This window comes from Enterobacter sp. 301B, from assembly GCF_003850715.1.
In the GTDB taxonomy this organism is placed as follows: Bacteria; Pseudomonadota; Gammaproteobacteria; order Enterobacterales; family Enterobacteriaceae; genus Enterobacter; species Enterobacter intestinihominis.
In genome coordinates this window covers 57,672-115,342 of record NZ_PQTC01000004.1, presented here as the reverse complement: position 1 = coordinate 115,342, position 57,671 = coordinate 57,672, and the positions used below count along the sequence as shown (strand labels likewise).

Sequence of the window (57,671 nt, the reverse complement as noted above, 5' to 3'; positions counted from 1 at the left end):
GCGTCAGATCAGCCGAGCACGTACCTTCGGCTTTATGCGTGATATCGAATATCTGCAATCCCGCGGCCTGTGCCTGGGCGGCAGCTTCGATTGTGCCATCGTTGTTGACGATTATCGCGTACTGAACGAAGATGGCCTGCGTTTTGAAGATGAATTTGTCCGTCACAAAATGCTGGACGCGATCGGCGACCTCTTCATGTGTGGTCACAACATCATTGGTGCCTTTACCGCGTTTAAATCCGGTCATGCACTGAACAACAAACTGTTGCAGGCCGTCCTGGCAAAACAGGAAGCCTGGGAATATGTGACCTTCGAAGACGAAGCTGAACTGCCGCTGGCGTTCAAAGCCCCGACTATGGTCCTGGCGTAACGGTTAAAGCCGTTTCGTAAGAAAAGCGACTGGTTCACCTGGTACTCTCTCCGACCAGGGAAGCCAGTCGTTTTTATTTCTGCCCTTTCTGGATTTGTCTCTCTCACCCCTGGCCTGTGTTGGGTGCCAAATAACGGTGTGTTCGCTGCATTAATGACCGTTTTTACCTGCTGCAAGGTGTCATTCCTGCTGTCGTGTATTGGCTTTAGTGGTAATATCTGGGCGCTAAAAAAGAATAACTGAACTCAGCCTGCACTGGCGGGCGAACGTGGTGGAGCAAGTGAGCGGAATACTGACGCGCTGGCGACAATTTGGCAGACGTTACTTCTGGCCGCATCTCTTATTGGGGATGGTCGCGGCGAGTCTCGGCTTGCCTGTGCTCAGCAACAGCGCAGACGCGGCAACGCCAGCACGTTCCACGACGACCAAACACGATCTCACCACGCGGGTTAACTTCACTAATCTCGCATGGCTTGAAGCCAACCGTCGTCCCAATTTCTCCGTTGATTACTGGCAGCAACACGCGATTCGCACGGTTATTCGCCATCTGTCGTTCGCGATGGCGCCGCAGACGATGCCTGTTGCTGAAGAAACGCTGCCGGTCCAGGCTCAGCACCTTGCTCTGCTCGATACGCTCAATGCGCTTCTGACGCAGGACAACCAGCCGCCTGTGACCGTGAGTCAGACGGCGCAAACTGCTTTTGTTTCCCCCGCATCCTTCTCTGTTTCGACCTGGATTAGCCAGGTTCACGGCATCCGTGCCGGGCCTCAACGCCTCAGCTAAATTAACCCTTTTTCAATACCTTAATTTATCTGCCCGACTGGGGCGTTTGAGATTTTATTATGCTAATCAAATTGTTAACCAAAGTTTTTGGTAGTCGTAACGATCGTACCCTGCGCCGCATGCGCAAAGCTGTGAACGTCATCAACGGTATGGAACCGGCGATGGAGAAGCTCTCTGATGATGAACTGAAAGCAAAAACCGCGGAGTTCCGTGCGCGTCTGGAGAAAGGCGAAACCTTAGAAAGCCTGATCCCGGAAGCCTTTGCCGTAGTACGTGAGGCCAGTAAACGCGTGTTCGGCATGCGTCACTTCGACGTGCAGCTGCTGGGCGGGATGGTGCTCAACGAGCGCTGCATCGCGGAAATGCGTACCGGTGAAGGTAAAACCCTGACTGCAACGCTGCCGGCTTACCTGAATGCGCTGACGGGTAAGGGCGTTCACGTTGTTACCGTCAACGACTATCTGGCGCAACGCGACGCCGAAAATAACCGTCCACTGTTCGAATTCCTCGGCATGACCGTGGGCATTAACATGTCCGGCCTGCCGGCACCTGCGAAGCGTGAAGCGTATAACGCGGACATCACCTACGGCACCAACAACGAATACGGCTTCGACTACCTGCGTGACAACATGGCGTTCAGCCCTGAAGAGCGCGTCCAGCGTAAACTGCACTATGCGCTGGTGGATGAGGTTGACTCCATTCTGATCGATGAAGCGCGTACCCCGCTGATCATCTCCGGCCCGGCCGAAGACAGCTCCGAGATGTACCGTAAAGTCGACAAAATCATTCCACACCTGCTGCGTCAGGAGAAAGAAGACTCCGATACTTTCCAGGGTGAAGGTCACTTCTCCGTGGATGAAAAAGCGCGTCAGGTCAACCTGACCGAACGCGGCCTGGTGAAAATCGAAGAGCTGCTGGTGGCTGAAGGCATTATGGAAGAGGGCGAGTCTCTGTACTCCCCGAGCAACATCATGCTGATGCACCACGTAACGGCTGCACTGCGCGCGCACGCCCTGTTCACCCGCGACGTTGACTATATCGTTAAAGACGGTGAAGTCATCATCGTCGATGAACACACCGGTCGTACCATGCAGGGACGTCGCTGGTCCGATGGTCTGCACCAGGCCGTGGAAGCGAAAGAAGGCGTGGATATTCAGAACGAAAACCAGACGCTGGCCTCTATCACCTTCCAGAACTACTTCCGTCTGTACGAGAAGCTGGCGGGGATGACCGGTACCGCAGATACCGAAGCGTTTGAGTTTAGCTCCATCTATAAGCTGGATACCGTGGTAGTACCAACCAACCGTCCAATGATCCGTAAGGATATGCCGGACCTGGTATACATGACCGAAGCGGAAAAAATCCAGGCGATCATCGAAGATATTCGCGATCGTACCGCGAAGGGCCAGCCGGTTCTGGTGGGGACCATCTCCATCGAGAAATCTGAAGTGGTGTCTAACGAGCTGACCAAGGCGGGCATCAAGCACAACGTGCTGAACGCCAAGTTCCACGCTAAAGAAGCAGATATCGTTGCGCAGGCGGGTTACCCGGCTGCCGTAACCATCGCTACCAACATGGCGGGTCGTGGTACCGATATTATGCTCGGCGGTAGCTGGCAGGCCGAAGTGGCCGAGCTGGAAAACCCAACCCCGGAGCAAATCGCGCAGATAAAAACCGACTGGCAGGTGCGTCACGACGCGGTGCTGGCATCCGGTGGTCTGCACATCATTGGTACCGAGCGTCATGAATCTCGTCGTATCGATAACCAGCTGCGCGGTCGTGCGGGCCGTCAGGGTGATGCCGGTTCTTCCCGTTTCTATCTGTCTATGGAAGATGCGCTGATGCGTATTTTCGCCTCTGACCGTGTGTCCGGCATGATGCGTAAACTGGGCATGAAACCTGGCGAAGCGATCGAGCACCCGTGGGTTACCAAAGCGATTGCCAACGCCCAGCGTAAAGTAGAAAGCCGCAACTTCGATATTCGTAAGCAGCTGCTGGAATATGATGACGTTGCCAACGACCAGCGTCGTGCGATCTATACCCAGCGTAACGAACTGCTGGACGTGTCCGACGTGAGCGAAACCATCAACAGCATTCGCGAAGATGTGTTCAAAGCCACTATCGACGCGCACATTCCACCGCAGTCTCTGGAAGAGATGTGGGATATCGAAGGCCTGCAGGAACGTCTGAAAAACGACTTCGACCTCGAACTGCCAATCAAAGAGTGGCTGGACAAAGAGCCTGAGCTGCACGAAGAGACCCTGCGCGAGCGTATCTACGAAACCGCGCTGGACGTCTATAAGCGTAAGGAAGAAGTGGTTGGCGCTGAGATGATGCGTCACTTCGAGAAAGGCGTAATGTTGCAGACCCTGGACTCCCTGTGGAAAGAGCACCTGGCGGCGATGGACTACCTGCGTCAGGGTATCCACCTGCGTGGATATGCGCAGAAAGATCCGAAGCAGGAGTACAAGCGTGAATCCTTCTCCATGTTTGCTGCCATGCTGGAGTCGCTGAAGTATGAAGTCATCAGCACTCTGAGCAAAGTTCAGGTGCGTATGCCGGAAGAAGTGGAAGCGATGGAGCAGCAGCGTCGTGAAGAAGCTGAGCGTCTGGCACAGATGCAGCAGCTGAGTCATCAGACCGATGAGAGCGAAGCCGCAGCGGCAATCGCAGCGCAGACGGGCGATCGTAAAGTCGGTCGTAACGATCCGTGCCCATGTGGTTCCGGCAAAAAATACAAGGCGTGCCATGGCCGTCTGAGCTAAGAACATAACAAAACGAAAAGGCGCAGATATCTGCGCCTTTTTTATGGAAGTGACATGATGAAAACACTGCAAATTGCTGTCGGGATCATTCGCAACCCGCAAAACCAGATCTTCATTACCCAACGTGCCGCCGATGCGCATATGGCCAACAAATGGGAATTCCCCGGCGGAAAAATCGAATCAGGTGAAACGCCGGAGCAGGCGCTGGTGCGTGAGCTTCAGGAAGAGGTGGGGATCACCCCGCATGGCGCAACGCTGTTCGATAAGCTGGAGTACCAGTTTCCGGACAGGCACATCACGCTGTGGTTCTGGCTGGTGGAAAACTGGGAAGGTGAGCCATGGGGAAAAGAGGGGCAGCCGGGTAACTGGATTGAGCTTCAGGCCAGCGATGCGGAAAAATTCCCGCCTGCCAATGAGCCTGTGATCCTCCGGCTGGTCGCACAACCGTAGGCCTGCTAAGCGAAGCGCCAGCAGGCTTTAAATGTTACTGCTGGTTTTCGCTCCAGTCATCGCTATCCGAGAGATCGCCTTCGCTCGGAATGCGTTTCTCTTCCGCCGCCCATTCGCCCAGGTCTATAAGTTGACAGCGTTTGCAGCAGAATGGGCGAAATGGACTCACTTCTCCCCAGACGACAGTTTTCCCACAGGTTGGGCAGTTTACGGTGGTTACGTCAGACATCGGCACTCCTTAACAACAGGCCAGTTCAAAATCGAGGCGTTCCGGCACGGTGCCATGCTCACTGTCCAGCGGCATAAAGCGGATCGCGAAACGGCTTTTATGTCCGGAAATTTGCGGGTAAAGCTGCTCGCCAAGAGAGAGATTCAAACGCAGAAGATCGGCGTCGTCGCCGTTATCCTGATAAAAACCGTTGAGACTGGTCTGCTTGCGGAACGGGGCAGAGTTACGCACAAGATCGAGGATCAGGGATAACGTTTGATTCATCGGCTCCAGACTGCCCATCCAGCTGTTTACCTGGCGATCGCGCTGTTCCTGCGGCATGTGCAGCCACATATGCAGCGTTGGAAGGTCAAAGCTACAGCAACCGCCCGGTATGCTCAGACGCTGACGCACCAGCGCAATCAGACGGTCCTCGCGTAAAAATTGTCCAACGCGCGGCGCGGCCATCAGCGTCGCGCTGCTGTTTTTTAGCTGCTGGCGTAAAGCGTCAATTCGACTTTTATCTACGCCCGGTACTTCGGCCCAGGCCTGTAATTTACGCTGCTGGCGCTCCAGCTCTTTCAACAGCTCAGTGCGGACATCGCCGCGTTCAATCACATCCAGCAGATCGCCCACGTTGCGGAAAAAATGCAGCGCGGTGGCGTGATCGTTGACGGGCAGATGTTGTGAAAGTTGTTGAATAAGAAATTCTATGCGTAGCCAGGTACGCATTTTTTCGTTAAGCGGATGCTCAAAAAGGATATGAGTCGACATTATGGTTTTTCCTGTGCAACGGCCTGCGCGGCGAAGGTCAGATACTGCGCGTGCAGACGAGCAACATCCGATGCAATGGCATCTGGTGCGCCGTTATTATCAATAACATCATCCGCAACGGCGAGGCGCGCTTCGCGCGTGGCCTGTGCGGCAAGAATTTGTTCAGCATGCTCGCGTGAAACATGGTCACGCGCCATGGTTCTCTGGATTTGCGTTTCGCGGGAAACGTCAATCACCAGCGTTCTGTCTGCTTTATTTTGAAGCTGATTTTCCACCAGTAACGGGATCACCCACAACACATAGGGCGAACTGGCTGCGGCAATCTGACGCTGAGTTTCCTGGTGGATAATGGGGTGGAGCAGGGCATTAAGCCAGGCTTTTTCCGCCGGATCGGAAAATATGCACTCACGCAACTGCCGACGATTCAGGGTGCCGTCAGCCTGTATCACACGGCGACCAAAATGCGCTTCGATGGCGTTTAAGGCGGGTGTATTGGGTTCTACCACCTGACGGGCAATGATATCGGCGTCGATAATCGTGATGCCGAGACGAGCAAACGCGTGCGCAACGGTGCTTTTACCACTACCGATGCCGCCGGTTAATGCGACGATATACCCCATTAAATCAGATCCTGGGAATTATTCAGTTTTAAAATCAGTTGCTTAAAATTCAAACTTACAACAGCCAATGTTTAGCTCTCTTTACCCGCTTTTTACCAGGTAAATTTATAGGATTGTAGCGTAAAAAAAGAGAATTTCGCAGTCTTGCGGAGCAGGTATTAGTGCGTATGATAGCGTCACTGGAGTTGTGCTTTTAATATATTTGCCTCTAACCCCAGGAATCCGCACATGCGTATTGAAGAAGATCTGAAGTTAGGTTTCAAAGACGTTCTTATCCGCCCTAAACGCTCTACACTGAAAAGTCGCTCAGACGTTGAACTCGAACGTCAATTCACCTTTAAGCATTCCGGTCAGACGTGGTCTGGCGTGCCGATTATCGCGGCCAACATGGACACCGTCGGGACCTTCGAGATGGCGACCGCGCTGGCGCAATTCGACATCCTTACTGCGGTACATAAACACTACAGCCCTGAGGAGTGGAATGCGTTTGTCGCCTCCGCCTCGGCTGACGTGGTGAAGCATGTGATGGTCTCGACCGGTACGTCTGATGCAGATTTCGAGAAAACCAAACAGATCCTGAACGCCAATCCGGCGCTGAATTTTGTCTGCATTGACGTGGCAAATGGTTATTCCGAGCATTTCGTCCAGTTCGTCAGCAAGGCGCGTGAAGCCTGGCCAACCAAAACCATCATCGCGGGCAACGTGGTGACCGGTGAAATGTGTGAAGAGCTGATCCTCTCCGGGGCCGACATTGTGAAAGTAGGCATTGGCCCGGGGTCCGTTTGCACCACGCGCGTGAAAACCGGTGTGGGTTATCCGCAGCTGTCTGCGGTAATTGAATGCGCTGACGCCGCGCACGGTCTGGGCGGCCAGATCATCAGCGACGGTGGCTGCACCATGCCAGGCGATGTGGCGAAAGCCTTCGGCGGCGGCGCGGACTTCGTGATGCTCGGTGGCATGCTGGCCGGCCACGAAGAGAGCGGTGGTACCGTGGTGGAAGAGAACGGTGAGAAATTCATGCTGTTCTACGGAATGAGCTCTGAATCTGCGATGACCCGTCACGTGGGTGGTGTCGCAAAATACCGTGCGGCGGAAGGTAAAACCGTGAAGCTGCCACTGCGCGGCCCGGTCGAAAACACGGCGCGCGATATCCTCGGCGGTCTGCGTTCTGCCTGCACCTACGTGGGGGCTTCCCGCCTGAAAGAGCTGACTAAACGCACGACGTTTATCCGCGTTCAGGAGCAGGAAAACCGCGTATTTAATAGCCTCTGACGGCTACGGCTGGCGCGCGTCCGTGCGCCAGCATTACCCCGCGCTCATTGCATCCCCCAGATGGAAAATCGGCAGATACATCGCCACCACCAGCGTGCCAATAATCAGACCTGTCACGACCAGTAGAAAAGGCTCAAGAAGCGCCGCCAGATTGTCTGCCTGCTGAAATGTCTGTTCCGTATGATGGCGGGCCAGATTCATCAGCATCACATCCAGTGAACCCGACACTTCTCCGGTGCGAATGAGCTGAATACACAGTGGCGTAAAAACAGAGGCCTTCTGGAAGGAGGACCACACGGGCACCCCCTGTTCGATATCGCTGCGTATCTCACGGAGTTTCTCCTGCCAGTAGCCACTCTCAACGGTTTCCTCCACACTCTCCAGTCCTTGTAAAAAGGCAATCCCGGCCTGCTGGGTTAATGACAGCACGGTAAAAATTTGCCCCAGTTTTTGCCCACGCATCAGCGTGCCCATCACCGGTACGTGTAATAAGACATACTGCCAGCGCGGATGCCGCCGCAGCTTACAGGCGATGACAACCATTGCCACGAGCAGGGCCAAAAGAGTGAGGATATGCGCCTGAACCAGGGCCGCCAGCCCCATGACTGCCTGCGTGAGCAAAGGGAGCGGGGTGTTGAATGTTTTGTAGATTGCAGCAAACTCAGGCAAAACCAGCGTTACCATCGCCAGCACCACGAAAACGGCCAGCGTCAGGATGATCAGCGGATAGCGCAGCGCTTTCTTCACCTTTGCACTGAGCTGCTGCTGGGATTTTTGCTGCAGCGCAAGCTGACGGCAGCAGGCTTCGAGCTTACCCGTCAGCTCACCCGTCTTCACCATCGAGACATAAAGGGGGCTAAACACCTCTGGCCATTTCTTCATGGCCTCTGACAGGGCGCAACCTTCGCTCAGGTCATCAGCAAGACTGTGCAGCAGCGCCTGCCAGTGCTTCAAAGGATGCTGTTCCGCCAGCATGTGCAGGCTTTGGGACAGCGTGAGTCCGGCCTGTAGCAGCGTGGCGAGCTGGCGAAAAATATCGTAGCAGTGTTGCACCTGCCATCGGTGTCGCTGCTGGCAGCGTTTTAGCGCCAGCGGGTGCAGCTGTTTAAGCACCAGAGCCGTGTAAGCTGCGTTACGGTCGATGGCCCAGAGGGTGCCGGTTTGCACCTCCCCCTCGGTGGTCAGGGCACGCCAGCGCCAGAGCGAATTAGCAGCCATCGGGCATTCCCAGGACGCGTAACAGCTCTTCGAGCGTAGTCAGCCCTTGCTCTACGGTCATGCAGCCGTGCTCAAACAAAGAGGTCATTCCCGCCTGACGAGCGCTTGACCCAATCACCTCCGTGCTTGCTCCGCTGGCGATGGCCTGCCGCAGCGTGTCGTCGATGACGAGCACTTCAAAAATGGCTACGCGACCATAAAAACCGTGGTAGCAGCGCTCGCAACCGGTGGGTTGCCAGCGAGGAAGCGGCCGGGGCCACAGCGTGCGAGGTAATTCGGTGTGGCGGCTGGCTTCCTGTCGGCAGTACGGGCATAAACGACGCACCAGCCGCTGGGCAATCACCATCGAGAGCGCCGAAGAGATCATCCAGCGCGCGACGCCCATCTGTTGCAGCCGTACCAGTGTTTCAGTCGTCGAATTAGTATGGAGGGTGGACAGCACCAGATGCCCGGTTTGCGCCGCCTTAATGGCAATTTCTGCCGTTTCGCCGTCACGAATTTCACCCACCATAATGATGTCAGGATCCTGCCTGAGCAGGGCACGCAGCACGCTCTGGAAGGTCAGCCCCGCGCGCGGATTAATCTGCGTCTGGTTTAAGCCTGCAAGCGGGATTTCAACGGGATCTTCCACGCTGCAAATATTAACGTCAGGGGTATTTCGCGCCTGTAACGCGCTGTACAGCGTCACCGTTTTCCCGCTACCGGTCGGGCCGGTGACCAGAATCAATCCCTGAGGGCTGTTAAGCGCCCCGGCAAAACGGGCCTGCTGGTCTGCACTCATCCCCAGCAGTTCAAGCTCCAGTGCCTGCTGCACCTGGTGAAGCAGACGAAGCACGATTTTTTCTCCACCGCTACAGGGAAGGGTTGCGATACGAAAAGAGACGGGGACGCTTGCCAGCTCCACCGTAAACTGACCGTCCTGCGGCAGGCGGCGCTCCGCAATATCCAGTTGGCCCAGCACCTTCAGGCGTGCGGCAAGCGTCGTACCGAGGGCGGCGGAAACCGGCGGTTGCGGGTAGAGAACACCGTCGATTCGCAAACGGATCTGGTAGCCGTGCTCCGTCGGTTCAATATGGATGTCAGAAGCCCGCTGGTTCACTGCCTGCTGCAACGTTGTACTGAGCACGTCAGCGGCTGAGTTTGGCGCTATTCCCGGCAGGTGTGATGATGAGAGGGACTGAAGCCGTTTTTCCATCCGTTCGGCCGTCCAGCACTCAATATCAATACGTTTCTGCGTGGCGAAGCGTAACGCTTCCATCAGCTCAGAGGCAGGATTACCCACCACCGCAATGCTGATCATCTCGGTGTCGCTTGCGAGTAGCAGTGCGTGATGGCGCTGACAGAGCGTCATAAGCTGTTCGGTGTTCATTGTCCACTCCTGTCAGTTGTTGTCGAAGCGGAAAACATCTTCACAGGCTTGTCTGAGCGCCATGTCGGACGCAATGTTGCAGGCACGCGTCCAGCCCGTCATACCGTTACCGTCGCTCCAGATCGGTGTCATGAGCACTTCAAGTCCGTTAAGGCTTTCCTGCCCTGTTAACGATACGACCCCCTTCGCCACGCTCATCGCTGAAACGTAACGCGTGGTAGTCGGGGAGGGGATGCCATTGGTTCCTGCGTCGCAGCGATCCACACCACCACGATCCAGGGCGCAAAGCTCAATAGCGGTGCGGTAGGGAATGAACGTTTGCAGCATATCGGTGAGCGCTGCTTTTCGCAGGTAGTTCTGATAAGCCGGGATGCCAATCGCGCTCAGGATGGCAATAATGCCAATGACCACCATTAGCTCAATCAGGGTAAATCCTTGTTGTCTGTTCATATCTGCTCCTTACGTTAAGTGGCGCTACTGTGGCAGTACCGGCGCGCAGAAACGAGGGGCAAAAGCGCGAACGTGAAAGGGCTTTCAGGGAAATGATTCAGTGTTGCAGAGAAGGACAGCGTAATTGCGAGCGGTTTCGTATTTCCCCTCTCCGGGCGGAGAGGGGAAGATCAGTTATTTGAAGCGCATCGAGAGGTCCAGGGCACGTACGTGCTTGGTCAGGGCGCCAACGGAGATATAATCGACGCCGGTTTCAGCAAATTCGCGGAGGGTGTCGAACGTCACGTTGCCGGACACCTCAAGTTGCGCCTGGCCGTTTGTGCGTTTGACCGCTTCACGCATCTGCTCCGTGTCGAAGTTATCGAGCATGATGATGTCAGCCCCCGCTTTAATGGCCTCGTCCAGCTCATCCAGCGTTTCCACTTCCACTTCGACCGGCACATCCGGATGCAGCCAGAAGGCTTTTTCCACGGCCTGACGTACCGAGCCAGAGGCAATAATGTGGTTCTCTTTGATCAGGAAGGCATCGGATAGCCCCAGACGATGGTTGGCGCCGCCGCCGCAGAGCACGGCGTATTTCAGCGCGGTACGCAGGCCCGGCAGGGTTTTACGGGTATCCAGCAGCTGCGTGCGGGTGCCTGCCAGCAGGTCAACGTAGCGGCGTACTTCACTGGCAACGCCAGAGAGCGTTTGCACAAAATTGAGCGCGGTGCGTTCACCGGTCAGCAAGACGCGGGACGGGCCGTCCAGCTCGAACAGTGGCTGATTTGCCGTGACCGTATCACCGTCCTCAACGTGCCATGTTACCTGCACCTCGTCGCCCGCCAGCTGGGTAAAGACCTCCTCAACCCAGCGTTTGCCGCAGAAAACCCCCGCTTCGCGGGTGATGACTACTGCGTGCGACCGTGTCTCTTTTGGCAACAATTGGGCGGTAATATCGTTATCGGCGCTGACGTCACCGCCGAGGTCTTCTCTCAGGGCATGGGCAACGCTTGCCGGGATATCACTATTAATACGTTCCAGAAGCGCGTCACGTCGGTGGTCGGGGTTATAGCGGCGAGGCGGCATGATAAAACTCCAAATTGGTAACGAATCATAATATTGAAACATGCTACTCTGAACCGAGTAACAGCACCATAGATAAGGAGTTCCAGCATGTTGTTAGAAAACGGATGGCTGGTGGACGCGCGACATGTACCGTCGCCGCACCACGATTGCCGCCCGGAGGATGAAAAGCCCACACTGCTGGTGGTTCACAACATAAGTCTCCCGCCAGGTGAGTTTGGCGGTCCGTGGATCGACGCGTTATTCACAGGAACGATAGATCCCGATGCTCATCCTTACTTTGCTGAGATTGCGCATTTGCGCGTATCGGCGCACTGCCTGATCCGCCGTGATGGCGAAGTGGTTCAGTATGTTCCTTTTGATAAGCGAGCCTGGCATGCCGGCGTGTCGATGTATCAGGGGCGCGAACGGTGCAATGATTTCTCCATTGGAATTGAACTGGAAGGAACGGACACCACGCCTTACACCGATGCGCAATATCAGAAACTGGTTGCTGTGACGCAAACTTTAGTGGGGCTTTATCCCGCCATTGCAGACAATATTACGGGGCACAGCGACATCGCCCCCGAAAGAAAAACCGACCCCGGCCCGGCGTTTGACTGGTCCCGGTTTCACGCCATGCTTACCACGTCGTCAGATAAGGAGATAACATGACGTTGTTTACCATGCTGCTGGTTATGATCGCCGAACGCCTGTTTAAGCTCGGCGAGCACTGGCATCTGGATCATCGGCTGGAAGTGTTATTCCGCCGGATCAGGCATTTTTCCATGCTACGCACGCTGCTTATGACGGCAGGTGTGATGGTGATTACGTTCCTGTTGCTACGCTCACTTTACGGCCTCTTTTTCAACGTGCCGCTGCTGGTGGTATGGATACTGCTGGGCGTGTTGTGTATTGGCGCGGGCAAGGTGCGTTTGCACTATCACGCGTATCTGAAAGCTGCTTCCCGGGATGATGTCCACGCGCGCGGCGCGATGGCGAGCGAGCTGACGATGATCCACGGCGTACCGCCGGACTGCGATGAACGCGAATTTCTGCGCGAGCTACAAAACGCGCTGCTGTGGATTAACTTCCGTTACTACCTGGCGCCGCTGTTCTGGTTTGTGGTGGGCGGTCCATGGGGACCGGTACTGCTGATGGGCTATGCTTTTCTGCGCGCCTGGCAGACCTGGCTTGCCCGCTACCTTACGCCGCATGAACGTCTCCAGTCCGGCATTGATGCCATTCTGCACGTGCTCGACTGGCTTCCGGTGCGACTGGTCGGCGTGGTCTATGCCCTCATCGGTCACGGTGAAAAGGCGTTGCCAGCGTGGTTTGCTTCCCTTGCAGACCGCCATACCGCGCAGTATCAGGTCTTAACCCGACTGGCTCAATTCTCGCTGGCTCGCGAGCCGCACACGAACAAAGTCGAAACGCCTAAAGCTGCCGTCTCGATGGCGAAAAAAACGTCGTTTGTGGTGGTGGTGATTGTGGCGTTGCTGACGATTTACGGCACGCTGGTCTGACCCAGCGCGCCGAAGCCGTTACAGCGTATCCGCAGGCGGGATGCCGAAATCAGGCATCCCGTTGTCGTCCCAGCGGACGAGCTTCAGGCGAGTGTGGCGATTCGGATCGTAAAGCGGATCGCCTTCAATTTCAGTGTAGTTTCGCGCGTGGTAGACCAGCACATCGTCGCCTTCCGGCGTCTGCGTAAAGCTGTTATGGCCTGGTCCATACTGACGGTTTTCGTAGCTGGTGACGAACACCGGGCGCGGGGATTTATGCCAGTTAGCCGGGTTTTGCGGAGCGGCATCTACGTCTATCCACAGTAATCCCATGCAGTAATTCTCGTCGGTGGCGCTGGCGGAATAGCTGATAAATAGCTTATCGCCATGGAACAGCACCGCCGGGCCTTCGTTGACCCAGAATCCGCGGCACTCCCAGTCATATTCCGGTTTACTGAGCATCACCGGCTCGCCTTTCAGCGTCCACGGATTTTCCATTTCACACAGGTAAAGATTGGAGTTACCGGAAATGTCCGGGGCTTTTTGCGCCCACAGATACCAGCGTTTGCCCTGATGCACAAAGGTAGTGGCATCCAGCGCGAAGGTGTCAAACGGGGTTTTGATTTGCCCTTTTTCCACCCACGTACCGGTGAGCGGATCGCGATCTGCGCATTCAATGGCGAACATGCGATGCTGGAACATCCCGAGTTCGTCGAGCGCCTGGGTATGTGTGGCGGCAAAGTAGATGTACCACTTGCCGTCGATATGATGCAGTTCCGGTGCCCAGATCAGCTGGCTCATCGGGCCGGTGTCGGGCTTGCGCCAGACAACTACCTCTTCGGCATTGCGTAAACCTTCCAGCGAGTCCGCGCGGCGGATCGCCAGCCGGTCATACTCCGGCACGGAGGCGATAAAGTAATATTGTCCTTCGTGACGCAGGATATACGGGTCGGCGCGTTGTTCAATAAACGGGTTTGGCCAGGTTTGCATTCGGCTTTCCTTATTTAGTCTCAGCGGCTTTAAATTCCTGATAGTCGCTCAGTTCACGATAGTTGGTGCGACGCTTCTCCAGATCGGACTGGATTTGCTTCATGGTCTCACGGTCCACTTTCAGCAGACGTACAACGCCCGCGGTAATTAAATATCCAATGCCAGGAATGACGGTAAAGAGCAGCACAATGCCGTTGATGGCATCCGCGCTCTGCGCTTTTGCGCCCGCGTCATAACCGTACCAGGAGAGCAGGAAGCCAACCATCGCCCCGGCAATCGCCAGACCCAGCTTCAGGAAGAAAATGTTGCCGGAGAAGCTTATCCCGGTGATACGTTTCCCGGTTTTCCATTCACCGTAGTCGTCCACGTCGGCCATCAGTGACCAGTGCAGAGGGGATGGGATCTGGTGCAGGATATTCAGCAGGACGTAAAGCACAACAATGGTTGTCGTCGCTTTCGGGTCGAAGAAGTAGAAGGCGCAGGAGAAAATCGCCAGCGCGATGTTGGTCCAGAAGAAGACCTTCAGCTTGCACCAGCGGTCGGTCAGCACTTTCGCCAGCATACTGCCGAACATCATGCCGACAACGCCCAGGCTGATAAACAGCGTGGCGAAATGGGTGCTTTGCCCCATTACCCAGGTGACGTAATACATGGTGGCCGCCATGCGGATAAAGCCCGGGCAGACGTTGCAGAGCGTCAGAAGCAGAATGCGCACCCACTGGTCATTCTTCCACACATCCTTCAGGTCGTTTTTCAGTTCGTCGTGGGTTTGTACAGCCGGGCGAACGCGCTCGCGCACCGTGGCGAAGCAGAACAGGAACATGCAGGTACCAATCAGCGCCAGCACGGTCATCGCCATCTGGTAGCCTTTGGCTTTGTTATCCCCACCGAACCAGTCGGCCATTGGCAGGAGCGTAAGCGACAGCAGCAGCGTGGCGATACCGACCATAACAAAACGATAGGACTGGCAGGCAACGCGCTCTTTCGGGTCGTTGGTGATCACGCCACCGAGCGAGCAGTACGGAATGTTGATGGCGGTATAGGTCAGCGACAGCAGGAAGTAGGTGACAAATGCATAAATAACTTTGCTGTTATAGCTCCACTCTGGGGTGGTGAACATCAGGATGCTGAACAGCGCATAGGGGAAGGCAATCCACAGTAGCCATGGACGAAATCGGCCATATTTGCTGCGGGTACGGTCGGCAATCGCGCCCATGATTGGGTCCGTTACGGCGTCAATCACGCGAACGGACAGCAGCAGTACCCCAACCAGCGCAGGCGCCAGACCAAAAATATCCGTATAAAAATAGTTAACAAATAACATGATGGCGCCAAAGATAATGTTGCATCCGGCGTCACCCATGCCATAGCCGATCTTTTCTTTTACTGACAGTTTGTTGTTATCCATCGACAGATCTCCGGGTTTCGGTATGGAGAGAATTATTCGCTGGCAAACGGATATATGCGTTGCAATATAAGGGCGGTGATATGGAGGATTTTGCTGTTGGCGTGAATTTGTGAGGAAGGTAACAAGACGCTGTACCCGCAACCGCGGGTACAGCGAGAAAACACTTAGTGCGCTTTCACCGTTTTGGCATTTTTCTGTTTCACCATATAGCCCACGCCGAGGATCGCAATCCACACCGGGATGAGGTAGACGGAAATCGCCATGCCTGGCGTGATGAGCATGATGACCAGCACGGCCGCCATGAACAGCAGGCAAACCCAGTTCCCCAGCGGATAGAGCAGGGCAGGGAAGCGCGTGGTTACGCCCTGCTGCTGCTTGGCGCGGCGGAACTTGATGTGCGCGAGGCTAATCATCGCCCAGTTGATCACCAGCGCGGAAACCACCAACGCCATCAGCAGGCCGAAGGCCGATTCCGGTGCCAGGTAGTTAATCAGAACGCAAAGCGCCGTCACGACCGCCGACACGATAATGGTGTTAACCGGTACGCCACGTTTATCAACGGTAAGCAGCGCTTTCGGTGCGTTGCCCTGTTGCGCCAGGCCGAACAGCATACGGCTGTTGCAGTAAACGCAGCTGTTATAAACAGAGAGCGCGGCGGTCAGCACTACGACGTTGAGCGCGTTCGCCACGAAGGTGTCGCCCAGCTCGTGGAAGATCAGCACAAACGGGCTGGTATCCGCCGTGACGCGTGTCCATGGCAGCAGGGAGAGCAGGACCGCCAGGGAGCCCACGTAGAAGATCAGAATACGGTAGATAACCTGATTTGTGGCTTTCGGGATGCTCTGCTCCGGGTTGTCGGCTTCCGCGGCGGTGATGCCCACCAGCTCCAGACCGCCGAAGGAGAACATAATGATCGCCATCATCATTACCAGGCCGGTCATGCCGTGCGGCAGGAACCCGCCCTGTTCCCAGAGGTTGCGCACGGTTGCCTGCGGGCCACCGTTGCCGCTGAAGAGCAGCCAGCCGCCAAAAATGATCATCGCTACAACGGCAATTACTTTGATAATGGCGAACCAGAACTCCATTTCCCCAAACACTTTCACGTTGGTCAGGTTAATGGCGTTGATCAGCACGAAGAAGACTGCCGCAGACGCCCAGGTGGGGATCTCCGGGTACCAGAATTGAATGTATTTACCGACGGCGGTGAGTTCCGCCATAGCAACCAGCACGTAAAGAACCCAGTAGTTCCATCCAGAGGCGAAGCCCGCAAAGCTGCCCCAGTATTTATAGGCAAAGTGGCTAAAAGAGCCTGCAACCGGCTCCTCAACGACCATTTCCCCTAACTGGCGCATAATCAAAAACGCAATGAAACCTGCAATCGCGTAACCCAGAATGATGCCCGGACCGGCCGACTGGATAACGGACGCACTGCCCAGAAACAGGCCAGTACCAATAGCACCGCCCAGGGCGATGAGCTGAATATGGCGGTTTTTAAGGCCGCGCTTTAGCTGATCGCCATGCTGTTGAGCTTCCATTTGAAACCTCGTGTGTGGTTGTTATGTTCACGCTGTGCGTGTGTAATTATGAAAGTCCATATTCTGTATTTATTTCTTTACGGTTAACGATACCGAAAAAAGCGGAGATGGCTTCCGTTAGCGCCAGAATAGTGGTAAGTGCCAGCGAATGCACCTGCTTTATGAAGGGATGATGACGACTTGAATAAAAAGAAACCAATTGTAAATCGGTACGTTAACCCCTCATACCCCAACCTATAGAATAGAAATGCGTCATAAGTGGACGAATTTTCATATTTTGCCTTGTTGAATCGCTTCAGATTGCAAAAGCCCTCGTTTAAATATGGTTAAAACTGCCCCTTTGGGAGTAACCATTTCATTTGTGCAAAGTTACATTCCTGAAACGTTAGTTCTGTAAGGTTGTTAAAATGTGCCGGGTTTCCTGATTTCAATCAAAACCAATATGGACAGAAGGTGAATACTTTGTTACTTTAGCGATACGAACATGAAATTGGTAAGACCAATTGACTCCGGGCAAAAAGGCGTAAGACAGGGAATATGGCCTACAGCAAAATTCGCCAACCAAAACTTTCCGATGTGATTGAGCAGCAGCTGGAGTTTTTGATTCTCGAAGGGACACTGCGCCCGGGCGAGAAACTCCCGCCAGAACGCGAGCTGGCAAAACAGTTCGACGTTTCACGCCCCTCTCTGCGTGAGGCGATTCAACGTCTCGAAGCAAAGGGCCTGTTGCTCCGTCGTCAGGGTGGCGGAACCTTTGTGCAAAACAGCCTGTGGCAGAGCTTCAGCGACCCGCTGGTAGAACTTCTCTCTGACCACCCAGAATCCCAGTTTGATCTGCTTGAGACCCGTCACGCGCTGGAAGGTATCGCGGCCTATTACGCCGCCCTTCGCAGCACTGATGAAGACCGCGTACGTATTCGCGAGCTGCATCAGGCCATTGAACGGGCACAGCAGTCCGGCGACTTAGACGCCGAATCCAGCGCCGTTGTCCAGTATCAAATTGCCGTCACCGAAGCAGCGCACAACGTGGTGCTCCTCCATCTGCTACGCTGCATGGAGCCCATGCTGGCCCAGAACGTTCGTCAGAATTTTGAATTGTTGTATGCCCGTCGGGAGATGCTCCCGCTGGTAAGCAACCATCGCACCCGAGTATTCGAGGCGATAATGGCCGGGGAACCGGAGCAGGCGCGTGAAGCGTCGCACCGCCATCTGGCTTTCATTGAGGAAATCTTGCTGGACCGCAGCCGTGAACAATCGCGTCGCGAGCGTTCATTGCGCCGCATACAGCAACGAAAGGATTAAGCGCCAGGTACTTTTAGAGCGCGGCAACTAAACGCAGAACCTGTCTTATTGTGTTCTTAACCGAGAGCACAATGGGACAGGTTCCAGACAAATCAACGTATTAGATAGATAAGGAATACCCCCATGTCAGAACGTCTCCAAAATGACGTGGATCCGATCGAAACTCGCGACTGGCTACAGGCGATCGAATCGGTCATCCGTGAAGAAGGTGTTGAGCGTGCTCAGTATCTGATTGATCAGCTGCTTTCAGAAGCGCGCAAAGGCGGCGTGAAAGTGGCTTCAGGTGCAGGGGCTAGCAACTACGTAAACACGATTGCCGTCGAAGACGAACCGGAATACCCGGGCAATCTGGATCTGGAACGCCGTATCCGTTCTGCTATCCGCTGGAACGCTATCATGACCGTTCTGCGCGCATCCAAGAAAGATCTGGAACTGGGTGGCCACATGGCGTCCTTCCAGTCCTCTGCGACCGTTTACGAAGTGTGCTTCAACCACTTCTTCCGTGCAGCCAACGAGAAAGACGGCGGCGATCTGGTGTACTTCCAGGGCCACATCTCTCCGGGCATCTATGCACGTGCCTTCCTGGAAGGTCGTCTGACTGAAGAGCAGATGAACAACTTCCGTCAGGAAGTTCACGGTAAGGGTCTGTCTTCTTATCCGCACCCTAAACTGATGCCTGAGTTCTGGCAGTTCCCGACCGTATCTATGGGTCTGGGTCCAATTGGTGCAATCTATCAGGCTAAATTCCTGAAGTACCTGGAACACCGTGGTCTGAAAGACACCTCTGAGCAGACCGTTTACGCCTTCCTGGGCGACGGTGAAATGGATGAGCCAGAATCTAAAGGCGCGATCACCATCGCGACCCGTGAGAAGCTGGACAACCTGTGCTTCATCATCAACTGTAACCTGCAACGTCTGGATGGTCCGGTAACCGGTAACGGCAAGATCATTAACGAACTGGAAGGCATCTTCGCGGGTGCAGGCTGGAACGTGATCAAAGTCATGTGGGGCGGTCGTTGGGATGAGCTGCTGCGTAAAGACACCAGCGGTAAACTGATCCAGCTGATGAACGAAACCGTTGACGGCGACTACCAGACCTTCAAATCCAAAGACGGTGCCTACGTTCGTGAGCACTTCTTCGGCAAATATCCTGAAACCGCAGCCCTGGTTGCAGACTGGACTGACGAGCAGATCTGGGCGCTGAACCGCGGTGGTCACGATCCGAAGAAAGTTTACGCTGCACTGAAAAAAGCGCAGGAAACCAAAGGTAAAGCGACTGTGATCCTGGCCCACACCATCAAAGGTTACGGCATGGGTGATACCGCAGAAGGTAAAAACATCGCTCACCAGGTTAAGAAAATGAACATGGACGGCGTGCGTTATATCCGCGACCGTTTCAACGTTCCAGTGACCGATGAGCAGGTAGAAAACCTGTCTTACATCACCTTCCCGGAAGGGTCTGAAGAGCACAAATACCTGCACGAACGTCGTCAGGCACTGAAAGGCTACCTGCCTGCTCGTCAGCCTAACTTCACCGAGAAGCTGGAACTGCCAGCCCTGGAAGACTTCTCTCAGCTGCTGGAAGAGCAGAACAAAGAGATCTCTACCACTATCGCTTTCGTTCGTGCCCTGAACGTGATGCTGAAGAACAAGTCAATCAAAGATCGTCTGGTTCCAATCATCGCCGACGAAGCGCGTACTTTCGGTATGGAAGGTCTGTTCCGTCAGATCGGTATCTACAGCCCGAACGGCCAGCAGTACACCCCGCAGGACCGTGAGCAGGTTGCATACTACAAAGAAGACGAGAAAGGTCAGATCCTGCAGGAAGGTATCAACGAGCTGGGCGCAGGCGCATCCTGGCTGGCTGCTGCGACCTCTTACAGCACCAACAACCTGCCGATGATCCCGTTCTACATCTACTACTCCATGTTCGGGTTCCAGCGTATCGGTGATCTGTGCTGGCAGGCCGGCGACCAGCAGGCTCGCGGCTTCCTGATTGGTGGTACTTCTGGTCGTACGACCCTGAACGGTGAAGGTCTGCAGCACGAAGATGGCCACAGCCACATTCAGTCTCTGACTATCCCTAACTGTATCTCTTACGACCCGTCTTACGCGTACGAAGTGGCAGTCATCATGCATGACGGTCTGCAGCGCATGTACGGTGAAGCGCAAGAGAACGTTTACTACTACATCACCACCCTGAACGAAAACTACCACATGCCGGCAATGCCAGCAGGTGCCGAGGAAGGTATCCGTAAAGGTATCTACAAACTCGAAACCATCGAAGGTAGCAAAGGTAAAGTTCAGCTGCTGGGCTCCGGTTCTATCCTGCGTCACGTTCGTGAAGCAGCGCAGATCCTGGCGAAAGACTACGGTGTGGGTTCCGATGTGTACTCTGTGACCTCCTTCACTGAACTGGCGCGTGATGGCCAGGATTGTGAGCGCTGGAACATGCTGCACCCAATGGAAACCCCACGCGTTCCGTACATCGCTCAGGTGATGAACGACGCGCCAGCGGTGGCGTCTACTGACTATATGAAACTGTTCGCTGAGCAGGTTCGTACTTACGTTCCAGCTGATGATTATCGCGTACTGGGTACTGACGGCTTCGGTCGTTCTGACAGCCGCGAAAACCTGCGTCACCACTTCGAAGTTGATGCTTCCTACGTGGTTGTAGCAGCACTGGGCGAACTGGCTAAACGTGGCGAAATCGATAAGAAAGTGGTTGCGGACGCAATCACCAAATTCAACATCGATGCAGATAAAGTTAACCCGCGTCTGGCGTAAGAGGTAAAAGAATAATGGCTATCGAAATCAATGTACCGGACATCGGGGCTGATGAAGTTGAAATCACCGAGATCCTGGTCAAAGTAGGCGACAAAGTTGAAGCTGAACAGTCGCTGATCACCGTAGAAGGCGACAAAGCCTCTATGGAAGTCCCGTCTCCTCAGGCTGGCATCGTTAAAGAGATCAAAGTCTCTGTTGGCGATAAAACCGAGACTGGCAAACTGATCATGATTTTCGATTCCGCCGACGGTGCAGCAGCTGCTGCACCTGCGCAGGAAGAGAAGAAAGAAGCCGCTCCTGCTGCTGCTCCAGCAGCGGCCGCGGCAGCGAAAGAAGTAAATGTGCCTGACATCGGCGGTGACGAAGTTGAAGTTACCGAAATCCTGGTGAAAGTGGGCGACACCGTTGCGGCTGAGCAGTCACTGATCACCGTAGAAGGCGACAAAGCCTCTATGGAAGTGCCAGCACCGTTCGCCGGTACCGTTAAAGAGATCAAGATCAACACCGGCGACAAAGTGTCTACCGGCTCGCTGATCATGGTCTTCGAAGTGGCGGGTGCAGCACCTGCCGCTGCGCCTGCTCAGGCTGCTGCTCCGGCTCCGGCCGCTGCACCAGCGGCTGCTGGCGGCGCGAAAGACGTTAACGTACCGGATATCGGCGGTGACGAAGTTGAAGTGACCGAAGTGATGGTGAAAGTGGGCGACAAAGTTGCCGCTGAACAGTCACTGATCACCGTTGAAGGCGACAAAGCTTCTATGGAAGTGCCTGCGCCGTTCGCCGGTACCGTTAAAGAGATCAAAATCAGCACCGGCGACAAAGTGTCTACCGGCTCTCTGATCATGGTCTTCGAAGTGGAAGGCGCAGCGCCTGCCGCCGCTCCGGCTGCCGCGGCTGCTCCGGCACCTGCTGCTGCACCGGCTCAGGCTGCTAAACCTGCTGCTGCCCCTGCTGCTAAAGCAGAAAAATCTGAGTTCGCTGAAAACGACGCTTACGTCCACGCGACTCCGCTGATTCGTCGCCTGGCGCGCGAATTCGGTGTGAACCTGGCGAAAGTGAAGGGCACCGGCCGTAAAGGTCGTATCCTGCGCGAAGACGTTCAGGCTTACGTGAAAGACGCGGTGAAACGCGCCGAAGCTGCACCTGCGGCAGCCGCTGGCGGCGGTATCCCGGGCATGCTGCCATGGCCGAAAGTGGACTTCAGCAAGTTCGGTGAAATCGAAGAAGTGGAGCTGGGCCGTATCCAGAAAATCTCTGGTGCTAACCTGAGCCGTAACTGGGTGATGATCCCGCATGTTACGCACTTCGATAAGACCGATATCACCGATCTGGAAGCGTTCCGTAAACAGCAGAACGCCGAAGCTGAGAAGCGTAAGCTGGACGTGAAGTTCACCCCAGTGGTCTTTATCATGAAGGCCGTTGCCGCTGCCCTTGAGCAGATGCCACGCTTCAACAGCTCCCTGTCCGAAGACGGCCAGAAGCTGACGCTGAAGAAATACATCAACATCGGTGTTGCGGTTGATACGCCAAATGGTCTGGTGGTTCCGGTCTTCAAAGACGTGAACAAGAAGAGCATTACCGAGCTGTCCCGTGAACTGACCACCATCTCCAAAAAAGCGCGTGATGGTAAGCTGACTGCCGGCGAAATGCAGGGCGGCTGCTTCACTATCTCCAGCATCGGCGGCCTGGGTACCACCCACTTCGCGCCGATTGTAAACGCGCCGGAAGTGGCTATCCTCGGTGTGTCCAAGTCCGCGATGGAGCCGGTGTGGAATGGCAAAGAGTTCGTGCCGCGTCTGATGATGCCAATCTCTCTGTCCTTCGACCACCGCGTAATCGACGGGGCTGATGGTGCGCGTTTCATCACCATCATCAACAACACCCTGAGCGACATTCGCCGCCTGGTGATGTAATCGAAAAGCCGGCCAGTCGGCCGGCTTTTTTCTGATAATCTCATGGGGTTTTTGAGGTTATTGGTGAAAGCGATAATTCGTGAGCCGTTTGTTGTTTCAAAATTGTTAACAATTTTGTAAAATACGGGCGGATAGAACGACCCGGTGGACGACGGGTATACATTAAGAGGTCATGATGAGCACAGAAATCAAAACTCAGGTCGTAGTACTTGGGGCAGGCCCGGCAGGTTACTCCGCAGCATTTCGCGCCGCGGATTTAGGTCTGGAAACCGTCATCGTAGAACGTTACAGCACCCTCGGCGGTGTTTGTCTGAACGTCGGCTGTATCCCTTCTAAAGCGCTGCTGCACGTAGCGAAAGTTATCGAAGAAGCCAAAGCGCTGGCTGAACACGGTATCGTCTTCGGCGAGCCGAAAACCGATATCGACAAAATTCGTACCTGGAAAGAGAAAGTTATCACTCAGCTGACCGGCGGTCTGGCGGGTATGGCCAAAGGCCGTAAAGTGAAAGTGGTAAACGGTCTGGGTAAATTCACCGGTGCGAACACCCTGGAAGTGGAAGGCGAAAACGGCAAAACCGTGATCAACTTCGACAACGCGATCATCGCGGCAGGCTCTCGCCCAATCGAACTGCCATTCATTCCACATGAAGATCCACGCGTGTGGGATTCCACCGATGCGCTGGAGCTGAAAACCGTTCCTAAGCGTCTGCTGGTTATGGGCGGCGGTATCATCGGTCTGGAAATGGGTACTGTGTACCATGCGCTGGGTTCAGAGATCGACGTGGTTGAAATGTTCGACCAGGTAATCCCGGCAGCCGACAAAGATATCGTTAAAGTCTTCACCAAACGCATCAGCAAGAAATTCAACCTGATGCTGGAAACCAAAGTGACTGCCGTTGAAGCGAAAGAAGACGGTATTTACGTTTCCATGGAAGGCAAAAAAGCCCCATCCGAACCACAGCGTTACGACGCCGTGCTGGTGGCTATTGGCCGTGTGCCGAACGGTAAAAACCTCGACGCGGGCAAAGCTGGCGTGGAAGTGGACGACCGTGGCTTCATCCGCGTTGACAAACAGCTGCGTACCAACGTGCCGCACATCTTTGCTATCGGCGATATCGTCGGTCAGCCAATGCTGGCGCACAAAGGTGTTCACGAAGGTCATGTTGCCGCTGAAGTTATCGCCGGCATGAAGCATTACTTCGATCCGAAAGTGATCCCATCTATCGCGTATACCGAGCCAGAAGTTGCATGGGTTGGTCTGACTGAGAAAGAAGCGAAAGAGAAAGGCATCAGCTACGAAACTGCCACCTTCCCGTGGGCTGCTTCTGGCCGTGCTATCGCGTCCGACTGCGCAGACGGTATGACCAAACTGATCTTCGACAAAGAGACTCACCGCGTCATCGGTGGTGCGATTGTCGGTACCAACGGCGGCGAGCTGCTGGGTGAAATCGGTCTGGCTATCGAAATGGGCTGCGACGCAGAAGACATCGCGCTGACCATCCACGCACACCCGACTCTGCATGAGTCCGTGGGCCTGGCGGCAGAAGTGTTTGAAGGTAGCATTACTGACCTGCCAAACGCGAAAGCGAAGAAGAAATAAGTTTCTTCAGATGAAAAAAGCGGCCTCAGGCCGCTTTTTTTATGCGCTGCGTTCAGGGTGTGACAGGCTGCCAGGTCTTATCCGGCTGGTATTCACTAAGAGCCTGCGCTTTCTGCGCCGAATCGTTGCCGAGATCTGCCTGATAAACCGCGTCATCCTGGTTAATTACAAAGCTCATTACCCCCGTCTGACCGTAGTTCACCGGCCAGGCGACCATGGCAAAGCCATTTTTATCCGGCAGGATGCGGAATCGGTAACCATGGTAACCCGCCCCCGACTGTGGAGGACTGAACGCCGGACCCAGTGGGCTGGGCGTTTCACCGGGAGCGACGGGCCAGTACAGTCCATCCTTTTTACCTTCAGAACTGACTATCTTCTGCGCGTACTTTTGGTTCATCGCAAAATAGCTCTGCTGGGCATCAACATAGGCGTGAAGCGCTTCGATGGCTGCGAGTTCGTTGCGCCCGATTTCGCGGGTCAGGATCTCTTCTGCGGCTTCCTGCATATCAAACTGCCAGCCAGATGCCGTTTTGACCACCGGGATCGGTAGCTGCCAGCCGTTATCGCCCACCACCAGGTGCGCCACGTTGCCACTGATGACGGTTTTATGATGAACGTTCCAGTCGCGCAGGAAGCGATCGACCGCTTCGGGATCAACGCCTTCGGGCGGCAGGAAATCGCGCCAGTTTTCACCGAGCAAATTGTTCATCGCACTTTCGTTTTGCTCGCTGATGGCGCTTGCCAGCGCACTGGTCGCCTGTTCTGGCGAACTGAACGATTGCTGTGCCATGACGGCCGCCGAGACCATGAACAACACCATTCCACTGAGTAATTGACGTTTCATGTCGGCTCCCTTAACGATGACGGAATTCATGGCGTTCAGCGCGTTCACCAGTGAGCTGGCGCGGCTGATGTTGACGAGTAGCGAGCTGCCGGCTTTGCGCCCCGCGCTGCTGTTGGGCTTGCCAGTTGGCGGAGCGGCTGTCGTTGCCGCTCAGGGCATTGGCCCGATGCAGCCTGGCTGGCTGCTGTACCGTCTGTGAAACCCGCTTCTCCTGTCTGTGCATGTCAGTCTGATGATGTTCACGCTGCGGCGTGCTCGTCCGTTTTACGGCCTGCGGCCTGGTGTCATATCCACGATAGTTATTTCGCTGCGAGATCTGCTTCAACTGTTGCGTTGAGGCCAGACGTTGTGCGTCCCGCGTGGCTGTATGTACTGAGTGTGGGAGGGTTTTACCCGTTGATTTTTCCATCTGGCTGAGAGCGGCCTGGCGCTGGCTGTCGCGATTGACTGGTTTTTGCTGCGTCGCGCTTAGCCCGGTGGCTGTATGTGTAGAGTGGAAGCGGTTAGCCAGCTGGTTATTCGGGTAAGGCACGCCTTCACGATAGGCAGGATTGTGCTGCCAGGTGTGGTTATTACCGTTCAGGTGCTGCCCGCTGATTCTGTTGAAATTATCCACGTTGATATTGATGTTGTTATCACCGTTGCGGTTATAACCGCCGTGATTGTCCCAGTCATCATCGTGATGATGGTGATCCCAGTCGTCGTCATCCCAGTCAATATTGCTGAAAATGGCGTAGGTTGTAGCGACCCCGAGGCTAAAACCTAATCCTTTAACCAGACTGTCCGTGAATTGCTCGCCGGGTGAGGGCGGAAGATAGACCGGCGGGTAAGCGGTGTTAGGCCAGGTACCATAAACCGTATTCGGGTTATACGTGGGAACATACACCACCTGCGGATCGGCGGATTCAATCTTGATCACCGTTGGGCTGGTAGGCGTTGCGGTTGTCGTGGTTTTTGTCGATGCAGGTTTCGTGACGGTGGTGACCGTCTGCTGCGGTGTGGATTGCAGCGCACCCGTTTGTTGGGCCAGCAGGCGCAGCCGCTGTACGGAATCCATCACATCTTTCGGCTGTGCAAGGAAGGCGTCTCCCAGATTTTGTACCCATGGCGGATTTTCGCCCATCAACGACATCAGCTGAGGAAACGCAACCAGGGATTTTACGCTGGGATCCCACGGCTGGGTGGCTACCGCCTGCAGGGCGGCATCACCCTGCATTTTAGGATTGTCTTTCGACCACTGCGCGGCCTGAATAACATTTGACGGGTAGGTCGACGCCATCAAGATTTGCGACAGCAGGGCATCCGGGTAAAGCGCGACAGGGGCAACCCATTGGTCGATTTGCGCCGCAGTGTAGACCGGGGCAGCGACGGGCGCAGGCTGGGCTACCGGTGCGCCAGGTTGTTGTGTAACCGGAGCAGGCGTAGCAGGTTCCGTTGCGCGACTTTTAACGTACATGACACCCGAGGCGGCAAACAGCCCCGCACTGCAAAGCAGAACAAGAAGATGTGGCTTAAAAGGCAACTTCATAGATTGACTCCAACGAGACGAGTGCAGTGCCGTGAGGCGTTGCTGTTGCCGCGAGTATCATTCACTCGTGTTTTACAGTTTTGACTATTGTTGGGAAACCTACCGGAGCGTCCGTATAAAGAGTGTGAGTATTTATTACACAATTATATCGGATAGCTGAAAAGGCGACGGGAAAGAGGATAAGATTCGCCTCGTCTCCCCGCTACACCATGCTTAACGATTCAGCAAATAATTTAATGTTGCTTTTTTGTAAACAGATTAACACTGTGCAGAAATCCTGCTATGCTGCCCGACGCGGTATCGGGCATTTACCCTACAAACTGCTGTCTCACAGGAGCGTGAAGAGAACGCCCGCCGCATATGACAATGAGAGCGAGGAGAACCGTCGTGCTAGAAGAATACCGTAAGCACGTAGCAGAACGTGCCGCCGAGGGAATTGTACCCAAACCTTTAGATGCAACCCAAATGGCCGCGCTCGTCGAGCTGCTGAAGAACCCGCCTGAGGGCGAAGAAGAATTCCTGTTAGATCTGCTGATCAACCGCGTACCGCCTGGCGTAGATGAAGCTGCCTACGTAAAAGCCGGATTCCTTGCTGCTATCGCCAAAGGCGAAGCCACCTCCCCACTGGTTACTCCTGAAAAAGCCATTGAACTGCTCGGCACCATGCAGGGCGGCTATAACATTCATCCGCTGATTGACGCGCTGGACAACGAAAAGCTGGCACCGATTGCTGCCAAAGCGCTCTCTTCAACGCTGCTGATGTTCGATAACTTCTACGATGTAGAAGAAAAAGCCAAAGCAGGCAACGTTTACGCGAAGCAGGTGATGCAGTCCTGGGCCGATGCCGAATGGTTCCTGAACCGCCCTGCGCTTGCTGAAAAAATTACCGTGACCGTCTTTAAGGTTACCGGTGAAACCAACACCGATGACCTCTCTCCGGCTCCGGACGCGTGGTCTCGTCCTGATATCCCCCTGCACGCCCTGGCGATGCTGAAAAACGCCCGTGAAGGCATCGAGCCGGATCAGCCGGGTAGCGTTGGCCCGATTAAACAGATCGAAGCGCTTCAGGAGAAAGGTTTCCCGCTGGCCTACGTCGGTGATGTGGTTGGTACCGGTTCTTCCCGTAAATCCGCCACCAACTCCGTGCTGTGGTTCATGGGCGACGACATTCCGCACGTGCCGAACAAGCGCGGCGGCGGCCTGTGCCTCGGCGGCAAAATTGCGCCAATCTTCTTCAACACCATGGAAGATGCGGGCGCTCTGCCAATTGAAGTGGACGTGAGCAACCTGAACATGGGCGACGTGATTGACGTTTACCCGTATAAAGGCGAAGTGCGCAACCACGAAACCAACGAACTGTTGGCAAGCTTCGAGCTGAAAACCGACGTGCTGATCGACGAAGTGCGTGCCGGTGGTCGTATTCCGCTGATCATTGGCCGTGGCCTGACCACCAAAGCGCGTGAAGCGCTGGGTCTGCCGCACAGTGACGTGTTCCGTCAGGCGAAAGACGTGGCGGAAAGCAATCGCGGCTTCTCACTGGCACAGAAAATGGTCGGTCGCGCCTGCGGCGTCGCTGGTATCCGTCCTGGCGCGTACTGCGAGCCGAAAATGACCTCCGTGGGCTCTCAGGACACCACCGGTCCAATGACCCGTGATGAACTGAAAGACCTTGCGTGCCTGGGCTTCTCATCTGACCTGGTCATGCAGTCCTTCTGCCACACTGCGGCATATCCGAAGCCGGTTGACGTCACTACGCACCACACGCTGCCTGACTTCATTATGAACCGTGGCGGTGTCTCCCTGCGTCCGGGCGACGGCGTTATCCACTCCTGGCTGAACCGCATGCTGCTGCCGGATACCGTGGGTACCGGCGGTGACTCCCATACCCGTTTCCCGATTGGTATCTCCTTCCCTGCGGGCTCCGGTCTGGTGGCGTTTGCCGCAGCGACCGGCGTGATGCCTCTCGACATGCCTGAATCCGTGCTGGTGCGCTTCAAAGGCAAAATGCAGCCGGGCATCACTCTGCGCGATCTGGTGCACGCAATCCCGCTGTATGCCATCAAACAGGGTCTGCTGACCGTTGAGAAGAAGGGCAAGAAAAACATCTTCTCTGGCCGCATTCTGGAAATTGAAGGTCTGCCGGATCTGAAAGTTGAGCAGGCGTTCGAGCTGACCGATGCCTCTGCCGAGCGTTCTGCGGCGGGCTGTACCATCAAGCTGAACAAAGAGCCGATTATTGAGTATCTGACCTCCAACATCGTGCTGCTCAAGTGGATGATTGCGGAAGGCTACGGCGACCGCCGTACGCTGGAGCGTCGTATTCAGGGCATGGAAAAATGGCTGGCGGATCCGCAGCTGCTGGAAGCTGACGCTGACGCAGAGTACGCGGCGGTGATCGACATCGATCTGGCGGATATCAAAGAGCCAATCCTGTGTGCGCCAAACGATCCGGACGATGCGCGTCTGCTCTCTGACGTACAGGGCGATAAGATCGACGAAGTGTTCATCGGCTCCTGTATGACCAACATCGGCCACTTCCGTGCTGCCGGTAAGCTGCTGGATACTCACAAAGGCCAGCTGCCGACCCGTCTGTGGGTGGCGCCGCCAACCCGTATGGATGCGGCGCAGCTGACCGAAGAGGGCTACTACAGCGTGTTCGGTAAGAGCGGGGCGCGTATTGAAATTCCGGGCTGCTCCCTGTGCATGGGCAACCAGGCGCGCGTGGCCGACGGTGCGACAGTGGTTTCCACCTCCACCCGTAACTTCCCGAACCGTTTGGGTACCGGGGCGAACGTCTACCTGGCTTCTGCGGAGCTGGCAGCGGTTGCGGCGCTGATTGGCAAACTGCCAACGCCGGAAGAGTACCAGACCTTTGTGGCTCAGGTAGATAAGACGGCGGTGGATACCTATCGCTATCTGAACTTCGACCAGCTCTCTCAGTACACCGAGAAGGCTGACGGGGTGATCTTCCAGACCGCGGTATAAAAACCAACCCCTCACCCCTAACCCCTCTCCCCTAAGGGGCGAGGGGGATTTTATTCCCTCTCCCTTTGAGAGAGGGCCAGGGTGAGGGGTATTTTTTTTATTTTCATTCCTCCCACCTCTCCCGCTTTTTTTCTTCCTCTCTGCTGCGATAATTACCCTAATGGCTTTGCAGAGGAAAACGCTATGGATTACGAATTTTTGCGCGACATCACCGGCGTGGTGAAAGTGCGAATGTCGATGGGGCACGAAGCCGTTGGACACTGGTTTAACGAAGAGGTGAAAGAGAACCTCGCGCTGCTGGATGAAGTCGAACAGGCAGCGGAAACGGTGAAAGGCAGTGAACGCTCCTGGCAACGCGCCGGGCACGAATACACCCTGTGGATGGATGGCGAAGAGGTGATGGTGCGTGCCAACCAGCTTGAGTTCTCGGGTGATGAGATGGAAGAGGGGATGAGCTACTACGACGAAGAGAGCCTGTCGCTGTGCGGTGTGGAAGATTTCCTGAAAGTGGTGAACGCCTACCGCGACTTTATGAAACAGAAGTAACTCCCCGAAGCGTCCCTGCTTCGGGCCACGATTACACGGTCGGAATGTTACGGCCGTAGTAAATTTCGCGCATCTCTTTCCAGAGCAGGTCGGTAATGACCTTACGCTCTTCTTCGCTTAAATCTTCCGGCTTCGTGTGGAACATGTAGTGCTTAAGGTCGAATTCCTTAAGTAACATTTTGGTGTGGAAGATATTCTCCTGATAGACGTTCACATCCATCATGTCGTATAGCGACTTCATGTCGTCGGACATGAAGTTCTGAATGGAGTTGATCTCATGATCGATGAAGTGCTTCATGCCGTTGATATCACGGGTAAAACCGCGTACGCGATAATCAATAGTGACGATATCGGATTCCAGCTGGTGGATTAAATAATTCAACGCATTCAGCGGTGAAATCACGCCGCAGGTCGACACTTCAATATCCGCGCGGAAGGTACACAGTCCGCCTTCCGGGTGGCTTTCCGGGTAGGTGTGCACGCAGATATGGCTTTTATCCAGGTGGGCGACAACCACTTCTGGCAGTGGGCCGGGGTGCTCGGTTTTGTCGATAAGCTGCGGGTCAACCGGCTCTTCACTGACCAGAATGGTGACGCTTGCTCCCTGCGGCTCGTAATCCTGGCGCGCGATATTCAGGATGTTGGCGCCGATAATCGAGCAGGTCTCTGTCAGGATCTCGGTCAGACGGTTGGCGTTGTAGAGTTCATCGATATAGGCGATATAACCATCGCGCTCTTCTGCTGTTTTGGCGTAGCAGATATCGTAAATACAAAAACTCAGGCTTTTGGTCAGATTGTTAAAGCCATGCAGTTTAAGCTTTTTCAATTAGTTCACCTCCTTTGAGGACAGCGCGTCTTGCAGATATTGAGGCAACGCAAAGGCTGCGGTGTGGATCGCCGGGTTGTAGTATCGGCATTTGAGTCCGGCCTGGTGGAAGCGGGCCTGGATAATTTCGGTGGAGAGATGGCGCAGGACGTCGTTATCCGTCGCCCAGGCAAAGGTCATGATCCCGCCGTAGTAAGTGGGGATCGCCGCCTGGTAGAAGCTGACGTCAGCAAAATAGGTGCTCAGCTTACGGTGGCTATCAAGCGCTTCATCCTGTTGCAGGAAGCAAACGCCGTTTTGCGCCACAAAAATCCCGCCAGGCTTCAGGCAGCGCTTGCAGCCTTCGTAAAACGACGAGGTAAACAGCGACGCGCCGGGGCCGATAGGGTCGGTACAGTCAGAGATAATGACATCAAACGTTTGCGTGGTCTGGTTAACAAAATTGACGCCATCGTCGATAACCAGATTAAACCGCGGATCGTCATAGCTGCCGGCATTGTGGTTGGGCAGATACTGGCGGCAGAACGACACCACACCGGCGTCGATTTCCACCATGGTGATGGTTTCGACATTCTGATGACGCGAGACTTCACGCAGCATCGCGCCGTCGCCGCCGCCGATAATCAGCACGTCCTTCGCGTGGCCGTGGGCCAGCAGCGGGACGTGGGTCATCATTTCGTGATAGATAAACTCGTCGCGCTCGGTGGTTTGCACCACGCCGTCCAGCGCCATTACGCGGCCAAAGGCGGCGTTTTCGAAGATTATCAGATCCTGATGATCGGTTTTCTCATGATAGAGCACGTTATCCACGGCAAAATACTGACCAAACTGGTCATGCAGCGTTTCTTGCCATACCGTTTTTTCGGTCATGGGGAGCACCTCCTTCGTTAACATCCATTACATCCGGCAGATGGGCGCAACACAACACCGCCGTGAAGCGGTTAGCGGGTCAACAAGGGGCGTCGGGAAGGTTACTTCACGTAGGCGAGCAGGCTGAGTGAATCGCGAGCCAGCGCTTTGCATTTTTTAGCAGTGGGAATGCCAATACCGCTTAAATCACGGTAGCTGTCTTCACCGAGCGCCTTCATGTCGAAGCTGTCGTAGTTGCTGAGGTCCCATTGGTTCTGCTGGGCAAAAAAGACCAGTGCGCGACGAATTTGCCCATTGGGTAAATTCTGGTAACCACAATCGTTTTTCAGAAAAACAAAAACTGCCGTCAGATCGGCCATATCTTCCGCTTCGTTTTCACTTAGCGCGTAACTGTTCGCACACATCGCCATCAGGCTGGCGAACAAAATTGTTCTGAAAAACGTCTTCATTGCCTTTACCACTGCATCACGGAAAATTAACGTTAGCATACTTGATGCCAGGCCGACGATCTTTATTATTGCCGCCGTGCTTGACCTTCCGGTAAGGGGAGGGTTTATGCTCAAAAGATCGCCTGCTGGAAATAAGGAAATGCACATGCAACGTCGTGATTTTTTAAAATTTTCTGCCGCGCTGGGGGTTGCCAGCGCGTTACCTCTCTGGAGCCGCGCCGTTTTTGCCGCCGACAGACCTGCTTTACCCATACCTGAATTACTCGCAGCAGATGCCCGCAGCCGCATTCAGCTTGTGGTGCAGGCCGGTAAAACCACGTTCGGTCAGCATGCCGCCACGACGTGGGGTTATAACGGCAATTTGCTCGGCCCTGCGTTGCAGTTACGCAAAGGGAAGGCGGTGACGGTAGACATTCATAACACGTTAGCGCAAGAGACCACGCTGCACTGGCATGGGCTGGAAGTCCCGGGCGAAGTGGATGGGGGGCCTCAGGGCGTCATCAAGCCTGGTGGTAAACGCAGCGTCACCTTTACTCCTGACCAGCGTGCGGCGACCTGCTGGTTCCACCCGCATCAGCATGGCAAAACGGGCCATCAGGTGGCGATGGGGCTGGCCGGTCTGGTGCTGATTAAAGACGATGAAAGCCGCCTGCTGCGCCTGCCAAAACAGTGGGGTATCGACGATGTCCCGGTGATTGTGCAGGACAAAAAATTCAGCGCTGACGGGCAAATTGACTATCAGCTGGACGTAATGAGCGCGGCGGTAGGCTGGTTTGGCGATACGCTGCTGACCAACGGCGCAATCTACCCGCAGCATGCCGCGCCAAAAGGCTGGCTGCGTTTACGCCTGCTAAATGGCTGTAACGCCCGCTCGCTGAACTTCGCCACCAGCGATAAACGCCCGCTGTATGTGGTGGCAAGCGACGGCGGCCTGCTGCCGGAACCGGTGAAGGTGAGCGAGCTGCCGATGCTGATGGGCGAGCGCTTCGAGGTGCTGGTGGATATCAGCGATGGCAAAGCGTTTGACCTGGTGACCCTGCCGGTCAGCCAGATGGGGATGGCCGTTGCGCCGTTTGATAAACCCCATCCGGTCCTGCGCATTCAGCCGCTACAGATCGCCGCTTCCGGTACGCTGCCGGACGCCCTCACCACGCTACCCGCACTCCCGTCGCTGGACGGGCTTACGCAGCGTAAACTTCAGCTCTCCATGGACCCGATGCTCGACATGATGGGCATGCAGGCGCTGATGAAGAAGTACGGCAAGCAGGCCATGGCGGGAATGCACCACGGCCAGATGATGGGCCATATGAATATGGACCACGGTAAAATGGGCGGCATGGATCACGGCGGCCATGGTTTCGATTTCCACAACGCCAACCGCATCAACGGCAAAGCGTTCGATATGAACACGCCCATGTTCGCCGCCACGAAAGGGCAGTTTGAACGCTGGGTGATTTCAGGCGAAGGCGACATGATGCTGCACCCGTTCCATATCCACGGCACGCAGTTCCGTATTCTCTCTGAGAACGGTAAAGCGCCGGACGCGCATCGCCGGGGCTGGAAAGATACGGTGAGGGTGGAAGGCGATGTCAGCGAGGTGCTGGTTAAGTTCGAGCACGAAGCGCCGAAAGAGTTTGCCTATATGGCCCACTGCCATCTGCTGGAGCATGAAGATACGGGGATGATGCTGGGCTTTACCGTATAAAAAAAGCCGGGTGGCGGCTTCGCCTTACCCGGCCTATATAGGACACCCGAAAGCCCGGTAAGCGTTAGCGCCACCGGGCTTTTTCATTACTTAGCGTCGTCAGGCAGTGCATACGCGACAATATAGTCGCCCATCTTCGTGCCAAACGAACCGTGACCACCTGCGGAGATGACAACGTACTGCTTGCCATTCACTTCATAGGTCATCGGCGTTGCCTGTCCACCGGCTGGCAGACGGCCTTGCCACAGTTTTTCACCGTTGGTCATGTTGTACGCGCGCAGGTAGTTATCTGCGGTTGCCGCGATGAACAGCACGTTACCGGCGGTGGAGATTGGGCCACCCAGCATTGGCATACCCATATTGAACGGCACTGGAACAGGCATCGGGAACGGCATGCTGTCCTGTGGCGTACCAATACGTTTCTTCCAGACGATCTTGTTGGTCTTCAGATCCAGACCGGAGATGTAACCCCAGGCAGGCTGTTTACACGGCAGACCGAACGGAGAAAGGAACGGATTCAGGGTCACACCATAAGGAACGCCATACTGCGGCTGGATACCGGCTTCGGTACCGCTGCCTTTCGCATCTTTCGGCTGCTCCATTGGGTTACCCGGACCACGAGGGATCAGACGGGAAACGAACGGCAGCGCCATTGGGTTAGCGATGGCGACCTGACGGTTAGGGTCAACGGAGATCCCACCCCACTCGAACATCCCCAGGTTACCCGGGAAGACCAGCGTGCCCTGCTCTGACGGCGGCGTGAAGATGCCTTCATAGCGCAGCTGGTGGAACATCACGCGGCATACCAGCTGGTCAAACATCGTGGCACCCCACATGTCTGCACCGCTGAGGTCTTTCTCCGGACGGAAACTCAGATCAGAGAACGGCTGCGTTTTGGTGACGTAGTCGCCTTTGGCCGCACCCTGCGGAACCGGTTTTTCCGGCGCAGGAACAACCAGCTTACCGTTGCTGCGATCCAGCACGAAGATGTTGCCGGTTTTGGCCGGGGCGTAAATCACCGGAACGGTTTTACCGTTAACGGTAATGTCCGCCAGCGTCGGCTGGGACGGCATATCCATATCCCACAGATCGTGGTGAACGGTCTGGTAGCTCCATGCCAGTTTACCGGTCGTTGCGTTCAGCGCCACGATGGAGCTGGCGTAACGTTCCTGCTCCGGCGTACGGTTACCGCCCCAGATATCCGGCGTGGTCACGCCCATCGGCAGGTAAACCAGGTCCAGCTTCGCGTCATACGCTGCCGGTGCCCAGGAGTTCGGTGAGTTAAAGGTAAAGGTGTGTTCATCCGATGGGATCGCGTTGGGATCTTTCGCGCCCGGGTCGAAGGCCCACAGCAGTTTACCGGTGTTCACGTCGAAACCACGGATAACGCCGGAGGTTTCGCGGGTAGAGAAGTTATCCGTTACCGAACCGGCAATCACGATGGTTTTATCGGTAATGATTGGCGGGGAGGTCGGCTCATACAGACCCGGCGTAGTGTCCGGCATGTTGGTCTGAAGATTCAGAATGCCTTTGTTAGCGAAGGTTTCGCACAGCTTACCGGTCTCAGCGTTGATGGCAAACAGGCGGCCATCGTTCACCGGCAGCATAATGCGGCGAGGACAGTCGGCAATGACTTCCGGGCTGGCATTATCAGCGCGCGCTTCGTGGTAAGAGACGCCGCGGCAGGTGATGTGCTGGAACGACGGGTTGGAGTTCAGCTGTGGATCAAAGTGCCATTTCTCTTTACCGGTGGCCGCGTCGAGCGCGAACAGACGCTGGTGCGCCGTACACAGGTAGAGCATGTTGCCCACTTTAATCGGGGTCACTTCGTTGGTCAGCTCACCCGGATCGTTCGGCATTTTCAGGTCGCCGGTACGGAATACCCAGGCTTCCTTCAGGTTTTTCACGTTGTCCGCGTTGATCTGCTTAAGCGGGGAGTAACGTTGACCTTCCTGATTTCGACCATAGGCTGGCCAGTCGCCGTCAGCCACCTGCGAAATAGCCGCAGCCGGTGTGGATTCAGTGTTCAGCGTACCGTGGATCTCCTGCGGGTCGTTGAATCCGGCCCAGGTCAGGATGCCGCCACTAATCAGCAGGGCAACGACCAGACCGGCTACAGCACCACTGGAAGGGACGATCAGACGACGCCAGACAAACGGCAGGATCAGCCAGATACCGAAGAAGACCAGAATGTCGCTGCGCGGCGTCAATGCCCAGAAGTCGAACCCGACTTCCCAGACGCCCCAGATCATGGTTGCGAGCAGTAACGCTGCGTACAGCCACAGAGCAGATTGTTTTCTGCGTAAAAGCAGGACGGTTACGCCAACCATAACCAGACCCGCAATCGGGTAGTACCAGGAGCCGCCAATCGCGACCAGCCATACGCCACCGATTAACAAATACAGCGCGCAGAATGCGGCAAACGCGGCTGTTAATGTCACCAGTAGACGCGGCTGTTTAGTTTTTGTTTCAGCCATAGAAAAGTACTCGTCAGTTTTGTTAATTATTTGCTAGCAATTAATTATAGGTATTAACAACTGTGATCGGAATCACAAATATTGCTTTTTATAACTCATACGCCAGGGCAATCCATTTACTGGTATAATGGCTGGCTTGCGTATCGATGCCGGAGCGAGAGTCATCCGCATTGAGAGATTTTCACTAAAATCATTTGGTTAGTAATATGAAACATACTGTTGAAGTGATGATCCCGGAAGCCGAGATCAAAGCGCGTATCGCCGAACTGGGTCGTCAAATCACCGAACATTACAAGGACAGCGGCAGCGAAATGGTGCTGGTCGGTCTGTTGCGTGGTTCTTTCATGTTCATGGCAGACCTGTGCCGTGAAGTGCAGGTGCCGCACGAGGTCGATTTTATGACCGCCTCCAGTTACGGCAGCGGCATGTCCACAACCCGTGATGTGAAAATCCTGAAAGATCTGGATGAAGATATTCGTGGCAAAGATGTGTTGATTGTTGAGGACATCATCGACTCCGGCAACACGCTCTCTAAAGTGCGTGAGATCCTGAGCCTGCGTGAACCAAAATCACTGGCGATTTGTACCCTGCTGGATAAGCCTGAGCGCCGTGAAGTGCAGGTGCCGGTGGAGTTCGTTGGTTTCTCCATCCCGGACGAATTCGTGGTGGGTTACGGCATTGATTACGCGCAGCGTTATCGCCATCTGCCGTATGTTGGGAAAGTAGTGATTCTGGACGAATAATTGCGGGCTGATGCCCTCACCCCAGCCCTCTCCCACAGGGAGAGGGTGAAAACCTCCGGCTTTGTTATTTATGGTTCACATGCTTAAGCTTGAGGTTGGCAATTCCCGAGCGGTAACGCTGTTCCAGCGTTTCGCGGTTGGTGGCGGTCACTTCCAGATTGCGCAGCAGACCGTCGTGAATACCGTACGCCCAGCCGTGGATGGAGACCTTCTGCCCGCGTTTCCAGGCAGACTGCATAATCGTCGAGTGGCCCAGGTTATAGACCTGCTCCATTACGTTCAGCTCACACAGGGTGTCGAGACGGCGCTCCTGCGGCATTTCGCCCAGCAGTGAGCTATGTTTGAACCAGATATCACGAATGTGCAGCAGCCAGTTATCGATTAACCCTAGCTCTGTGTTTTCGACCGCCGCCTGCACGCCGCCGCAGCCGTAGTGGCCACAAATAATGATGTGCTCAACCTCAAGAACGTCAACGGCGTACTGCACAACCGAAAGGCAGTTGAGATCGGTATGAATAACCAGGTTAGCCACATTGCGGTGAACAAACAGTTCGCCAGGTTCAAGACCCGTCAGACGTTCGGCGGGGACACGGCTGTCAGAACATCCAATCCAGAGAAAGCGCGGGTTCTGCGCTTGCGCGAGTTTTCCAAAAAATCCGGGGTCTTCCTCCACCAGCATTTTTGACCATAGTGCATTGTTGCTGATGAGTGTATCTATGTCGTTCATGGAGGTTAGCGACCTGTAACCAAGTGATTGCGTTGCGCTACTATAGGGTAACCCGACTTTTAATGAAACCACACAACGTGTGTCAGAACTTAAGGTAAGTTGAATTCATGGCGATTGCACTGGAGCTTGAACAGCTCAAAAAAACCTACCCGGGGGGCGTTCAGGCGCTGCGCGGGATAGATCTTAAAGTCGAAGCGGGAGATTTCTACGCGCTTCTGGGGCCGAACGGGGCGGGGAAATCCACCACCATCGGGATCATCAGCTCGCTGGTCAATAAAACCTCCGGCCGCGTCAGCGTGTTTGGCTACGATCTGCAAAAAGATGTGGTCAACGCCAAGCGTCAGCTGGGGCTGGTGCCGCAGGAGTTCAACTTCAACCCGTTTGAGACGGTACAGCAGATTGTTGTTAACCAGGCGGGTTACTATGGCGTTGAGCGCAAAGAGGCGCTTGAGCGCAGCGAAAAGTATCTGAAACAGCTCGACCTGTGGGAGAAGCGTAACGAACGCGCGCGGATGTTGTCCGGGGGGATGAAGCGCCGCCTGATGATTGCCCGCGCGCTGATGCACGAGCCAAAGCTGCTTATCCTTGATGAGCCGACTGCTGGCGTGGATATTGAACTGCGTCGTTCCATGTGGGGCTTCCTGAAAGATCTGAACGATAAAGGCACCACCATCATTCTGACCACGCACTACCTGGAAGAGGCGGAAATGCTGTGCCGCAATATCGGCATTATTCAGCACGGTGAGCTGGTGGAAAACACCTCGATGAAGAATCTGCTCTCCAAGCTCAAATCAGAGACCTTTATCCTCGATCTGGCGGCGAAAAGCGCGCTGCCGAAACTGGAGGGCTACAACTATCGCCTGGTCGATACCTCGACGCTGGAGGTAGAAGTGCTGCGCGAGCAGGGTATCAACAGCGTGTTCTCACAGTTGAGTGCGCAGGGCATTCAGGTATTAAGCATGCGTAACAAAGCAAACCGACTGGAAGAGCTGTTTGTCTCTCTGGTGCACGACAAACAAGGAGACAAGGCATGACGCATCTTTACTGGGTCGCGCTGAAAAGCATCTGGGCAAAAGAGATTAACCGCTTTATGCGTATCTGGGTGCAAACCCTGGTGCCGCCGGTGATCACCATGACGCTCTACTTCATCATTTTCGGTAACCTGATTGGCTCCCGCATTGGTGAGATGCACGGTTTTACCTATATGCAGTTTATCGTGCCGGGCCTGATCATGATGGCGGTGATCACCAACGCTTACGCGAACGTGGCGTCGTCGTTCTTTAGCGCCAAGTTCCAGCGCAACATTGAAGAGCTGCTGGTGGCCCCGGTGCCAACGCATGTGATCATCGCCGGTTACGTGGGCGGCGGCGTAGCGCGCGGGCTGTGCGTGGGGATTCTGGTGACGGCGATTTCGTTGTTCTTCGTCCCGTTCCAGGTGCATTCGTGGCTGTTCGTGGCGCTCACATTATTGCTGACGGCGATCCTGTTCTCCCTCGCCGGGCTGCTGAACGCGGTGTTTGCTAAAACGTTTGATGACATCAGCCTGATCCCGACCTTCGTGCTGACGCCGCTGACCTATCTGGGCGGGGTGTTTTACTCCCTGACGCTGTTGCCGCCGTTCTGGCAGGCGCTGTCGCACCTGAACCCGATTGTCTACATGATCAGCGGCTTCCGCTTTGGCTTCCTCGGCATTGCCGATGTCCCGCTGTTCACCACCGTTGTGGTGCTGGTGGTGTTTATCGTGGCATTCTATCTGCTGTGCTGGTATCTGATCCAGCGCGGACGCGGGCTGCGTAGCTAACCTTCTGCCCGGCGACGTTCTGTTTGCCGGGCACTTTCTTTGACAGTTATCACCGTAAACTAACCTTCACCTGGATAAACTACTCGCCTGCTAAGGAGAGACGTTATGCTGGGATGGGTGATCACCTGCCACGATGAAGAGGCACAGGAAATGCTGCTTAAGCTGGAGGCCCGATTTGGCCCCCTGGCGCAATGTCGTGCGGTAAATTACTGGCGAGGGCTGAGCACCAATATGCTCAGCCGGATGATGTGTGACGCGCTGCATGAAACCGACACCGGCGATGGCGTGATTTTTCTCACTGACAGATCCGGCGCGGCGCCATACCGTGCGGCTGCCCTAATGAGCCATAAGCACGATAACTGTGAAGTAATCTCCGGTATCAGCCTGCCTTTACTCGAAGCGATGTATCCGCTGCGCGCAACGTTGAGCAGCGCTGAGTTTCGTCACGCCATTGTGGCGCAGGGCTCGCCGGGCGTGAGCAGCTTGTGGCACCAGCAGCAGAAGAACCCGCCTTTTGTTCTGCTTCACGATCTGTATAAGCATTAAACATTGGTATTGATGCCGCTTTTGTTACAATGGCGGCTGATTTTCTGTGTCGATTTATATTCCATGCTCAAACGCGTTATCTTTATCCTTCTGCTCGTGGTTTCCGGTGGTGCGTCTGCCAGCCTGACCAGTCAGCAAGGCCTTCCTGCCCAATATATGCAAACCACCGAAGATGCGGCCATCTGGGCGCAGGTGGGAAATGCCGTTGTGAATGTGGGGAATGTCCGCGCCGGGCAGATCCTCGCTGTCTTTCCGGCCGCGGCGGATTACTATGAATTTCGTTTCGGATTCGGTACGGGGTTTATTGATAAAGACCACCTTGAAAAAGTTCAGGGCAAACAACGCGTTGAGGATAGTTTGGGTGACTTGAACAAGCCGCTCAGTAATCAAAACCTCATTACCTGGAAAGACACGCCGGTGTATAACGCCCCCAGCAGCGGAAGCGCGCCCTTTGGCACCTTAAGCGCTAATCTTCGCTATCCGATTCTGAATAAGCTGAAAGACCGCCTGAACCAGACCTGGTTCCAGATCCGTATCGGTAATCGTCTGGCATGGGTAAGCAGCCTGGATGCGCAGGAAGATAACGGGCTACCGGTTCTGACCTACCATCATATTTTGCGTGATGAAGAGAACACCCGTTTTCGACATACCTCCACGACGACCAGCGTACGTGCGTTTAATAATCAGATGGCATGGTTACGCGATCAGGGCTACACCACGCTGACGATGTACCAGCTTGAAGGGTACGTGCGTAACAAGATGAACCTGCCCGCGAAAGCGGTGGTGATCACCTTTGATGATGGCCTCAAATCGGTGAGCCGCTATGCGTATCCGGTGCTGAAAGAATATGGCTTCAACGCGACGGCGTTTATAATTTCATCCCGAATCAAAGGCCATCCGCAGAAGTGGGATCCAAAATCGCTACAGTTTATGAGCGTTCAGGAAATCAAGGGCATCCAGGATGTGTTCGACATTCAGTCTCACACTCATTTCCTGCATCGCGTGGATGGCTATAAACACCCCATCCTGTTGAGCCGTAGCTATCACGTGATCCTGTTTGATTTTGAACGCTCACGTCGTGCACTGGCTCAGTTCAACCCGCGCGTATTGTATGTGTCGTATCCATTTGGCGGCTATGACAATAAAGCGATAAAGGCAGCGAATGACGCTGGTTTTCATCTGGCAGTGACGACGATGAAAGGGAAGGTGAAGCCGGGGGATAATCCGTTCCTGTTGAAGCGTTTGTATATCTTAAGAACGGATTCACTGGAGACGATGTCGCGGCTGATCAGTAATCAGCCGCAGGGATAGCGGTTAGTCGTATGAAAGGGTGAATACGCCGGTGGCTTTAAACGACCCCGGTTTCACTGTGTTTCCGTTTGCTACCAGTTGAGCAACATAATTAATTTGCTTGGATTCAGGGGTTTGGTAATCCGTTATGACATAGGATGAGTCAGGATTATTCGGCAGGAGTTGAGAGGTTCCGTTATACATGATTCTCACGCCTGCGCCCTCAGCTCCGGACGAAAGCGTATTACCAAGAAGTTCATTATTTTTTCCGGTTAGCTTTGAGGTGGTGAGTTTGGTTGTGATATTTGCCACACCGGTACAATTGCTTAGGCTAATTGAAAAAGGGATATCCTTAACCCGATTGTTTTTAATGTCTGAAACATAATATTCTCCCAGGTTAACATTATTAGTGCCATCCGATAGCATGGCCATGTCGCAGGTTGGAAGAACGATCGGGATCTGGAATGAGTCCTCGTTGACCACAAATGTCCATGGTTGGTTGTTAGAATCATTTGGATTACCAATAGCCATTTTCCCCAGAGTGCCGGGTTTGGGTCTGATTGAGGTTTCTTTGTTCGGGTTGCCTCTGTAACCTTCATCAATATAAATTTGAACTGAGGTGTTTATCCATTTGTCATCCCAGGGGTCAGATTTTCCGGAGGATGCAACGGTAGTCCAGTCAGTCGTATTCATAGCGAAATAGCCACCCATGCCTCCAGTGCTTTCTGCGGTGTGGACCCTTACGGAATAATAAATCCCAGGAATATTTGTTTCAAACATAGCCCTGCCATAACTGCTCCCCATCAGCAAGGTCGGGTTTGTTTGTGACACGAGGTTAAAACCATCGTCCCCTGCACCACATTCGGCCTGAATGCCCGGTGTCAGGTTAACGTTAAAAAGAGTACTGGCATAATTACCCGGAGGGGGAAGACGTACGGTGCCACCTGAGTAGTCGGAATTGATCAGCGTGGTTGTGCCGCCTTTTCCATTATTCATTCGGCACTCCCCTGCCCAGCAGGAGTGGCTGAGGGTAAATAACACGCTCGCCATGGCAAACGCCATTGTGCCTTTCACGTTGAAACCCTGTCTTATAAAGTTGAACATTCTCATCCTTTTTCCTGTTCTGATTATTATTCGTAAGTGATGTCAACCAATACTTTACTGGTAACGACACCACCAGCCACTACGCCAATATTTTGATATCGGGCATAGAACTGATAATCCGTTAAAAATGCAGTATCCTGACCGCTTACGTCATAAGTGATTTTTGACGTGCCGTCGTTGTTTAAAACATTCTTTTTATATTTTTCAGAGAAAACGACGACGCCGACATTTTTTGCCGCGCCTGCGGCGGTATCATCACTTTTGAAAACCTGATTTTGTCCTGGCCAGAAACCCGACTGCGGCGAAAAGCTAAAACTCAGCTTTTTAGCCGTACCGCTGTCTCCATAGCAATCATCTACATGGATCTTAAAAGGCGTACCGCCTGCATCATCGGTTGCAGTAAAACGATCGCTACCATCCGGGTTATAAAACCAACTGCGCATCGCATTGGGGAGATAAATTTCGCCGTCATTTTCCACGGTCATCTTACAGGTGCTATTAACAATGTTAGCGGTAATATTTACGTCTAATCCTGAGCTTGCCTGGCTTACGCCAGGCAAGATGCCACCAGCCAAGCCCATAAGCAACACAAGACCGGGCTGGTATAAAATAAACGGTGATTGTTGCATACTGGTTCCTGGTATTATGGATAAGCGATAGTAAACGTGACTGGCGCAGTAACCGCCCCCGCGCCTACATCAGCAATGGTTTGGCCTTGCCCGATAACGATACGGGAATTCATCGGGAATTCACCGGTACCATCAGTAATGGTGACATCCTTAGCAGCCGGAGGCGTGTTACAGCTCATAAGCTCGCCAGTATCGACAACACCCGACCAGATCTCAAAGCCCGTTGCTAAGCCGCCAGAGTAAGAATCACCCGTCTTGTTGACGCCACTGCATTCACCACCAGCGCCTTTCGCAGCGGACACCGTTGCCTTGGTTACTCCAGAACAGTTGGTGAAACTAATCTTGAGCGGCTCGACACGGGTTTTGTTCACCAGATCGGATTTGTATACGTCGCCGAACGCAATTTCAGTGGAGGCTGTGCCTGCATCGTTAAGTACTTTTGCGGTACATGTGCCTGATACAATTTTTGATTTAATCGTTAATTCGACACTAGGGGTGCCTGTAATTGCTGCGCTTGCCATTCCCGAGAACAGAAGAGCAGAAACGGACAGGGCGATAAAAGTAGAATTGAATTTCATAATGTTGCTCCGTTTTCCTGCACTAATCACTCGTAGCTAAATTCAAAGGTCGCCACGGCCTGAAAATCACCAATGGTCATGCTGTTTTCTTTTGTTTCACGTAAGGTGGCCACCAGAGCAACTTCCTTATTCTGGATTTCTGTCGGACTCCAGACCAGGCGCTCTGAATCCAGGGTTGAGTTAATGATAAAAGGAGTATTTGGTGCATCGGCTCTGGCGATTTCAGCCGCAGAGTAATCAGCGCCACCGTTAGTTTTTGCAATCTGGTTAACAAGGCCGCTAGCTAAATAACCTGATTTGGTTCCTTTTACGGTTGTTTTTAACGAGGTCAGCGACGCCGGGCATTCAACGAGCACAATTTTGAAATTGGCATTTGCCGTTCCGGCTTTGACATCATCTAAACGTACCTGACCGTTATTACCGATAGTCAGCGTTTGCTGCGTATCTGAACCCGTACCGCCGACCAGTTTCATATCGCAGGTGGTTTCGCGGATATTGGCAGTGAAGTTAACATTGAGATCGGCTGCCGCAGCAGAACCTGACATCGCTAACATTGCTAATGCGATTAATGAATAACCGCAATGATTTTTCTTCATATTATTTCCCATGGGTGTGATTCCCTGTTTTAACATCATTACATTTGGCACTGTTGATTACTCAGAATCGTGGTTAAGCCTGCTTTCTTCGCATTTTCAGGAATCTGATAATGCACCGTGCAAGAGCTGGATCCATCGCTTCCCCATACCACCCGGAGAGCGCCTTTGTCTTCCACACCGCGTACATAAGCTTGTCCTGCCTGGCCTACCGTTCCGATAGATTCGTTTTTCTCATTCAGAACGTCTGCACCTAACGGAATAAAGCCGTTATCAGAACGTTGTAATTCCAGAACAAGCGAACGACCTTCATCCGTTTCAAAATTCACTAATACAACGGAGCCATTGCGAGGTACGGCAACAGCGCTGGTATTTTTGATTTCAACGTCTGCTTCGAGAGTGCTGATATCGAGCGATACTCGGTTTTCTCTGTAGGCTGACATATACGGCATAATCCCGTACCCGGAGCTGTTAATGCGGCTTTGGCCGTAACCCAGCCGAGCACCCGTTGCGCCACTTGCTTTTACCAGCGCAAGTGAATCCGTTTCGCCGATACTGCCGGATGTAAATACAACGCCACCCGAGTGAACAACCATTCCGCCGTTATAACTCGCGGAATACTGTTTACTATTGTCATCGCCAAAGGACGCTGAGACACCGAGCGGCCCGTAAGGACTGTTCCATGAGCTATAGCCACTGACCTGGTTCAGGTTGCCGTAGTTGCCCCCGCTTGATGAGGCGCTAACGGAATAGCTCACTTCACTGTTTTTGGAGTTGCCGCTTGCCGTAGAGTTAAAACTGGTACCGCCTTTTAAATCAGTGCGCAGGCTCATGTTGACGTTATTAAATCCGCCTGACTGCGCGCTATCTTTATTGAATATGCTGAATGGAATACTGACGTTTAAATAAACGCTGTCATCCTTTTCCCCTGTTTCGTTGTACGTGCGTTGCACAGAAACGCTATAGCTACCGTAAGCAAAACTATTGTTGTAACCCACGCTGTAGTCGGAGGTGGAGCTAGAGTCATTCCAGTAATCCTGCCAGGTGCCGCTAATATAGAGTGAGCCGTATTCATCACCGTTAACATTCAATGGCTGATTCAGGCTGACCTGTATCTGGTTTTTGGTACGCTGATAATCAGCATAAAGCTCGGCATTGCTGTCATAAGATCGATTGCCATATTCCTCGTGATGAATACTGTCCTGCAATGAGGCGGCATCGTTAAGGCTGAGATAATCTTCTGTAGAGAAGCGATAAGCTGCCACGTTAAGAGATGTGTTAGTGGCTTCAAGCATTTTGCTGTAGGTCAGCCGATAACTCTGCCCTTTAAGCGTGTCCAGCCCGTCGATATCGGCATAGGACCCGGTAACATCTAATGCGAATGCACCAATACGGGTATTCATAGCCAGACCAAGCAGGCCGGCGTAGAAATCCATATCCGTATATTGCGCACCCACGTAACCGGTAAAGGTATTATTCAGACCATACGCGTAAGTTGCGTAGCCAACGTTTGGCTTATCGTGCAATGAATCATCATTCAGCTCACCTAAACCCACATCCCAGCGGCTGGAGCCTGGGCGGAGCATTTGTGTAACTGAGGAGAACGGAACGGTAAACGTCCGTTTACTTCCATCGGCTTCCTCTACAGTGACAATCAAATCATTGCCATAGCCTGTTGTACTGAGGTCATTGATCTCGAAAGCACCGGGTGGAACGGTGGTTTCATAAATTTTATTGCCGCTTTGCGTTACGCTAACTTTGGCGTTACTGTTTGCCACACCACGAATTACTGGCGCGTAGCCAGAGGTGCCTTCCGGGAGCATGCGGTCATCGTTATACATACGCGCACCACGCAGGCTCACCGAGTCAAAGACATCACCGCGTGTGTAGGAATCACCCATTACCATCTGTGCGTTAAGTGGTGTGATATCTCGCTGGAGGTAGATATCCTGGCTGGAATAATGTGTGCCATTATCGCTGTCCCAGTTCAGACTGCCGCGAGAACGTAAACGCCACGGCCCCACGTTCAGGCCATAATGCAAGCCCGCATAAGCGGTATCTGAATTGGTGCCGTTTGACTCGCTGTGCCAGGTATTAAGATCGTATGAGAGTAATCCGGCCGGAACACCATTATCCCATAATGAAGGATCGACATACCCTGCTGGAAGCTTAAGCACGTAGATTTGCGGAAAATTAAGATCCATTTCCTGCTTGCTACTATCAAAATTTTCAGAAGCACCGGGATAATATTTTTTGATATCTACGCAAGACGTTTCGTCGTTTTTGACATCATCGCCTAATATGCTGGTATCAACGCCTGCTTGTGTCAGCGTGAGTTTAGTCAGACATGCTGAGGCACGTGGCGTTTTGTTATCAATGAATGTCATCTCGACCGTGGATTTTGAATTGCCATTCAAATTCACTTTTACACGGTAAGTACCTGGCAGAACTGGGTTGCCATAAGCATAACGATCGACATTGATACCTCCACCATTATCGATAAGGAACTGGTCATTAAATTCAATGGCCGATTCTGTTTCGGATGAGGTGTCTACAGCTTTTTTTTCAGTCTCGCTCGCATGCAGAGGAAATGCTGCACAGATTGCGAGACATAAAATTGATCGTTGAAATAGCATGCTTCATCCAGACAAGTCGTCGTATGAATGCTATGAATCATTCATACGTGTTATATTTATAATGTGGCGGTGGTGCGGTTATTAATTTACTTTGCTTTCAAAAGTATCAGAGCCGCCATTGTCATTAATGGTTTCGTAAGCAACAGTGCCGGTGGCAGTACTACCTAAACCTTTTACCTGCATAATTTGAGTACTAAACGGTAAAATAGATTTATGCTCAACCTGGTACTCTTTATTTGCTGATTTCAGCTTTACATTTGAAATAGAAACGTTGTAAGGGGAATCATTGTGTGCGATCAGGTTTAGCGTATTACCTTGTTTTTGTTGTGACCACGTTACTTTGGCTGCTGCATCTCCTGGCGTACCTTTCAGGCCGTCAGGTCGGAAAAAGAGTTTAATACGTGTGCGGAATGCCAGCTGGAGCTGGTTAGGATTTTCACCGTCTTTCACTTTTGACTTCGGTGGAATCTCGAGCACATTGAACCAGAATAGGGATTCGCGATCTTGCGGCAATGAACCACCCAGGTATGAGATCCGAACGGATTGACCTTTTTGCGGATCAATTCGGGATACTGGTGGAGTAATAATAAACGGTAGTTTTAATTCCTGTGGGTTGGTGTCATCGCGACCGTCATCGAGCCATGATTGAACTAATAGTGGCTTTTTGCCACGGTTGTCTAAAGAAACGATGACATCTTTTTGCGACTGCTGATAAACAATACGTGTTCCCGAAATAACGATATCTGCGCTTGCCTGGAATGACGCGACAGCAGCAGCTGTAAAGCAGGCAGCTTTAAATCCTTTATAAAATGATGTGCTTAACATTTTTCCACTTCCTGTTGGAATGATATCAATAGTCCCCTGACGTACGTCAGGGGATAATATGAGCATTTTATTTATGCGCTTAAAATTACTCGTAGATCATGGTGAATGCAGCTTGTGCCTGAACCACACCAGCTGACACTGGGTTGTTGGCCGCATCCCAGTTCTGACCCTGGGTATACGCTACACGGTAGTAAAGTGCGCCTGCGCCTGTGGTATCAATCGTTGCTTTCTGGGTATTGTTGGTCTGATCCAGTTTGATCTGATCGGTAGCGGAGTTGCCATCGTTTGACAGTACCAGATTGACGTTTTTAGCGGCGCCTTGAGTATTTGATGGTGGAACCAGCAGACCGCCGGAAGTTGAAGAAGAACCCGCCCAGGAATCAAACTGAGCAGATGCCTGGTTGACGGTAGCAGAATCACAACCTGTCAGGGTGAGGGAGAATTTCTTTTCTCCCAGGGTGCTGGTGGTACCCAGCGCATTAGCGAAGTCTTTTACAAACACGGTATCCAGGTTAACGTCAAAATCATTACCCTCCTGGTCAATCTTCTGATCCAGGGATACTTTACAGGTGTTATTAGAAACCATACCGTGGAAAGTAATAGTGCCTGTATCTGAAGGAATATCAGCTGCCATTGCAGAACCCGCACTCAGAACCATTGCTACTATAGTTGCCAGACCTAATTTATTAAAAGACATTTTTTATATCCATATTTAAATGCTAGAAAAGTGAACATAAGCAAGGCTTATGTTCGTTCCGAACAGATGCTTCGGGAAAAGGATTCTAAGTGATGAGTAATGGTTGTGAGAAGCCGTTAGGCGTTAGAAATACTTAAACGATCTTTAAGTCAATATGATTATTTAATAGTGAATGATAATAATTGTTCATCATTTTGATGAGCAGGTGTTCGGCAGGTTGACTTTAATATATTAATAAAAATATATAAAAAGAATGCTATTCATTTTAATTATGTATAAATTACCCAACCTATTTGTCGGGTAATTTATAACAGTACTATTGGCTTAGGCAACCTGAACCGGAATTGCCTTCGCAATACGTTTCATTTCATTATCGCCTTCAAAGTATGCCACTTTTGGCTGCCAGCGACGTGCCTCTTCGTCAGACATCATCACAAAGCTGGCAATAATGACGATATCACCCACGTCCGCGCAGTGCGCCGCTGCCCCATTAACGGAGATGATTTTAGACCCGCGTTCAGCGGCTATCGCGTACGTTGAAAAGCGTTTGCCGTTATTAACGTTCCAGATATCAATAGCTTCGTTTTCGAGAATACCCGCCGCGTCGAGAAAATCCTGGTCGATCGCGCAGGAGCCTTCATAGTGCAGGTCGGCCTGGGTGACTTTCACACGGTGAAGCTTACCTTGTAGCATTTTGCGAATCATTACGTTTACCTTTCACTTCCGGGTAGTAAAACTACGCCAGTTCAACCACTTTGTTGTCGATAAGGCGGGCCTGGCCGAGCCGAGCCGCCACCAGAATTACCGCACGTTTGCTGGTATCTGAGAGTTCCAGAAGCGTATCGGCATCCCGAATTTGAACGTCGTCAGCACGAAGACCTTTCTCGTTCAGCGCCTGTTCAGCCAGAGCGATGATTTCTTCTGCGGTTAATTCTTTTGCCAGCAGTTGCTCTGCCATGGTATTCATGACTTTGCTTAAGCCTGGCGCAATTTTACGCTGTTCCGCAGTCAGATAGCCGTTACGGGAGCTAAGCGCCAGGCCATCTTTCGCACGTACAATCGGCACGCCGACAATCTCTATGTCGTAGCCCATATCGGCAACCATTTTGCGGATCAGCGCCAGCTGCTGGAAATCTTTCTCGCCAAAGCAGGCGATGTCCGGCTGCACCAGGTTAAACAGCTTGCTGACGATGGTGGAAACGCCGCGGAAATGGCCCGGACGGCTGGCACCCTCCAGCATGGTCGAAATACCCGGTACGTCGACGTAGGTCGCTTCAGTGGTACCCTGAGGATAAACATCTGCGGGGGCCGGTGCGAAGACGATATCCGCATGACGTTTTTTGAGCTTCTCGCAATCTTCCTGCAAGGTACGTGGATAGCGCGCCAGATCGTCTTCGCGATCGAACTGCATCGGGTTAACGAAGATACTGACTACCACGATATCTGCACGGGCTCTCGCTTCATCGACCAGCTTCATATGGCCGTCGTGCAGATTGCCCATGGTCGGGACGAGGGCGATACGTTTACCTTCCTGACGTGCACGGCGGATATGCTGGCGCAGCAGCGGCAGAGTTTCTATGATTAGCACACCTGGACTCCTTAATGGAAACTGTGTTCTTCGCCCGGATAAACGCCGGACTCAACCTCGGCAATATACTGCCGCACAGCAGCACGCATGTCGCCTGCTTCTGTCAGGAAATTTTTAGCAAATTTTGGAATGTGACCGCCGGTGATCCCGAAGGCGTCGTGCATGACCAGAATCTGGCCATCGGTGACGTTGCCCGCGCCGATGCCGATCACCGGAATCGACAGCGCCTCAGTGATACGCTTAGCCAGCTCAACCGGCACACACTCCAGCACCAGCAGCTGTGCACCAGCGGCTTCCAGCGCCAGGGCATCATCAAACAGCGTCTGCGCCGCATCGCCACGCCCCTGAACTTTATAACCGCCAAAGATATTCACGGACTGCGGCGTCAGCCCTAAGTGCCCGCAAACTGGCACGGCCCGTTCGGTAAGCATTTTCACCGTATCGACCAGCCAGTCGCCGCCTTCGATTTTGACCATATTGGCGCCGGCGCGCATCACTGTTGCCGCATTTTCAAAGGCCTGTTCCGGGGTGGCATACGCCATAAACGGCAGATCGGAAAGTAGCAGGCAGGCGGGCGCACCCCGGCGCACGGCGCGGGTATGGTAAGCAATATCCTCGACCGTGACCGGCAGAGTAGAATCATGTCCTTGTACCGTCATCCCTAACGAGTCTCCGACCAGCATGACGTTGATCCCTTCTTCGGCAAACAGTTTTGCGAAGCTGTAGTCATACGCGGTGATAGTGGCGAAGCGTTTCTTTTCCTGTTTGCATTTCTGCAATAAGGAGATGGTAGTTGGTTTCATACTGTTTCCTGATGGCCCAAAAGCGGATCTTTGCGCATTCTAACAGTAACATTCGAGGGAACAATGATTTTAGGCAATCGATTAACCATATTTAACACATGGCTAATCGGGGGTGACACGGGATTACCAGCGGACCGGTTTTTCCGCGTTGAGGCTTTGCAGAACGGCGTTCAGCGAGGTGCCGTCAGGGAAGGTGAGATCGGGGGCGACTTCAAACAGTGGCCAGAGCATAAACGCACGGTTTTTCATGTCATAGTGCGGAACGGTGAGGCGCTCGGTGTTAATCACCTTGTGGCCGAAAAGCATAATATCGAGGTCGAGCGTGCGCGGTCCCCAGCGTTCGGCTTTACGTACGCGACCCTGCTGTAGCTCAATACGCTGGGTATTATCCAGCAGCGTTTCTGCGTCAAGGGCTGTTACCAGCACCACGGCGGCGTTCAGATAATCAGGCTGATCCTGCGGGCCGAGCGGGGGCGTACGGTAAAAGGAGGAGACCGCCGCGATACGGCTTTGCGGGATCTCCCCCAGCGCCTGAACGGCAGCGTTAACCTGATCAAGCGGAGAGGCCAGATTGCTGCCGATGGCAATATACGCAAGGGTCATGCTGTGCCTTCACGACGCGGCGCGCGCTTGCGCGGGCGACGGTGACGACGGCGCGGTGCCGGCTCGTCATCCAGATCCGTGAGCATATCTTTTTGCTCCGGTGGTGCAGAGACCTGAAATTCTCCCCACCACTGCGCCAGACGCTGTAGCTCCTGGTTTCTTTCGACTTCAGCACGCAGAGAGAGCAAATCGAACGCGGCGCGGAACTTAGGATGCTCCATCAGTTTCCAGGCACGTTTACCCTGACGGCGGGACATACGCAGCTGAAGCTGCCAGATATCACGCACCAGCGTGGTAATACGTTTCGGGATCGCCAGCGTGCGACAGCCTTCGTCCAGCACGTCGTTTGCCGCCAGCGCGAACGCATCATAATAGGCGAGGCCGCTCTCCTGGGTAATGCGCTGCGCCGTTTCCAGCAGCGGATACCAGAACATGGCCGCGAACAGGAACGCCGGATTCACGCGCATATCGTTATGAATACGGGTATCCGTGTTCTTCAGCACCTGTGCAATCATCCGCTCCATTGCGCTGTCACCGTTTTCGGTGAAGTAGCGGGTAATGGTCGGGAACAGCGGCTGGAACAGGTTGTATTCACGCAGCAAATTGTAGGTTTCAAACCCGTAGCCTGCCTGGAGCAGCTTTAACGACTCCTCAAACAGACGGGCAGGGGGGACGTCGTTAATCAGCGTCGCCAGGCGCGGGATCGGCTCTGCGGTTTCCGGGCTGATACGCATGTTTAGCTTGGCGGCGAAACGCACGGCGCGCAGCATTCGGACCGGATCTTCGCGATAGCGCGTTTCCGGCGTGCCGATCAGGCGAATCAAGCCGTCTTTCAGATCCTGCATACCGCCGACGTAATCGCGCACGGTAAAATCCGCCACGCTGTAGTAAAGGCTGTTGATGGTGAAATCGCGACGCTGAGCATCTTCTTCAATAGAGCCGAAGATGTTGTCGCGCAGCAGCATGCCGTTTTGGCCGCGCTGGGAAGTTGTGCGATCGTTGACGCCCGCTTCGTGGTGACCGCGGAAGGTCGCCACTTCAATAATTTCCGGTCCAAACATCACGTGCGCCAGACGGAAACGGCGACCAACCAGACGGCAGTTGCGGAATAATTTACGCACCTGTTCAGGCGTGGCGCTGGTCGTCACGTCGAAATCTTTTGGTTTTTTGCCCAGCAGTAAATCGCGCACCCCGCCGCCGACGAGATAGGCCTCGTAGCCTGCTTTATTCAGACGATAGAGCACCTTGAGGGCATTTTCACTGATATCTTTGCGGGAAATATTGTGCTGCTCACGCGGAATGACCGACATGTGTGGCTGTGCAATAGCATCATTCGCCATGCTCTCTTCGCGGCTCAGCACTTTACGGCAAAAATTAGCGACTCGGGTAAAAATAGTACACCTCGTAGTGTGTTTTGTTATCAAAAAAGCGGCTAATCATAGCTCAGCGCAACGCATTTGAGAATGCTGGATTTTTGGCACGGCCATAAGCGTCCAGTCAGCAATGGCCGTTTTCAGCAATTCATCCAGACTCAGATCCTGCCATTCCTGCGTTACATTCTGGTTGAGAAATCGCAGCGCGTCGATCAATACCGGGCGCGGATCGCCGTCAGGCAGCGCCGGGGCATGATTCTGTTTTGACAGCTTACTCCCCTGTTCATTGACCGCCAGCGGCAGATGGATGTAATCCGGCACCGTCCAGCCAAACTGCTGGTAAAGCGATATTTGCCGCACGGTAGGCTCAACCAAATCCGCCCCACGCACGATTTCCGTGACGCCCTGGAAATGGTCATCGACAACCACCGCCAGGTTATAGGCAAACAAGCCATCGCGACGGTGAATAATAAAATCTTCACGCGCCAGACGATCATCCGCCTGAATGGTTCCTGAGAGGACATCGGTAAACTGCGTCACCGGAGCGCGCTGTATCAGCCGTACGGCGGCATTCTCAGGGCCGTTGTGCCGCGTACGGCAGTGGCCGTCGTAAACGCCACCCACGCTCTGAATTCGCGCACGCGTGCAGGTGCAGTTATAGGAAAGGCCCTGTTCAGCAAGCCACGCCAGACGTTCACGGTAGGCATCATGGCGTTGAGACTGCCAGAGTACGTCGCCGTCCCAGTGAAGACCGTAATGTTCCAGCTGACGCAGAATAGTTTCTGCCGCACCGGGAACTTCACGCGGAGGATCGATATCTTCAATGCGAACCAGCCATTTACCCTGACGGGCGCGAGCCTGTAGGTAGCTGCCGAGCGCGGCAATTAATGAGCCGAAGTGTAATTCACCGGAGGGAGATGGCGCAAAGCGCCCGATATAGTGAGATTCAGACATATCAACGGTAACAAGGCGGGAGAAACTCCCGCCTTAGCAGAGTAGTGAGAGGGAAGGCGTTAGCCAGCCATCTGTTTTTCGCGGATTTCTGCCAGCGTTTTACAGTCGATGCACAGATCGGCTGTTGGACGCGCTTCCAGACGACGAATACCGATTTCAACACCGCAGGATTCGCAGTAGCCAAAATCTTCGTCCTCGACCTTTTTCAGCGTTTTCTCGATCTTTTTGATCAGTTTGCGCTCGCGGTCACGGTTACGCAGTTCGAGGCTGAACTCTTCTTCCTGAGCGGCACGGTCGACCGGATCCGGGAAGTTAGCAGCTTCATCCTGCATATGTGTAACGGTGCGATCGACTTCATCCCTGAGTTGATTACGCCATGCTTCAAGAATACGCTTGAAGTGCGACAGCTGGGCTTCGTTCATATACTCTTCGCCCGGCTTCTCTTGATACGGCTCCACCCCAGCGATGGCGAGAATACTCAGGGACGATGTTTTACGGTTTTGCCCTTCTTGCATGTTGCTTCTCCTTAACACGCACTATCGATCCCCGTGTTGGGGGAAAAATCAGGTCGCTATAAATAGCAGATGCTTTTCCGTATGGCAATTATCTAAACGTAACACTTGACAACCCTGTGAGGAAAAGCGTATTTGCGCACGCGGCCAGAACACTTATTAGTCAATCGTCTAATCCCTTATAGGACAATGGGAAGAGAGGATCTCAGAGTCATATTATCGGCAGAAAGTTCCGCTTTATAAGCGAAAATCTCTACCCCCTGCTTTTGTGCCTCATTCAACAATTGCGCGTATTTAGGATCAATATGACGGGCCGGGGAAAACCGTTCAATGGCTGAATGCAGAACCGCAAACAGCAACACGGCGCGCTTGCCCGCCGCCGCTACACTCATTAGCTCCCGCAGATGCTTCTGGCCACGTAGCGTTACCGCATCCGGAAAGAAGCCGTTTTCCTCTTCCGCTAACGTCACTGATTTCACTTCAATATAGCACTCAGGGCGGTCTTCCGCCTGTAACATAAAATCAATTCTGCTGCTTTCATCGCCATATTTCACTTCGCTTTTTTGCGTGGCGTAACCCACCAGTTCAGGAAGGATTCCATTTGTCAGGGCTTCCTTAACCAGCTGATTTGCGCGCAGGGTATTAACGCAAATAAATGCCCCGCTTTGCGTCTCGGTCATTTCCCAGGTATGAGGATATTTGCGTTTAGTATTTTCTGATGTGGAATACCAGACCGTGTCACCCGGCGTGGCGCAACCGGTCATGGCGCCGGTGTTAGGACAATGCAGCGTGAGCGTTTCGCCCTCAGGCGTGATCACGTCAGCGAGAAAGCGTTTGTAACGCTGGATCAGCGTGGCGGGCTGGAGTGCAGGGCTAAACTTCATCAGGATTCCTTAACGTGTCGCCCAGCGTCCAGCGCTGGAGCGGAGTATAGCGGGTGCGTCCTTGTACAAAGGCAGATTCGTACAGCGCAAATTCATTCACCTGAAAGGACCAGTGGAAGCCCGGTGGCGGGATGGCAACAGCCTGACCCGCATCGCGCAGCAGGGTAATGTGGGCATGAAACGGCTGCGGGCTCTGATAACAGCCGCTGCGCGCGGCCTGTGCCCGCAGCATGTTGGCGAGCTGGAGCAGTCCGCGAGGGGGCTGCCGCGTCCCCAGCCAGACCACCCGAGAGCGCAGCCATTGCCCGGCATCGTCAAGATGCAGCGTAAAACCCGGCTGAGAAATGCGTCCGGCCATTGCGCTTAACGCGCGCTGCTTTTCTGCGCTCACCTCGCCAAGAAAAGCTAACGTCAGGTGCATATTGGCGGCGACGACAGGGCGGCCCGCTTCCGCGGGGAAGTGGCTGGCGCGCCAGCGAACAATTTGCCGTTGAAGCGTGGTGGGTAATTCAATGGCGAAGAATAGCCGTTTTGACTCAGACATGCGCAAGACTCGGTAATGATATGCGCCGATGCTACAATGTACGCCGATTAATGTTAACCCTCTGGAGCCGTAAGTGTCCTCTTTGCCCGTCGCCGTCGTCCTTCCTGAGCTTCTCGCAGCCTTAGAACATGCGCCACAGGTTTTGCTCAGCGCGCCCACCGGAGCGGGTAAATCCACCTGGCTGCCCCTGCAAATTCTGCGCGAGGGGAGCATCAGCGGGAAAATTATCCTGCTGGAACCGCGCAGGCTGGCGGCGCGCAATGTGGCGCAGCGCCTGGCGGAACTGCTGAATGAAAAACCGGGCGAGACGGTAGGGTACCGGATGCGCGCCGAAACCTGCATCGGCCCGTCTACGCGGCTGGAGGTGGTCACTGAAGGCATTCTTACCCGTATGCTGCAAAACGATCCGGAGCTGAGCGGCGTCGGGCTGGTGATCCTTGATGAATTTCACGAGCGCAGCCTCCAGGCCGATCTGGCCCTTGCGCTGCTGCTCGACGTTCAGCAGGGGCTGCGCGACGACCTTCGGCTGCTGATTATGTCGGCGACGCTGGATAACGAGCGGCTCCGGCAGACGCTCCCTGACGCGCCGATGATCTCCTCTGAAGGGCGTGCGTTCCCGGTCGAGCGCCGCTATCAGCCGCTGCCTGCCCATCAGCGTTTTGACGAAGCCGTTGCCATCGCCACCGCCGAATTGCTCCGTCAGGAACCCGGCTCGCTGCTGCTGTTTTTACCCGGCGTAGGCGAAATCCAGCGCGTACAGGAGCAACTGGCATCCAGGGTGAGCAGTGACGTTATGCTGTGCCCGCTCTACGGCGCGCTGCATTTGGCTGACCAGCGCAAGGCGATCCTTCCCGCACCGGCGGGGCAACGCAAAGTGGTACTGGCGACCAATATCGCCGAAACCAGTTTGACCATCGAAGGCATTCGCCTGGTGGTGGACAGTACGCAGGAGAGGGTGGCCAGTTTTGATCCGCGTACCGGGCTGACCAGGCTACTGACGCAGCGCATCAGCCAGGCCTCAATGGTGCAGCGCGCAGGCCGAGCTGGGCGTCTTGAGCCGGGTATTTGCCTGCATTTAACCAGCGCCGAGCAGGCGGAGCGTGCGGCATTGCAGAGTACGCCTGAGATTTTACAAAGCGATCTCTCCGGGCTGGTAATGGATCTGATGCAGTGGGGCTGCCCGGACCCTGACCAGCTCACCTGGCTTAATCCTCCGCCTGTTGTGAACCTTTCCGCCGCGCGCAGCCTGCTGACCCAGCTTGGCGCGCTGGAAGGCGAGCGACTGACGGCGCGCGGCCAGAAAATGGCGGCGCTGGGCAACGATCCGCGTCTGGCAGCGATGCTGGTGGCAGCACAAGGCGACGATGAAATTGCCACGGCGGCAAAACTGGCGGCTATTCTTGAGGAGCCGCCGCGCGGTGGCAGCAGCGATCTGGGACAGGCCTTTTCACGCCAGCAGGGAAACTGGCAACAGCGCGCGCAGCAGTTGTGTCACCGCCTGAAGAGCCGGGGAGGATCGCCTGACAGCGATAAAGTTATCCCTCTTCTGGCCCAGGCCTTCCCGGACAGAATCGCGCGCCGTCGCGGGCTGGATGGTCGTTATCAACTGGCAAATGGGATGGGCGCGATGCTGGACAGCGATGATGCTCT

The 57,671-nt window shown here is 54.0% G+C and carries 53 protein-coding genes (2 of these 53 cut by a window edge); 20 read left to right on the top strand and 33 right to left on the bottom strand.

Annotated features, from left to right (window positions below; translation table 11 throughout):
- The 4 genes from lpxC to mutT form a co-directional block, all read left to right on the top strand.
- On the top strand, positions 1–370 hold the final stretch of the coding sequence (gene lpxC / locus C3451_RS06115; RefSeq protein ID WP_006810110.1) for a UDP-3-O-acyl-N-acetylglucosamine deacetylase. Its footprint begins 548 nt before the window's first position; only the last 370 of its 918 coding nucleotides appear in the window; the start codon falls outside the window, past its left edge; it ends in the stop codon at positions 368–370.
- Positions 371–650: 280 nt separating this feature from the next.
- Positions 651–1,154 (top strand): secA translation cis-regulator SecM, encoded by a 504-nt coding sequence (gene secM, locus C3451_RS06110; protein ID WP_032621757.1) that lies wholly within the window; start codon positions 651–653, stop codon positions 1,152–1,154.
- Between the two features lie 59 nt (positions 1,155–1,213).
- Positions 1,214–3,919 (top strand): preprotein translocase subunit SecA, encoded by a 2,706-nt coding sequence (gene secA, locus C3451_RS06105; protein WP_045622469.1) that lies wholly within the window; start codon positions 1,214–1,216, stop codon positions 3,917–3,919.
- Between the two features lie 57 nt (positions 3,920–3,976).
- The gene (gene mutT / locus C3451_RS06100) at positions 3,977–4,369 is read left to right on the top strand and encodes an 8-oxo-dGTP diphosphatase MutT (RefSeq protein WP_032625594.1); all 393 of its coding nucleotides are present in this window, start codon (positions 3,977–3,979) and stop codon (positions 4,367–4,369) included.
- 34 nt (positions 4,370–4,403) lie between these two features.
- Here mutT and yacG read toward each other — a convergent pair whose 3' ends face one another.
- From yacG to coaE, 3 genes are read right to left on the bottom strand one after another with little or no spacing between them, the layout of a single operon-like run.
- Entirely contained in the window at positions 4,404–4,598 is a 195-nt protein-coding gene (yacG, locus tag C3451_RS06095; RefSeq protein WP_003856332.1) for a DNA gyrase inhibitor YacG, read from the bottom strand.
- Between the two features lie 9 nt (positions 4,599–4,607).
- The gene (gene zapD, locus C3451_RS06090) at positions 4,608–5,351 is read right to left on the bottom strand and encodes a cell division protein ZapD (protein ID WP_022647052.1); all 744 of its coding nucleotides are present in this window, start codon (positions 5,349–5,351) and stop codon (positions 4,608–4,610) included.
- Complete coding sequence (gene coaE / locus C3451_RS06085; protein ID WP_022647053.1) at positions 5,351–5,971, bottom strand: dephospho-CoA kinase; 621 nt, start codon at positions 5,969–5,971, stop codon at positions 5,351–5,353. Before coaE ends, zapD begins: the two co-directional genes overlap by 1 nt.
- Positions 5,972–6,199: 228 nt before the next feature.
- Here coaE and C3451_RS06080 point away from each other — a divergent pair, with 228 nt between their 5' ends.
- The gene (locus tag C3451_RS06080; protein WP_022647054.1) at positions 6,200–7,243 is read left to right on the top strand and encodes a GMP reductase; all 1,044 of its coding nucleotides are present in this window, start codon (positions 6,200–6,202) and stop codon (positions 7,241–7,243) included.
- A 33-nt stretch (positions 7,244–7,276) separates the two neighbouring features.
- On the opposite strand, the gene hofC is transcribed toward C3451_RS06080, so the two are convergent.
- From hofC to nadC, 4 genes are all read right to left on the bottom strand, one after another.
- Entirely contained in the window at positions 7,277–8,461 is a 1,185-nt protein-coding gene (hofC, locus tag C3451_RS06075) for a protein transport protein HofC (RefSeq protein ID WP_045622468.1), read from the bottom strand.
- Positions 8,451–9,830, bottom strand: coding sequence for a type II secretion system protein GspE (gspE, locus tag C3451_RS06070; RefSeq protein ID WP_045622467.1), 1,380 nt, complete (start codon positions 9,828–9,830; stop codon positions 8,451–8,453). Before gspE ends, hofC begins: the two co-directional genes overlap by 11 nt.
- Before the next feature lie 12 nt (positions 9,831–9,842).
- Entirely contained in the window at positions 9,843–10,280 is a 438-nt protein-coding gene (gene ppdD / locus C3451_RS06065; protein WP_045622465.1) for a prepilin peptidase-dependent pilin, read from the bottom strand.
- A 174-nt stretch (positions 10,281–10,454) separates the two neighbouring features.
- Entirely contained in the window at positions 10,455–11,348 is an 894-nt protein-coding gene (nadC, locus tag C3451_RS06060) for a carboxylating nicotinate-nucleotide diphosphorylase (RefSeq protein WP_045622463.1), read from the bottom strand.
- 87 nt (positions 11,349–11,435) lie between these two features.
- On the opposite strand from nadC, the gene ampD reads away from it, so the two are divergent.
- Together ampD and ampE are read left to right on the top strand one after the other, a co-directional pair.
- Positions 11,436–11,999 (top strand): 1,6-anhydro-N-acetylmuramyl-L-alanine amidase AmpD, encoded by a 564-nt coding sequence (ampD, locus tag C3451_RS06055; RefSeq protein WP_022647059.1) that lies wholly within the window; start codon positions 11,436–11,438, stop codon positions 11,997–11,999.
- Positions 11,996–12,850, top strand: a complete 855-nt coding sequence (gene ampE, locus C3451_RS06050; RefSeq protein ID WP_023299333.1) for a beta-lactamase regulator AmpE — start codon at positions 11,996–11,998, stop codon at positions 12,848–12,850. The genes ampD and ampE overlap by 4 nt, the downstream gene beginning before the upstream one ends.
- A gap of 18 nt (positions 12,851–12,868) precedes the next feature.
- On the opposite strand, the gene C3451_RS06045 is transcribed toward ampE, so the two are convergent.
- From C3451_RS06045 to aroP, 3 genes are all read right to left on the bottom strand, one after another.
- Complete coding sequence (locus C3451_RS06045; protein WP_045622462.1) at positions 12,869–13,819, bottom strand: family 43 glycosylhydrolase; 951 nt, start codon at positions 13,817–13,819, stop codon at positions 12,869–12,871.
- Positions 13,820–13,829: 10 nt separating this feature from the next.
- Complete coding sequence (locus C3451_RS06040) at positions 13,830–15,227, bottom strand: MFS transporter (protein ID WP_022647062.1); 1,398 nt, start codon at positions 15,225–15,227, stop codon at positions 13,830–13,832.
- Positions 15,228–15,391: 164 nt separating this feature from the next.
- Entirely contained in the window at positions 15,392–16,762 is a 1,371-nt protein-coding gene (gene aroP / locus C3451_RS06035; RefSeq protein WP_023299335.1) for an aromatic amino acid transporter AroP, read from the bottom strand.
- Between the two features lie 537 nt (positions 16,763–17,299).
- Between aroP and pdhR the strand changes: the two genes are divergently transcribed.
- The 4 genes from pdhR (at position 17,300) to lpdA (ending at position 24,361) form a co-directional block, all read left to right on the top strand.
- A complete protein-coding gene (gene pdhR / locus C3451_RS06030; protein WP_006173806.1) occupies positions 17,300–18,064 on the top strand; it encodes a pyruvate dehydrogenase complex transcriptional repressor PdhR in 765 nt (254 codons plus the stop codon).
- Between the two features lie 123 nt (positions 18,065–18,187).
- Complete coding sequence (aceE, locus tag C3451_RS06025) at positions 18,188–20,851, top strand: pyruvate dehydrogenase (acetyl-transferring), homodimeric type (protein WP_022647064.1); 2,664 nt, start codon at positions 18,188–18,190, stop codon at positions 20,849–20,851.
- A gap of 14 nt (positions 20,852–20,865) precedes the next feature.
- Positions 20,866–22,761, top strand: coding sequence for a pyruvate dehydrogenase complex dihydrolipoyllysine-residue acetyltransferase (aceF, locus tag C3451_RS06020; RefSeq protein ID WP_022647065.1), 1,896 nt, complete (start codon positions 20,866–20,868; stop codon positions 22,759–22,761).
- A gap of 175 nt (positions 22,762–22,936) precedes the next feature.
- Positions 22,937–24,361 (top strand): dihydrolipoyl dehydrogenase, encoded by a 1,425-nt coding sequence (gene lpdA / locus C3451_RS06015; RefSeq protein ID WP_003856313.1) that lies wholly within the window; start codon positions 22,937–22,939, stop codon positions 24,359–24,361.
- Between the two features lie 52 nt (positions 24,362–24,413).
- Here lpdA and C3451_RS06010 read toward each other — a convergent pair whose 3' ends face one another.
- Both C3451_RS06010 and C3451_RS06005 read right to left on the bottom strand, forming a co-directional pair.
- Positions 24,414–25,205 (bottom strand): DUF2950 family protein, encoded by a 792-nt coding sequence (locus tag C3451_RS06010; protein WP_022647066.1) that lies wholly within the window; start codon positions 25,203–25,205, stop codon positions 24,414–24,416.
- 10 nt (positions 25,206–25,215) lie between these two features.
- Positions 25,216–26,733 carry a DUF3300 domain-containing protein gene (locus C3451_RS06005; protein WP_045622459.1) on the bottom strand — a complete coding sequence of 506 codons (1,518 nt, stop codon included), beginning with the start codon at positions 26,731–26,733 and terminating at the stop codon, positions 25,216–25,218.
- A gap of 387 nt (positions 26,734–27,120) precedes the next feature.
- Here C3451_RS06005 and acnB point away from each other — a divergent pair, with 387 nt between their 5' ends.
- Together acnB and yacL are read left to right on the top strand one after the other, a co-directional pair.
- Complete coding sequence (acnB, locus tag C3451_RS06000; RefSeq protein WP_022647068.1) at positions 27,121–29,718, top strand: bifunctional aconitate hydratase 2/2-methylisocitrate dehydratase; 2,598 nt, start codon at positions 27,121–27,123, stop codon at positions 29,716–29,718.
- Between the two features lie 183 nt (positions 29,719–29,901).
- On the top strand, positions 29,902–30,264 hold the full coding sequence (gene yacL / locus C3451_RS05995) for a protein YacL (protein WP_022647069.1): 363 nt from the start codon (positions 29,902–29,904) through the stop codon (positions 30,262–30,264).
- A gap of 31 nt (positions 30,265–30,295) precedes the next feature.
- Here the strand turns inward: yacL and speD are convergent, their stop codons facing one another.
- The 3 genes from speD to C3451_RS05980 form a co-directional block, all read right to left on the bottom strand.
- Positions 30,296–31,090 carry an adenosylmethionine decarboxylase gene (gene speD / locus C3451_RS05990; RefSeq protein WP_022647070.1) on the bottom strand — a complete coding sequence of 265 codons (795 nt, stop codon included), beginning with the start codon at positions 31,088–31,090 and terminating at the stop codon, positions 30,296–30,298.
- On the bottom strand, positions 31,091–31,960 hold the full coding sequence (gene speE / locus C3451_RS05985; RefSeq protein ID WP_022647071.1) for a polyamine aminopropyltransferase: 870 nt from the start codon (positions 31,958–31,960) through the stop codon (positions 31,091–31,093). It lies immediately after the preceding gene.
- 101 nt (positions 31,961–32,061) lie between these two features.
- Complete coding sequence (locus tag C3451_RS05980; RefSeq protein ID WP_003856306.1) at positions 32,062–32,409, bottom strand: YacC family pilotin-like protein; 348 nt, start codon at positions 32,407–32,409, stop codon at positions 32,062–32,064.
- 145 nt (positions 32,410–32,554) lie between these two features.
- On the opposite strand from C3451_RS05980, the gene cueO reads away from it, so the two are divergent.
- The gene (gene cueO / locus C3451_RS05975) at positions 32,555–34,114 is read left to right on the top strand and encodes a multicopper oxidase CueO (protein ID WP_124304253.1); all 1,560 of its coding nucleotides are present in this window, start codon (positions 32,555–32,557) and stop codon (positions 34,112–34,114) included.
- An 86-nt stretch (positions 34,115–34,200) separates the two neighbouring features.
- Here the strand turns inward: cueO and C3451_RS05970 are convergent, their stop codons facing one another.
- Positions 34,201–36,591, bottom strand: a complete 2,391-nt coding sequence (locus C3451_RS05970; protein WP_023299340.1) for a glucose/quinate/shikimate family membrane-bound PQQ-dependent dehydrogenase — start codon at positions 36,589–36,591, stop codon at positions 34,201–34,203.
- Positions 36,592–36,797: 206 nt separating this feature from the next.
- Between C3451_RS05970 and hpt the strand changes: the two genes are divergently transcribed.
- Positions 36,798–37,334, top strand: a complete 537-nt coding sequence (gene hpt / locus C3451_RS05965; RefSeq protein ID WP_003856303.1) for a hypoxanthine phosphoribosyltransferase — start codon at positions 36,798–36,800, stop codon at positions 37,332–37,334.
- Positions 37,335–37,398: 64 nt separating this feature from the next.
- Here hpt and can read toward each other — a convergent pair whose 3' ends face one another.
- Positions 37,399–38,061 carry a carbonate dehydratase gene (can, locus tag C3451_RS05960; RefSeq protein WP_003856301.1) on the bottom strand — a complete coding sequence of 221 codons (663 nt, stop codon included), beginning with the start codon at positions 38,059–38,061 and terminating at the stop codon, positions 37,399–37,401.
- Between the two features lie 107 nt (positions 38,062–38,168).
- Here can and C3451_RS05955 point away from each other — a divergent pair, with 107 nt between their 5' ends.
- The 4 genes from C3451_RS05955 (at position 38,169) to C3451_RS05940 (ending at position 41,719) form a co-directional block, all read left to right on the top strand.
- On the top strand, positions 38,169–39,095 hold the full coding sequence (locus C3451_RS05955; protein WP_003856300.1) for an ABC transporter ATP-binding protein: 927 nt from the start codon (positions 38,169–38,171) through the stop codon (positions 39,093–39,095).
- A complete protein-coding gene (locus C3451_RS05950; protein ID WP_022647074.1) occupies positions 39,092–39,862 on the top strand; it encodes an ABC transporter permease in 771 nt (256 codons plus the stop codon). The genes C3451_RS05955 and C3451_RS05950 overlap by 4 nt, the downstream gene beginning before the upstream one ends.
- A gap of 105 nt (positions 39,863–39,967) precedes the next feature.
- A complete protein-coding gene (locus C3451_RS05945) occupies positions 39,968–40,408 on the top strand; it encodes a PTS sugar transporter subunit IIA (RefSeq protein WP_022647075.1) in 441 nt (146 codons plus the stop codon).
- A gap of 63 nt (positions 40,409–40,471) precedes the next feature.
- Positions 40,472–41,719 carry a polysaccharide deacetylase family protein gene (locus C3451_RS05940; RefSeq protein ID WP_032670914.1) on the top strand — a complete coding sequence of 416 codons (1,248 nt, stop codon included), beginning with the start codon at positions 40,472–40,474 and terminating at the stop codon, positions 41,717–41,719.
- A 3-nt stretch (positions 41,720–41,722) separates the two neighbouring features.
- Here the strand turns inward: C3451_RS05940 and C3451_RS05935 are convergent, their stop codons facing one another.
- The 16 genes from C3451_RS05935 to thpR form a co-directional block, all read right to left on the bottom strand.
- Positions 41,723–42,808, bottom strand: coding sequence for a fimbrial protein (locus C3451_RS05935; protein ID WP_052952377.1), 1,086 nt, complete (start codon positions 42,806–42,808; stop codon positions 41,723–41,725).
- Positions 42,809–42,828: 20 nt separating this feature from the next.
- Positions 42,829–43,431, bottom strand: a complete 603-nt coding sequence (locus tag C3451_RS05930; protein WP_045622456.1) for a fimbrial-like protein — start codon at positions 43,429–43,431, stop codon at positions 42,829–42,831.
- Between the two features lie 14 nt (positions 43,432–43,445).
- Positions 43,446–44,009 carry a hypothetical protein gene (locus tag C3451_RS05925; protein ID WP_023299346.1) on the bottom strand — a complete coding sequence of 188 codons (564 nt, stop codon included), beginning with the start codon at positions 44,007–44,009 and terminating at the stop codon, positions 43,446–43,448.
- Positions 44,010–44,035: 26 nt separating this feature from the next.
- Positions 44,036–44,605 carry a fimbrial protein gene (locus C3451_RS05920; RefSeq protein WP_032625598.1) on the bottom strand — a complete coding sequence of 190 codons (570 nt, stop codon included), beginning with the start codon at positions 44,603–44,605 and terminating at the stop codon, positions 44,036–44,038.
- Positions 44,606–44,643: 38 nt separating this feature from the next.
- On the bottom strand, positions 44,644–47,238 hold the full coding sequence (locus tag C3451_RS05915; RefSeq protein WP_022647081.1) for an outer membrane usher protein: 2,595 nt from the start codon (positions 47,236–47,238) through the stop codon (positions 44,644–44,646).
- A gap of 81 nt (positions 47,239–47,319) precedes the next feature.
- The gene (locus C3451_RS05910; protein WP_022647082.1) at positions 47,320–48,063 is read right to left on the bottom strand and encodes a fimbrial chaperone; all 744 of its coding nucleotides are present in this window, start codon (positions 48,061–48,063) and stop codon (positions 47,320–47,322) included.
- Positions 48,064–48,148: 85 nt separating this feature from the next.
- Entirely contained in the window at positions 48,149–48,760 is a 612-nt protein-coding gene (locus tag C3451_RS05905) for a fimbrial protein (RefSeq protein WP_023305455.1), read from the bottom strand.
- 324 nt (positions 48,761–49,084) lie between these two features.
- On the bottom strand, positions 49,085–49,465 hold the full coding sequence (gene panD / locus C3451_RS05900; protein WP_022647084.1) for an aspartate 1-decarboxylase: 381 nt from the start codon (positions 49,463–49,465) through the stop codon (positions 49,085–49,087).
- 31 nt (positions 49,466–49,496) lie between these two features.
- Entirely contained in the window at positions 49,497–50,348 is an 852-nt protein-coding gene (gene panC / locus C3451_RS05895) for a pantoate--beta-alanine ligase (protein WP_124304252.1), read from the bottom strand.
- Positions 50,349–50,359: 11 nt separating this feature from the next.
- Positions 50,360–51,151, bottom strand: coding sequence for a 3-methyl-2-oxobutanoate hydroxymethyltransferase (gene panB / locus C3451_RS05890; protein WP_022647086.1), 792 nt, complete (start codon positions 51,149–51,151; stop codon positions 50,360–50,362).
- Positions 51,152–51,274: 123 nt separating this feature from the next.
- A complete protein-coding gene (gene folK / locus C3451_RS05885; RefSeq protein ID WP_124304251.1) occupies positions 51,275–51,754 on the bottom strand; it encodes a 2-amino-4-hydroxy-6-hydroxymethyldihydropteridine diphosphokinase in 480 nt (159 codons plus the stop codon).
- A complete protein-coding gene (pcnB, locus tag C3451_RS05880) occupies positions 51,751–53,148 on the bottom strand; it encodes a polynucleotide adenylyltransferase PcnB (protein ID WP_071785222.1) in 1,398 nt (465 codons plus the stop codon). The genes folK and pcnB overlap by 4 nt, the downstream gene beginning before the upstream one ends.
- Before the next feature lie 42 nt (positions 53,149–53,190).
- Positions 53,191–54,081 (bottom strand): tRNA glutamyl-Q(34) synthetase GluQRS, encoded by an 891-nt coding sequence (gene gluQRS / locus C3451_RS05875; protein WP_022647088.1) that lies wholly within the window; start codon positions 54,079–54,081, stop codon positions 53,191–53,193.
- A 59-nt stretch (positions 54,082–54,140) separates the two neighbouring features.
- Positions 54,141–54,596 (bottom strand): RNA polymerase-binding protein DksA, encoded by a 456-nt coding sequence (dksA, locus tag C3451_RS05870; RefSeq protein WP_001155232.1) that lies wholly within the window; start codon positions 54,594–54,596, stop codon positions 54,141–54,143.
- Between the two features lie 176 nt (positions 54,597–54,772).
- Positions 54,773–55,477 carry a DNA/RNA nuclease SfsA gene (sfsA, locus tag C3451_RS05865; protein ID WP_045623149.1) on the bottom strand — a complete coding sequence of 235 codons (705 nt, stop codon included), beginning with the start codon at positions 55,475–55,477 and terminating at the stop codon, positions 54,773–54,775.
- Entirely contained in the window at positions 55,467–56,021 is a 555-nt protein-coding gene (gene thpR / locus C3451_RS05860; RefSeq protein ID WP_045623151.1) for an RNA 2',3'-cyclic phosphodiesterase, read from the bottom strand. Before thpR ends, sfsA begins: the two co-directional genes overlap by 11 nt.
- Positions 56,022–56,094: 73 nt before the next feature.
- Between thpR and hrpB the strand changes: the two genes are divergently transcribed.
- Positions 56,095–57,671, top strand: partial view of an ATP-dependent helicase HrpB gene (hrpB, locus tag C3451_RS05855; RefSeq protein ID WP_045623152.1) — the 5' portion only. It continues 853 nt past the right edge of the window; the window shows 1,577 of its 2,430 coding nt (coding positions 1–1,577); the start codon lies at positions 56,095–56,097; the stop codon falls past the right edge of the window.

What these genes read in the sequence shown, in the direction of transcription:
- gluQRS (WP_022647088.1), bottom strand. Translation starts at nt 54,081, where the DNA reads ATGTCTGAATCTCACTATATCGGGCGCTTTGCGCCATCTCCCTCCGGT.
- aroP (WP_023299335.1), bottom strand. Translation starts at nt 16,762, where the DNA reads ATGGAAGCTCAACAGCATGGCGATCAGCTAAAGCGCGGCCTTAAAAAC.
- C3451_RS05930 (WP_045622456.1), bottom strand. Translation starts at nt 43,431, where the DNA reads ATGCAACAATCACCGTTTATTTTATACCAGCCCGGTCTTGTGTTGCTT.
- C3451_RS05910 (WP_022647082.1), bottom strand. Translation starts at nt 48,063, where the DNA reads ATGTTAAGCACATCATTTTATAAAGGATTTAAAGCTGCCTGCTTTACA.
- thpR (WP_045623151.1), bottom strand. Translation starts at nt 56,021, where the DNA reads ATGTCTGAGTCAAAACGGCTATTCTTCGCCATTGAATTACCCACCACG.
- cueO (WP_124304253.1), top strand. Translation starts at nt 32,555, where the DNA reads ATGCAACGTCGTGATTTTTTAAAATTTTCTGCCGCGCTGGGGGTTGCC.
- C3451_RS06010 (WP_022647066.1), bottom strand. Translation starts at nt 25,205, where the DNA reads ATGAAACGTCAATTACTCAGTGGAATGGTGTTGTTCATGGTCTCGGCG.
- can (WP_003856301.1), bottom strand. Translation starts at nt 38,061, where the DNA reads ATGAACGACATAGATACACTCATCAGCAACAATGCACTATGGTCAAAA.
- C3451_RS05945 (WP_022647075.1), top strand. Translation starts at nt 39,968, where the DNA reads ATGCTGGGATGGGTGATCACCTGCCACGATGAAGAGGCACAGGAAATG.
- panB (WP_022647086.1), bottom strand. Translation starts at nt 51,151, where the DNA reads ATGAAACCAACTACCATCTCCTTATTGCAGAAATGCAAACAGGAAAAG.
- hofC (WP_045622468.1), bottom strand. Translation starts at nt 8,461, where the DNA reads ATGGCTGCTAATTCGCTCTGGCGCTGGCGTGCCCTGACCACCGAGGGG.
- yacG (WP_003856332.1), bottom strand. Translation starts at nt 4,598, where the DNA reads ATGTCTGACGTAACCACCGTAAACTGCCCAACCTGTGGGAAAACTGTC.
- coaE (WP_022647053.1), bottom strand. Translation starts at nt 5,971, where the DNA reads ATGGGGTATATCGTCGCATTAACCGGCGGCATCGGTAGTGGTAAAAGC.
- C3451_RS05925 (WP_023299346.1), bottom strand. Translation starts at nt 44,009, where the DNA reads ATGAAATTCAATTCTACTTTTATCGCCCTGTCCGTTTCTGCTCTTCTG.
- C3451_RS06005 (WP_045622459.1), bottom strand. Translation starts at nt 26,733, where the DNA reads ATGAAGTTGCCTTTTAAGCCACATCTTCTTGTTCTGCTTTGCAGTGCG.
- hpt (WP_003856303.1), top strand. Translation starts at nt 36,798, where the DNA reads ATGAAACATACTGTTGAAGTGATGATCCCGGAAGCCGAGATCAAAGCG.
- C3451_RS05935 (WP_052952377.1), bottom strand. Translation starts at nt 42,808, where the DNA reads ATGAGAATGTTCAACTTTATAAGACAGGGTTTCAACGTGAAAGGCACA.
- aceE (WP_022647064.1), top strand. Translation starts at nt 18,188, where the DNA reads ATGTCAGAACGTCTCCAAAATGACGTGGATCCGATCGAAACTCGCGAC.
- ampD (WP_022647059.1), top strand. Translation starts at nt 11,436, where the DNA reads ATGTTGTTAGAAAACGGATGGCTGGTGGACGCGCGACATGTACCGTCG.
- dksA (WP_001155232.1), bottom strand. Translation starts at nt 54,596, where the DNA reads ATGCAAGAAGGGCAAAACCGTAAAACATCGTCCCTGAGTATTCTCGCC.
- nadC (WP_045622463.1), bottom strand. Translation starts at nt 11,348, where the DNA reads ATGCCGCCTCGCCGCTATAACCCCGACCACCGACGTGACGCGCTTCTG.
- C3451_RS05970 (WP_023299340.1), bottom strand. Translation starts at nt 36,591, where the DNA reads ATGGCTGAAACAAAAACTAAACAGCCGCGTCTACTGGTGACATTAACA.
- sfsA (WP_045623149.1), bottom strand. Translation starts at nt 55,477, where the DNA reads ATGAAGTTTAGCCCTGCACTCCAGCCCGCCACGCTGATCCAGCGTTAC.
- gspE (WP_045622467.1), bottom strand. Translation starts at nt 9,830, where the DNA reads ATGAACACCGAACAGCTTATGACGCTCTGTCAGCGCCATCACGCACTG.
- C3451_RS05915 (WP_022647081.1), bottom strand. Translation starts at nt 47,238, where the DNA reads ATGCTATTTCAACGATCAATTTTATGTCTCGCAATCTGTGCAGCATTT.
- C3451_RS05940 (WP_032670914.1), top strand. Translation starts at nt 40,472, where the DNA reads ATGCTCAAACGCGTTATCTTTATCCTTCTGCTCGTGGTTTCCGGTGGT.
- ppdD (WP_045622465.1), bottom strand. Translation starts at nt 10,280, where the DNA reads ATGAACAGACAACAAGGATTTACCCTGATTGAGCTAATGGTGGTCATT.
- yacL (WP_022647069.1), top strand. Translation starts at nt 29,902, where the DNA reads ATGGATTACGAATTTTTGCGCGACATCACCGGCGTGGTGAAAGTGCGA.
- aceF (WP_022647065.1), top strand. Translation starts at nt 20,866, where the DNA reads ATGGCTATCGAAATCAATGTACCGGACATCGGGGCTGATGAAGTTGAA.
- C3451_RS06045 (WP_045622462.1), bottom strand. Translation starts at nt 13,819, where the DNA reads ATGCAAACCTGGCCAAACCCGTTTATTGAACAACGCGCCGACCCGTAT.
- C3451_RS06040 (WP_022647062.1), bottom strand. Translation starts at nt 15,227, where the DNA reads ATGGATAACAACAAACTGTCAGTAAAAGAAAAGATCGGCTATGGCATG.
- C3451_RS05955 (WP_003856300.1), top strand. Translation starts at nt 38,169, where the DNA reads ATGGCGATTGCACTGGAGCTTGAACAGCTCAAAAAAACCTACCCGGGG.
- mutT (WP_032625594.1), top strand. Translation starts at nt 3,977, where the DNA reads ATGAAAACACTGCAAATTGCTGTCGGGATCATTCGCAACCCGCAAAAC.
- ampE (WP_023299333.1), top strand. Translation starts at nt 11,996, where the DNA reads ATGACGTTGTTTACCATGCTGCTGGTTATGATCGCCGAACGCCTGTTT.
- C3451_RS05905 (WP_023305455.1), bottom strand. Translation starts at nt 48,760, where the DNA reads ATGTCTTTTAATAAATTAGGTCTGGCAACTATAGTAGCAATGGTTCTG.
- folK (WP_124304251.1), bottom strand. Translation starts at nt 51,754, where the DNA reads ATGACCCTTGCGTATATTGCCATCGGCAGCAATCTGGCCTCTCCGCTT.
- C3451_RS05950 (WP_022647074.1), top strand. Translation starts at nt 39,092, where the DNA reads ATGACGCATCTTTACTGGGTCGCGCTGAAAAGCATCTGGGCAAAAGAG.
- lpdA (WP_003856313.1), top strand. Translation starts at nt 22,937, where the DNA reads ATGAGCACAGAAATCAAAACTCAGGTCGTAGTACTTGGGGCAGGCCCG.
- C3451_RS05920 (WP_032625598.1), bottom strand. Translation starts at nt 44,605, where the DNA reads ATGAAGAAAAATCATTGCGGTTATTCATTAATCGCATTAGCAATGTTA.
- speE (WP_022647071.1), bottom strand. Translation starts at nt 31,960, where the DNA reads ATGACCGAAAAAACGGTATGGCAAGAAACGCTGCATGACCAGTTTGGT.
- C3451_RS05980 (WP_003856306.1), bottom strand. Translation starts at nt 32,409, where the DNA reads ATGAAGACGTTTTTCAGAACAATTTTGTTCGCCAGCCTGATGGCGATG.
- panD (WP_022647084.1), bottom strand. Translation starts at nt 49,465, where the DNA reads ATGATTCGCAAAATGCTACAAGGTAAGCTTCACCGTGTGAAAGTCACC.
- C3451_RS06080 (WP_022647054.1), top strand. Translation starts at nt 6,200, where the DNA reads ATGCGTATTGAAGAAGATCTGAAGTTAGGTTTCAAAGACGTTCTTATC.
- pdhR (WP_006173806.1), top strand. Translation starts at nt 17,300, where the DNA reads ATGGCCTACAGCAAAATTCGCCAACCAAAACTTTCCGATGTGATTGAG.
- zapD (WP_022647052.1), bottom strand. Translation starts at nt 5,351, where the DNA reads ATGTCGACTCATATCCTTTTTGAGCATCCGCTTAACGAAAAAATGCGT.
- secA (WP_045622469.1), top strand. Translation starts at nt 1,214, where the DNA reads ATGCTAATCAAATTGTTAACCAAAGTTTTTGGTAGTCGTAACGATCGT.